The sequence below is a fragment of the Agaribacillus sp. DX54 genome (assembly GCF_056858335.1).
In genome coordinates, this window is the sequence record NZ_JBXEQE010000002.1 from 342456 (window position 1) to 387941 (window position 45486).

Annotated in this window: 43 protein-coding genes, 2 tRNA genes, 1 pseudogene and 1 riboswitch (1 of these 47 cut by a window edge); of the genes and pseudogenes, 36 read left to right on the forward strand and 10 right to left on the reverse strand. The window is 41.6% G+C overall.

Annotated elements, in window-relative coordinates:
• Window positions 1-722 carry the 3' portion of an L-histidine N(alpha)-methyltransferase gene (locus AC04NP_RS04215; RefSeq protein WP_482858221.1) on the forward strand. The gene continues 226 nt to the left of window position 1, outside the view, so 722 of the gene's 948 nt are visible here — the last part of the coding sequence; its start codon lies beyond the left edge, outside the window; its stop codon occupies window positions 720-722.
• Window position 723: 1 nt separating this feature from the next.
• On the opposite strand, the gene AC04NP_RS04220 is transcribed toward AC04NP_RS04215, so the two are convergent.
• Complete coding sequence (locus AC04NP_RS04220; RefSeq protein WP_482858222.1) at window positions 724-855, reverse strand: hypothetical protein; 132 nt, start codon at window positions 853-855, stop codon at window positions 724-726.
• Between the two features lie 286 nt (window positions 856-1141).
• Between AC04NP_RS04220 and AC04NP_RS04225 the strand changes: the two genes are divergently transcribed.
• The 7 genes from AC04NP_RS04225 (at window position 1142) to AC04NP_RS04255 (ending at window position 5515) form a co-directional block, all read left to right on the forward strand.
• Window positions 1142-1227: transfer RNA gene (locus AC04NP_RS04225), tRNA-Leu, on the forward strand.
• 139 nt (window positions 1228-1366) lie between these two features.
• A complete protein-coding gene (locus AC04NP_RS04230) occupies window positions 1367-1702 on the forward strand; it encodes a type II toxin-antitoxin system RelE/ParE family toxin (protein WP_482858223.1) in 336 nt (111 codons plus the stop codon).
• Window positions 1703-1704: 2 nt separating this feature from the next.
• Window positions 1705-1992 (forward strand): helix-turn-helix domain-containing protein, encoded by a 288-nt coding sequence (locus AC04NP_RS04235; protein ID WP_482858224.1) that lies wholly within the window; start codon window positions 1705-1707, stop codon window positions 1990-1992.
• Between the two features lie 209 nt (window positions 1993-2201).
• Window positions 2202-3785, forward strand: coding sequence for a hypothetical protein (locus AC04NP_RS04240; protein ID WP_482858225.1), 1584 nt, complete (start codon window positions 2202-2204; stop codon window positions 3783-3785).
• A gap of 335 nt (window positions 3786-4120) precedes the next feature.
• A tRNA-Leu gene (locus tag AC04NP_RS04245) sits at window positions 4121-4205 on the forward strand.
• Window positions 4206-4323: 118 nt separating this feature from the next.
• Window positions 4324-4608: a hypothetical protein gene (locus AC04NP_RS04250; protein WP_482858227.1), complete on the forward strand. Its 285-nt coding sequence runs from the start codon at window positions 4324-4326 to the stop codon at window positions 4606-4608.
• A 184-nt stretch (window positions 4609-4792) separates the two neighbouring features.
• A complete protein-coding gene (locus AC04NP_RS04255) occupies window positions 4793-5515 on the forward strand; it encodes a spheroidene monooxygenase (RefSeq protein ID WP_482858229.1) in 723 nt (240 codons plus the stop codon).
• 75 nt (window positions 5516-5590) lie between these two features.
• Here the strand turns inward: AC04NP_RS04255 and AC04NP_RS04260 are convergent, their stop codons facing one another.
• The 4 genes from AC04NP_RS04260 to AC04NP_RS04275 all read right to left on the reverse strand — a co-directional run bounded on the left by AC04NP_RS04260 (window position 5591) and on the right by AC04NP_RS04275 (window position 9837).
• The gene (locus AC04NP_RS04260; RefSeq protein WP_482858230.1) at window positions 5591-6574 is read right to left on the reverse strand and encodes a class I SAM-dependent methyltransferase; all 984 of its coding nucleotides are present in this window, start codon (window positions 6572-6574) and stop codon (window positions 5591-5593) included.
• Window positions 6562-7224: a carotenoid biosynthesis protein gene (locus AC04NP_RS04265; protein WP_482858232.1), complete on the reverse strand. Its 663-nt coding sequence runs from the start codon at window positions 7222-7224 to the stop codon at window positions 6562-6564. The genes AC04NP_RS04260 and AC04NP_RS04265 overlap by 13 nt, the downstream gene beginning before the upstream one ends.
• Complete coding sequence (crtD, locus tag AC04NP_RS04270; RefSeq protein WP_482858234.1) at window positions 7196-8692, reverse strand: 1-hydroxycarotenoid 3,4-desaturase CrtD; 1497 nt, start codon at window positions 8690-8692, stop codon at window positions 7196-7198. The genes AC04NP_RS04265 and crtD overlap by 29 nt, the downstream gene beginning before the upstream one ends.
• 356 nt (window positions 8693-9048) lie before the next feature.
• Entirely contained in the window at window positions 9049-9837 is a 789-nt protein-coding gene (locus AC04NP_RS04275; protein WP_482858236.1) for a class I SAM-dependent methyltransferase, read from the reverse strand.
• Between the two features lie 322 nt (window positions 9838-10159).
• Here AC04NP_RS04275 and AC04NP_RS04280 point away from each other — a divergent pair, with 322 nt between their 5' ends.
• The 4 genes from AC04NP_RS04280 to AC04NP_RS04295 all read left to right on the forward strand — a co-directional run bounded on the left by AC04NP_RS04280 (window position 10160) and on the right by AC04NP_RS04295 (window position 15846).
• A complete protein-coding gene (locus AC04NP_RS04280; RefSeq protein WP_482858237.1) occupies window positions 10160-12094 on the forward strand; it encodes an alpha/beta fold hydrolase in 1935 nt (644 codons plus the stop codon).
• 82 nt (window positions 12095-12176) lie between these two features.
• Window positions 12177-12875, forward strand: a complete 699-nt coding sequence (locus AC04NP_RS04285) for a DUF2490 domain-containing protein (RefSeq protein ID WP_482858239.1) — start codon at window positions 12177-12179, stop codon at window positions 12873-12875.
• 592 nt (window positions 12876-13467) lie between these two features.
• Window positions 13468-14859 carry an AAA family ATPase gene (locus AC04NP_RS04290; RefSeq protein ID WP_482858241.1) on the forward strand — a complete coding sequence of 464 codons (1392 nt, stop codon included), beginning with the start codon at window positions 13468-13470 and terminating at the stop codon, window positions 14857-14859.
• A gap of 111 nt (window positions 14860-14970) precedes the next feature.
• Window positions 14971-15846, forward strand: a complete 876-nt coding sequence (locus AC04NP_RS04295) for a HEPN domain-containing protein (RefSeq protein WP_482858242.1) — start codon at window positions 14971-14973, stop codon at window positions 15844-15846.
• Between the two features lie 23 nt (window positions 15847-15869).
• On the opposite strand, the gene AC04NP_RS04300 is transcribed toward AC04NP_RS04295, so the two are convergent.
• Window positions 15870-16052: a hypothetical protein gene (locus tag AC04NP_RS04300; RefSeq protein WP_482858243.1), complete on the reverse strand. Its 183-nt coding sequence runs from the start codon at window positions 16050-16052 to the stop codon at window positions 15870-15872.
• 272 nt (window positions 16053-16324) lie between these two features.
• On the opposite strand from AC04NP_RS04300, the gene AC04NP_RS04305 reads away from it, so the two are divergent.
• Window positions 16325-16594 (forward strand): nucleotidyltransferase family protein, encoded by a 270-nt coding sequence (locus tag AC04NP_RS04305; RefSeq protein WP_482858244.1) that lies wholly within the window; start codon window positions 16325-16327, stop codon window positions 16592-16594.
• Between the two features lie 131 nt (window positions 16595-16725).
• Complete coding sequence (locus tag AC04NP_RS04310) at window positions 16726-16863, forward strand: HepT-like ribonuclease domain-containing protein (protein ID WP_482858245.1); 138 nt, start codon at window positions 16726-16728, stop codon at window positions 16861-16863.
• 136 nt (window positions 16864-16999) lie between these two features.
• Here the strand turns inward: AC04NP_RS04310 and AC04NP_RS04315 are convergent, their stop codons facing one another.
• Window positions 17000-18286: a hypothetical protein gene (locus tag AC04NP_RS04315; protein WP_482858247.1), complete on the reverse strand. Its 1287-nt coding sequence runs from the start codon at window positions 18284-18286 to the stop codon at window positions 17000-17002.
• 554 nt (window positions 18287-18840) lie between these two features.
• Window positions 18841-19042, forward strand: a riboswitch (cobalamin riboswitch).
• A gap of 132 nt (window positions 19043-19174) precedes the next feature.
• Between AC04NP_RS04315 and AC04NP_RS04320 the strand changes: the two genes are divergently transcribed.
• The 11 genes from AC04NP_RS04320 to AC04NP_RS04370 all read left to right on the forward strand — a co-directional run bounded on the left by AC04NP_RS04320 (window position 19175) and on the right by AC04NP_RS04370 (window position 29828).
• Window positions 19175-19936 (forward strand): TonB-dependent receptor plug domain-containing protein, encoded by a 762-nt coding sequence (locus tag AC04NP_RS04320; RefSeq protein ID WP_482858249.1) that lies wholly within the window; start codon window positions 19175-19177, stop codon window positions 19934-19936.
• Window positions 19933-20586, forward strand: coding sequence for a Dph6-related ATP pyrophosphatase (locus tag AC04NP_RS04325; RefSeq protein WP_482858251.1), 654 nt, complete (start codon window positions 19933-19935; stop codon window positions 20584-20586). Before AC04NP_RS04320 ends, AC04NP_RS04325 begins: the two co-directional genes overlap by 4 nt.
• A 94-nt stretch (window positions 20587-20680) precedes the next feature.
• Entirely contained in the window at window positions 20681-20977 is a 297-nt protein-coding gene (locus AC04NP_RS04330; protein ID WP_482858253.1) for a C1orf53 family protein, read from the forward strand.
• A complete protein-coding gene (locus AC04NP_RS04335) occupies window positions 20974-21477 on the forward strand; it encodes a bifunctional adenosylcobinamide kinase/adenosylcobinamide-phosphate guanylyltransferase (RefSeq protein WP_482858255.1) in 504 nt (167 codons plus the stop codon). Before AC04NP_RS04330 ends, AC04NP_RS04335 begins: the two co-directional genes overlap by 4 nt.
• Complete coding sequence (locus AC04NP_RS04340) at window positions 21477-22214, forward strand: Dph6-related ATP pyrophosphatase (RefSeq protein WP_482858256.1); 738 nt, start codon at window positions 21477-21479, stop codon at window positions 22212-22214. The genes AC04NP_RS04335 and AC04NP_RS04340 overlap by 1 nt, the downstream gene beginning before the upstream one ends.
• Window positions 22215-22230: 16 nt before the next feature.
• A complete protein-coding gene (cobT, locus tag AC04NP_RS04345; RefSeq protein WP_482858258.1) occupies window positions 22231-23271 on the forward strand; it encodes a nicotinate-nucleotide--dimethylbenzimidazole phosphoribosyltransferase in 1041 nt (346 codons plus the stop codon).
• A gap of 252 nt (window positions 23272-23523) precedes the next feature.
• Window positions 23524-24312 carry an adenosylcobinamide-GDP ribazoletransferase gene (locus AC04NP_RS04350; protein ID WP_482858260.1) on the forward strand — a complete coding sequence of 263 codons (789 nt, stop codon included), beginning with the start codon at window positions 23524-23526 and terminating at the stop codon, window positions 24310-24312.
• On the forward strand, window positions 24294-24821 hold the full coding sequence (cobC, locus tag AC04NP_RS04355; RefSeq protein WP_482858261.1) for an alpha-ribazole phosphatase: 528 nt from the start codon (window positions 24294-24296) through the stop codon (window positions 24819-24821). Before AC04NP_RS04350 ends, cobC begins: the two co-directional genes overlap by 19 nt.
• Before the next feature lie 520 nt (window positions 24822-25341).
• Complete coding sequence (locus AC04NP_RS04360; protein ID WP_482858263.1) at window positions 25342-27708, forward strand: ABC transporter permease; 2367 nt, start codon at window positions 25342-25344, stop codon at window positions 27706-27708.
• A 436-nt stretch (window positions 27709-28144) separates the two neighbouring features.
• Window positions 28145-29197 carry a M42 family metallopeptidase gene (locus AC04NP_RS04365; protein ID WP_482858264.1) on the forward strand — a complete coding sequence of 351 codons (1053 nt, stop codon included), beginning with the start codon at window positions 28145-28147 and terminating at the stop codon, window positions 29195-29197.
• Window positions 29198-29207: 10 nt separating this feature from the next.
• Complete coding sequence (locus AC04NP_RS04370; RefSeq protein WP_482858265.1) at window positions 29208-29828, forward strand: carboxypeptidase-like regulatory domain-containing protein; 621 nt, start codon at window positions 29208-29210, stop codon at window positions 29826-29828.
• 1 nt (window position 29829) lies between these two features.
• Here AC04NP_RS04370 and crcB read toward each other — a convergent pair whose 3' ends face one another.
• Together crcB and AC04NP_RS04380 are read right to left on the reverse strand one after the other, a co-directional pair.
• A complete protein-coding gene (crcB, locus tag AC04NP_RS04375) occupies window positions 29830-30198 on the reverse strand; it encodes a fluoride efflux transporter CrcB (protein WP_482858267.1) in 369 nt (122 codons plus the stop codon).
• Between the two features lie 504 nt (window positions 30199-30702).
• The gene (locus AC04NP_RS04380; protein WP_482858268.1) at window positions 30703-31173 is read right to left on the reverse strand and encodes a hypothetical protein; all 471 of its coding nucleotides are present in this window, start codon (window positions 31171-31173) and stop codon (window positions 30703-30705) included.
• Between the two features lie 97 nt (window positions 31174-31270).
• On the opposite strand from AC04NP_RS04380, the gene AC04NP_RS04385 reads away from it, so the two are divergent.
• The 11 genes from AC04NP_RS04385 (at window position 31271) to AC04NP_RS04435 (ending at window position 45207) form a co-directional block, all read left to right on the forward strand.
• The gene (locus tag AC04NP_RS04385) at window positions 31271-34096 is read left to right on the forward strand and encodes a WD40/YVTN/BNR-like repeat-containing protein (RefSeq protein WP_482858270.1); all 2826 of its coding nucleotides are present in this window, start codon (window positions 31271-31273) and stop codon (window positions 34094-34096) included.
• 218 nt (window positions 34097-34314) lie between these two features.
• Window positions 34315-34896, forward strand: coding sequence for an RNA polymerase sigma-70 factor (locus tag AC04NP_RS04390; RefSeq protein WP_482858272.1), 582 nt, complete (start codon window positions 34315-34317; stop codon window positions 34894-34896).
• Between the two features lie 98 nt (window positions 34897-34994).
• A complete protein-coding gene (locus AC04NP_RS04395; RefSeq protein ID WP_482858273.1) occupies window positions 34995-35954 on the forward strand; it encodes a FecR family protein in 960 nt (319 codons plus the stop codon).
• A gap of 114 nt (window positions 35955-36068) precedes the next feature.
• The gene (locus AC04NP_RS04400) at window positions 36069-39377 is read left to right on the forward strand and encodes a SusC/RagA family TonB-linked outer membrane protein (RefSeq protein WP_482858275.1); all 3309 of its coding nucleotides are present in this window, start codon (window positions 36069-36071) and stop codon (window positions 39375-39377) included.
• A 13-nt stretch (window positions 39378-39390) separates the two neighbouring features.
• On the forward strand, window positions 39391-40716 hold the full coding sequence (locus AC04NP_RS04405; RefSeq protein WP_482858276.1) for a RagB/SusD family nutrient uptake outer membrane protein: 1326 nt from the start codon (window positions 39391-39393) through the stop codon (window positions 40714-40716).
• Between the two features lie 100 nt (window positions 40717-40816).
• Window positions 40817-42046 (forward strand): redoxin domain-containing protein, encoded by a 1230-nt coding sequence (locus tag AC04NP_RS04410; protein WP_482858278.1) that lies wholly within the window; start codon window positions 40817-40819, stop codon window positions 42044-42046.
• A gap of 767 nt (window positions 42047-42813) precedes the next feature.
• Window positions 42814-43020, forward strand: a complete 207-nt coding sequence (locus tag AC04NP_RS04415) for a hypothetical protein (RefSeq protein ID WP_482858280.1) — start codon at window positions 42814-42816, stop codon at window positions 43018-43020.
• Window positions 43021-43463: 443 nt separating this feature from the next.
• On the forward strand, window positions 43464-43667 hold the full coding sequence (locus tag AC04NP_RS04420) for a hypothetical protein (protein ID WP_482858282.1): 204 nt from the start codon (window positions 43464-43466) through the stop codon (window positions 43665-43667).
• Window positions 43664-44116, forward strand: a complete 453-nt coding sequence (locus tag AC04NP_RS04425) for a PIN domain-containing protein (protein WP_482858284.1) — start codon at window positions 43664-43666, stop codon at window positions 44114-44116. The genes AC04NP_RS04420 and AC04NP_RS04425 overlap by 4 nt, the downstream gene beginning before the upstream one ends.
• Before the next feature lie 64 nt (window positions 44117-44180).
• On the forward strand, window positions 44181-44561 hold the full coding sequence (locus AC04NP_RS04430; protein ID WP_482858285.1) for a FecR family protein: 381 nt from the start codon (window positions 44181-44183) through the stop codon (window positions 44559-44561).
• Window positions 44562-44742: 181 nt separating this feature from the next.
• Window positions 44743-45207 carry a hypothetical protein gene (locus AC04NP_RS04435; RefSeq protein ID WP_482858287.1) on the forward strand — a complete coding sequence of 155 codons (465 nt, stop codon included), beginning with the start codon at window positions 44743-44745 and terminating at the stop codon, window positions 45205-45207.
• Here AC04NP_RS04435 and AC04NP_RS04440 read toward each other — a convergent pair.
• Window positions 45188-45486, reverse strand: a pseudogene (locus tag AC04NP_RS04440) (IS1634 family transposase); the annotation flags it as partial. The gene AC04NP_RS04435 and the pseudogene AC04NP_RS04440 overlap by 20 nt on opposite strands.

The window sequence follows — 45486 nt, forward strand, 5'->3', positions numbered from 1 at the left end:
TTGGTGCCGGGGATGGTTTTAAAACCAAGGTTTTGCTGAAACATTTTTTGAAAAGAAATGCCCGGTTCAAATATTACCCGATAGATATATCAGGGAATGTGCTGGAAGAGTTATCGGCTGATTTAAAAAAGAATTTTCCGACACTGGGTGTGAAACCACTCAATAATGAGTATTTTAAAGCCCTCGATAAGCTGGACCATTCCGGCGCTATGCGCAAGGCCGTCCTTTTTCTGGGTTCGAATATTGGAAACTTTCTCCATGATCAGGCAGTTAGTTTTTTGTGCCAGCTAGCCAAAAAACTATCTCACGAAGATTATGTTATGGTTGGTTTTGACCTGAAAAAAGATCCGGAAGCCATTTTAAATGCCTACGACGACCCTTACGGTATTACAAAAGCCTTTAATCTAAATCTGTTGAAAAGGATCAATGATGAGCTTGGAGGAAATTTTGATACCACTAATTTTAAGCATTGGCCTATATACAATCCGTTAACAGGAGCTACAAAAAGCTTTTTGGTAAGTACGAAATCACAGGAAGTGTTTATCGAATCTTTACAACAAAATTTTAGCTTTAAGGCCTGGGAGGCAATTGACATGGAGATCTCCCAAAAATATGATCTGGACACTATCAAAAGCCTCGGTGCTGAAGCAGGGCTTGAAGTGGTAAAGGAATTTTTCGATTGTAAACATTACTTCGTAAATACTGTATTCAAACGTATTTAATTCAACCTTCCGTATATTTCCAAAAGGCCTGAGAATTAACATTTTTATCTGAAAAGGTAACTTCCGGTTCCCTCAAATAAAATATCTTTCCGGAATTTGAGTAATCTTCTTTGCCCGGTTTGCTGAAATCCATAGCGAAGGCTCTCCGTTTAAATTCCCTTACGATACAAAAGATACCTATGATAAAGTCATTGTATCAGTATCCAAAAGCATAAATTGGTTAAAAGTTACCTATTATGATCTCTTAAGATCTAGCCATGGATTCTAATTGTTATATGGGCCAAGGCCTCCTTCACGACTATTCTCGAGGCAAACAAAGGGAGAAGAACTAATTGATAAAATCAAATTTGTTTCCCTGAAAAATACTTCCTAGTTTTGGAGCTTAATTGCTAAGTTATTAGCCTTAATCCTCATTAGACGCGCACGTGGCGGAATTGGTAGACGCGCCAGGTTGAGGGCCTGGTGCCCGTTTTTGGGCGTGGAGGTTCGACTCCTCTCGTGCGCACATTTTTTATGCCAGCTAGCTGGCTTCCCCCGATAAGACAAAATCCGGTAGATTTTCTTGCCTACACGATCACAGGAAAAAAGTTTACTGTTGGTGAAACTTTTTTTTGAAACAAATAGTATACTTAAATGTAAACCAAATGAGACAAAAATTTGAGGTGGTCTTACTGGAAGAGGCCTTCGAGTTCCTTGAAAAACTTGACTTAAAACCCAGAAAAAAGGTATTACAAAATATGCACCGAGCAAAATACCATATCGACCCGGTGCTTTTTAAGAAATTAGAGCGTGACATCTGGGAATTCAGAACGTTGTTTGCCGGGATTCAATATAGATTATTGGCATTTTGGGATAAGACTTCCAGCATAGAAACTATTGTTTTTGCCACCCATGGCATCATTAAGAAAACGAGTAAAGTAGATAAAAAAGAAATTCAAAAAGCAGAACAGATCAGGCATAAATACATCAAAAGTAAATAACCATGAAAAAGTATACTTTAGCAGAGGCCGAAGATAAGTTAATCGGATTAAAGGGAACTCCCGAACGAAATCAATATGAATTCGAGTTAAAGCTCGAACTGATTGGTGATATGATCAAAAAGGCCCGGAGAAGACGGCATTTAACCCAGGCACAACTCGGGGAACTGATCGGTGTGAAGAAAGCCCAGATTTCCCGGCTGGAAAACAGCGCCGGCAATATAACCATCGAGACGATCCTGAAAGTTTTCGATGCGCTTGAAGCAAAGGTGAGCTTTAAAGTCAGCCTGTAAATAACCGTTCCTGATAGCTGTCAAAAACCGGGAACTAGTGCTTTTTGTTGTCAGAGGAGCCTCAAATTTAGTCTGACAGCACCGAAATGGTACAATAGTAATGTTTTTTGATATCTGTTGTTGTAAACGATAGCTTTTCATCCCTTTTTTGCCTTTGATTTTTTATATGGTAATCAACCATTTTTTACCAAACCAGATTTACATTAACCATGAAAAAGCTATCATATTTACTTTTCCTGTCTTTTTTAATACTATTTTCTTGTAGTGATGATGAAGATGGCGATGTTAACGCTGATGGACAGATTGCCCTGGGCGGAGAAGAAAAACTCAATTTGAACCATGCCGTACTCGAGGGGATCATATCAACCGGAAGTAACTACAGTTTTAAACTTTCATTTTTTGATAAAGAGATCAATTATCAAAATTTAACGACAGAACTTCAGAAACTGGAAGTGTACTTACTTTTCAACTTTTTCTCACCCTGTAGTGAGTTCATCAGGTTTGGGGAATTTGAGTATGTTTCGGAAACTGAAATAACAAATGGCATACCTGAAGGTGGGTTTTTTACAGTAGCTGCACTTACAAGAAAAAAAGAAGGTGTGCCTGCACAAGTGCAGATCAATAAAGGCACTGTTTCTATTAAAAAGGAGGAAGGTGACGACCCTTTAAAACTCACTGTTTCATTTGATGTGGAGTTGAAAGACGGCACAACCCTCACCGGTGAATATTCCGGGGAGGTGGAAGTAACCGGAAATGGAGAAATAAACGAGGATTGTGAAGTTAGTGGTGGCGGTAGTCCAAAGGATTCGCCTTCTCTGGGTGAAGATACTTTTGAACTTAACGGCGGTTTGATTGCCGATGTCGGTAGTGATGATACTCACTATAAATACGCGTTTTTGCTCTCATCAGAAGCAGAGATCAATTTGGAACAAGAAGCATTTACCAAGGGTGAGAACTACATTGTTTTACACCTATATAGTGCAGGTACCCAGGATTTTAGAACCGGAACCTTTAATCTTTTTAATGGAACTCCTTTTGCTAATCAGAATTATATGAGTTTAGCCGAAGTTACAGTAGACTATGATCCTGCAAACCCGGAAACGCTGGTGGCTACATTGGGATCTGTAGAGGTTGGGCGAGTCAACAATGCATTTACACTGGATTTTGATCTTACTTTGAATAACGGAAAAAAGCTAACGGGTAGTTACAGTGGGGAGCTTCCTATTATTAAGCCTGCTAAAAGCCCACCGATATTGATTCCGGCTAATGAGTTTACCTGGGATGGGGTGAATCATGAGATTGTTGATCTATATATTGTGGATTTTGGCCCCCAGAGTGGTCATTACAGTTACGATTTTTACTTGTCGACCAAAACAAATAAGGAGATTGCAGGAGGGGCTGTAGATTATTACCTCGTAAGTTTACTTGCCTTTTCCTGGGGAAATTCGTCGTTCTCGGATGGTACCTTTACTATGGCGCCTGGTATGCCTGTCGGTGATCAAAGTGTTAATGGAAAGAATTACATAAACCCAGCGTATGTAGGTAAAGTCGGTCCAGATCCTAATGCCCAGTTTTTGGAAAAAAGTAATGATTTCAGCTCAGGAACAATAAATATATCACGTGTAAATAATAATACCTTTACCATTGAATTTGCAGCTACATTAGATGACGGTGAAGTAATAAATGGATTTTATTCAGGAGGTTTCGATATTGTGGAACCGCTGCCGCCAGGCAGAACTTCAGTAAGATTAAAAACCCTCAAACAATTTAAAAGTCTTCCCAAAGTTAAGTAAATTTTTTAGCTTGACTTCTTAAAGAGGAAAAAATGGAACAGGCAGAAGTGCATAGAAAGTAAATGCAACTTCTGTCTGTTTTTTTAGCTTTTCAGAAGCAACCACCTGAACAGCCACATAGCAAACCCTGTCGCGTTCATTGATTATATAAGCGTCTTAAATATGAATGAAAGCATTAATCAGCGTGCTTTTTTTCGATAATTTTTGTTCTTCCCTCAGCTTTTTCGATGGATAACGCGGGAAATGCATAGCCTGAAAATCAAATTTGCCCTCCAAAAAATACTTATTAGGTTTGTAGGCTATCAGCTAAATTATTAGTTTTACCAACCTCAAAAGCGCACGTGGCGGAATTGGTAGACGCGCCAGGTTCAGGACCTGGTGCCCGTTTTGGGCGTGAAGGTTCGACTCCTTTCGTGCGCACATTCATGACAATCGCTTCGGTGATATTCTGTGTTAATGCAGTACCTCATCTTATGTGGTGGGCATAAAGTAAGTCATCCCTTTCCTTAAGTGGTTTGTATCTGAACAGCTTTGATATATGAATAAAACAAAAGGCAAAGAAATGGAGAAAAAGCAACATTGGGACCTGTTTTTAGTGGTGTTAAATTTCTCTATACTTTTTAATGGGTTTATCGTGATGCTGGAAGGTTACCTGATGGAAGACAGGCTCCCGCTGACCTATTTTTTTTTTGTTGGTTTAATTAGCACCATTATAGGTGGTGTTTTGACCGTGGCGACGAAGAAAAAACCTATGAAAATAAAAATCGTAACCACTGTACTACTATTACTGATAGTAGTTATTTCCAATTTCCTCATCAATTGAAGGTCATTTTTCCCCAATATTAGCTATACTAAAAATGCTGGTAAGATTGCCTCATAAAGTCGCATGCTTCATCGGATTGATTACCAGGAAAAAAATAACTCAAAAAATTATGATGAATTAAGTCCCCACGGTTAAACAAAACATAACATAAATTGTCTTTTCAGAAAGCGTTGTTTCTGTTTGTATGTCATCTGATCAGATTACCACTATCACCTTTTTTCGATATAAAACGTTTAGCCGGAAGCTGTGGGCGTTTGGCATGATGCAATTTGCCCACAAACATTTAGTCCGTGTGCGTGGTCAGCGGTTTTACAAGTTGATGGGGAGTGGTAAAGGTTTAGGCTTTAATCCTCTGCCGGATTGGTCGGTGTATTGTCTGTTGCAGGTGTGGGACGGTCATCATGCTGCGACGCAGTTTTTCACATCTTCCGGATTGGTGGAGAAATACAGGTCTCATTCGGTGGAGATTTATACGATTTATATGCATATGTTCCAGTCTCAAGGCTTCTGGTCCGGGATTGAACCATTTGGCAAAGCGGGGCGTGCCGCATCTGAAAAAAACCCTATCGCCGTCATCACGAGGGCCACTATCAAGGCAAGCAGGCTATACGCTTTTTGGCGATATGTGCCAGCTTCGCAAAAACCTCTAAAGCATGCCGAAGGACTCATATATACTAAGGGCATTGGTGAGGTACCCATTAAACAGATGGCCACATTTAGTCTTTGGAAAGACCTGGAGAGCCTCAGAAAATTTGCCTACCACAGCCAGGAGCACCAAAAAGCCATTCAAATGACCCGGCAGCTTGGGTGGTATTCAGAAGAGTTGTTTGCCAGATTCCAACCCTACGCGGTTGCCGGCAGTTGGGAAGGGAGGAATTTATTGCCGGGGGTGGAGGTCATTGATTAGTTGAGGGGTCAGGAGCGAGTACTTGCAGATCCCTGACTCCTGACACCTCTCTCCTCTCCCCTGACCCCTCAACAATTATCGGCTTATCCTGGCTGCCACGGTCATCACCCCCAGCGACCTGTTTCTTGTAAACAGGTTTTTCACCCTAAAACCTATCATTCCGTAGACATAGGGCCAAAACTCAGATGTCATGTCCTTTTGCCAGTCTATTCCTTTTTGTTCCATTTCACTCATCCAGTATAAGTTGTATGGATCAAGGGTCCCTCGGGTGTTGATATGAAGAGCCTGCCAGCCGGTTTTCTGTAAAAGTAATTTTATATTATGGGGAGAGAACAAAAAGGTGTGCCTTGGGGTATGATAGCCGGCCCAGTACCTGCCATACTTTCTTCTGCTTTCTGAATCGTAGTTGGGGACTTCTATCAAAAGTATGGTATCGGGTTGGGCCAGCTTTCTGAGAATGGACAGATTCAGAATGGGATCGTAATCGTGTTCCAGGTAATGCCACATGGTTATTACGTCAGGTCTTGTAGCAGCATTCAAATCTTTTACCTGGGCAATTTGGAGGTTCAATCCGTCGAACTTATGGCCGGTATCTTGCCAGCCGTGATCTGAAAAGTCTATGCCCATCGTGTGGCAGTTATACAGGGTATCGCAGGCTTTGAGGAAGGTAGGCTGTCCGCATCCTATGTCCAGGATAAGGGACGCTTTATTCAACTTCTTGTACTTACCGGCTAACCTTGCCCTGGTTTTATCCAGCTTTTCCTGACTATATGTTACGAATCTTGCATATTTACCCCAGGCATTCGCTCCCCGGTAAGGAAGGTAATATTTATCGTAATACTTATGTAAACAGTCCGGAGCTACACGGGGGTTAAGGAATACCAGCTTGCATTGCTGACATTGATCAAAATAGAAAATCCCGGGTTCAGGATGCATGTGGGCATGGGTCTCTATGCATCTGCTTTTATGTTTACTGGCACAAACAGGGCACTTGTCGAAAGACAACATGCTTACTGGTGTATCAGATGGTGAAACCGGTGTTGTAGTTATTGCAACCATATAAGATGGCGGCCATAGAAAAACATGAAGAAGACTAATTGAGAAAGATAAACATGCACTGAAAACAGGGCATTCCCTTTTATCCTCGAGTTTTGGTAAATTAAATGTAATAAGAGCGCTACTCCAAACCAGGCGATGTAATTTCTAAGGGGGGCGGTACCATCTTCCCAGAACCAAAAACCAAAACGGGGGGCCGAAAATTCCATAAAATAATCCAGTAATAACATCAGCGCGCTTCCTCCCAGAATTCTAAGCCATTTGTTGTTTGTAAAATAACTTAAAATGCTCGCTGAAACAAAGGTAAGTACCATCCAGTTTATGCCGATTAACCAGGGTACTCCGTCCAGTTTAGGGCCCAGGTTATCTCCATAATGATAAGAACCAAATAAAAAATCGTAGTGTACACCGATCCATTCCACAGCCATACCTATTGTAAATAAGCAGGCACTTACAACAACTTTTTTCAGATTGTCAATGGGATATCTTAATAGAAACAGCACTAATATGATGGTGAGATTCAGCGGTGTTTTACCCAAAAACCAGGCTTCATACCCCATAGCAATCCCTATGATTCCGGATATCTGAAACAGCCAAATTACCAGGACAGCTAGTTGGGCCAGTTCAAATTTTCTGGCAAGTGTTATATTCATAGTAAGCTGTTTCTACAAGTTCTGAAACTATTTTAGCTGATAACAGGCACAATGGTATTCCCCCTCCCGGGTGGACAGAACCACCACAGAAATACAAACCCCTCACTTTACTTGCAAAATTTGGATGCCTTAAGAAAGCTGCAAATCTGGAGTTACTTGAGGCGCCATAGAGTGCACCCCGGTGAGATTTGGTTCCGGACTCGATAGTTTTTGGATCGAGTATCGATTCCACTTCAATGTGCCGTGCAATATCAGTGTTCAGGACGGTGTTGATTTTGTGCTGGATATTTTTTCTCGTTTGGGTGATCAAAGTATCCCAGTCCTGATCAAAATTACCGGGGGCATTTACCATAACAAACCAGTTCTCACAATCTTTTGGGGCGTCCTGATATTCTTCTTTGCTGGTAATATTGATGTATACGGTAGGGTCTTCGCCAATGGTTTTGTGTTCAAATATCTGCCTGAACTCATGCTCATAGTTGCCACCGAAAATGACATTGTGCAGGTCCAGTTCCGGGAATGATTTTTTGATACCCCAGTAAAATATCAGTGCGGAGCTCGACCTTTCCCGATGCAATAGTTTGTTTGGAGGGGTAAGATCTTGCAACATATTTTTATAGCTCGTAAATACATCAGCATTCGAGATTACAAGATCGGCCGGGTATTCTCCATGGCATGTCCTGATTCCGTTTACATTTTTTTGATCATGCAGTATTTTTTCAACACTTTCTTCAAAATGAAAATTGATTCCCTGACTTACTGCAAAGCGATACAAGCTGTCTGTAATAGCTTTCATTCCGCCTTTGGGCAGATAAGTGCCATAGTGCATTTCCAGATGGGGTATCATAGACATGATCCCTGGCGTCTTGTATGGAGAAGAACCGTTATAGGTTGCATAGCGATCGAAGAACTGCACCAACTTCCGATCCTTGAAGCTTTTTGTATTGGTTTCGTGAAGAGATTTCGTAATATCCAGGTTGTGTGCAAGAAAGAAAGACTTAATTGTTTCCAGGGACAAATAGGTTTGCGATTTATGGAGTGATTTTTCCAGGAATACCGGGGCTGTGAGATCGTATTTCATTTTGCTTTTTTCCAGGTATTTTTCCAGTTCTTTGGCTGTTACATCAAAAGTCTTCAACGCTGATTCAATGAATACAGACCTGTCAGCGTAGGCGGAAAAACGCGTGCCATCTTCCCAGAAATAGTTGCAAATCTTGTCTTTTTGAATGTAATCAAAATGGTCTTTTGGGTCTTCTCCATAGAGCTCGAAAAGCTCGTCCACCAGGTGGGGCATTGTAAAGAGTGAGGGGCCGGTGTCAAAGCGGTAACCATCCAGGGTAAGGTTGTGAATTTTACCTCCGGGATATGCGTTTGCTTCGAAAACATTTACGTCAAAACCCATCTTACCTAATCGTAATGCGCAGGCCAAGCCTGCAATCCCTGATCCTATGACGACAGCTTTTGGCATTTTGCTAATTAATTTTTATTGTAAAAGGATAAACCGCCAAAGTCCGGTTTTGTTTAGCCGTATTTTACCATACCAACAAAGCAGGGTATGATTTGAGTTCATAACAATCTGTTGAAAGTCAGAAAACACTTGCGCGAGGTGGCTGTTATATAACTTCTTCTATAAAATTTTTTGTGCGTTAGTGTTTTTGTGGTTAACCATTGTTCACCACGAAGGCGCAAAGACACCAAGAGACACAGAGGTTTTAGCCGATAAAATAAAAAAAATACGGGTACATTTTTAAGTTGTGCCACCCACACCCGCGGGATGCTAGCACTGGGTTTGGAGGCATTTGTGCCGGTTTCTGAGATTTGACGCTACATGACAGTGGTTCTATCCGAAGACTTGACGCCGATTATCAAAATAGACACGCCAAAGGGAAATGGAATGTTTCGTTTAAGAAAGAAGTTTTCAGATTTAAAAAGCCGGAACAATAACCGGTTCAATGCGTCATTTTCATTAAACATTTTAAAATCAGAGCCGGCGCTTTGTTGAACTTGTTTCCCGGATAACTTATCACGTAATCTTGAGGTAATCCTTGCCGCTAAAATGGGAGGGAATAAAAAGAAATTAAAATAAGTCTTAAAAATGGGCGTAATTTGCTCTTCTTCAAATACCTTATACAGATTATCGAGGGTATATCTCCGGTAGTGATGATTAATCTCATCGTGCTGGCTCCACAAAAAATTATAAGCAGGTACCGTCAAATAAAAGTACCCCTCGTCCTTCAAGACCCTCATAATTTCCTTTGCCGCCAGTTTATCATCCTCGATATGTTCAATGACATCAAAGGCACAAACCAAATCAAAGCAGGCGTCCTCAAATGGCAATTCGGTTAAGGATCCATTCACCACGTCCATTTTAACCACATCTTTTAAAAAATCGCAACAATCTTTATCATACTCCAGCGAGGTGACGTTGCCATATTTTTCAAGCATGGTGGTGGTCGCGCCAGTGGCTATCCCCGCATTTAATATATTAAGATTTGAAAGATTTGATTTGATAATTTTCTTTTTCAGTAACGACTCCAGTATTTCAAGCCTGGCTTTAAACCACCAATGTGAACGTTCAAGGTGATAATAGGCTTTATGATAATTTTTTTCCATGTAGGACGGGTTTTATGGATGCAAAAAAATGATTACGGAACCCTGCGTTACTAAAAATAAGGAAATGACAATTCCTTTATTTGGGCTTTCAGGATAATTAATTGTCTTTTCTTATTATAACAAATTGATAATTGATGAGGTTACAAATGGTGTAATGAAACAGACAAATTCAATAATTTATGGTACGTTGAGAGATGGAAACAATTGTATTACAATGAATATTATGTTAAAAGACAGCTTAAATATATCGAATATAAGAGCAAGGCAACGAATTTGAAGTCTAATCATTAGTAGAATATATGATGACATTTAATTCGTTAAGATGAAGATATATATACTACTTGCTGCATTCTTCGCCATTTTTCAGCATTGCATCGGCCAGCATACTGCAACCAAATTTTTTCAGGCCGGCTTTAAAACTTTCAGCCTGGTTGACTCCACCCGGCAATATAAACCCAACACACAGCCGGCAGATAGCCTGCATTACAGACCTGTAGATCTGGATGTTTGGTATCCTGCCACTGGAAAGACAAACGGCGGATTACTTTTTGAAGATCTTTTTCGACTCTTTGAACAAAGGGCTGTCAAATATCAGGATAATGAAGATTATTCCGGAGTCATGGAAGAACTGGCGGCGTTCTTTGTGGCTGAATTAGGCCTTGGAATAGAAAATGGCAATCATTTGCTCAAGGTAAAAACCGATAGTTATGAAAATGGCAAACCGGCAATTGGGCAATTTCCACTCATCATTTACATGGCAGGATTTAACGGTATGGGTTTTGAAAATTTCAAGTTATTGGAAAACCTTGCTGAAAATGGCTATATCGTTGTATCTATTTGGTCATTTGGCAGATATCCGGGCGATATGACCATGGAAAAAGCCGATATGTTGGCCCAGGTGCAAGATGCGGAATTTGCTTTAAAAACGTTACGAAATCATGCGGAGCTTGCTGCAAACTTTGAAAATATTGGGGTTTTAGGTTACAGTTGGGGAGGTTTGAGTGCGGCGGTGCTGGCACACAGGCATCCCGACATAAAGGCGATGGTTTCATTGGATGGTAGCGAAATGCATTACTATGGAGAATCTGAACCGGAAGATGATTACATGAATGGAATTTACAACGCAGATCTCATCCACCCAGAAACAAAAAGTTGTCCTTACCTGTATATGGAGAGTGGGTCTAAACTGACTGATTTTACACCCACGGGAGTATATGACTATTTCAAAAAGGTAAGCGCTCCAAAACATTATTTGCGTTTTGTCGATAGCAGACATGAGGATTTTTCCAGCTTTCTTACCATTTTGGAAGTTTCTGACCTGGCCGTGAAAACCCATGGGATGATACTAGACATTTCACTTTCGTTTTTCAATAAATACTTAAAAAATGAAGCAGGGTTTATCATACAGTATAATGAATTATCTGCCAATGAACAAATTACTAATCAGCCTTACAAAATTCACCGTGAGCCCACTGGTAAACTTATCCTGAGGGGTGCGGTACGAGATGCAAAAACCCTCACTTCTCTTGCTTATGTCAACATCGGCATTGTAAATAGCGATCGCGGTACCGTCTCTGCTCACGATGGGACATTTGAACTCACGCTCGACAAAAATCACCTCAATGACACCATCCGTTTCTCCACCGTCGGTTATAAATCGAAGGCCTTTTTAGTAAGAGATTTTTTTGATCAAAAAGCAAATATTTCTGTAACATTAGAAGAAGAAATCCCTGAATTGACAGAAGTAATAATCATGGCAAAGGGTCTGGAATCAAAGACGCTGGGAAACAAAACAAAATCAAAGTTTTTGAGTACCGGATTCTTTTATGATCAGACAGGCGCCGAAATGGGTATAAAAATCAACATCAAAAAAGTCCCAACCTATGTTGATACATTCAATTTTAATATCTCATACAACAGGCTAAGTGCCGGGGTATTATTCAGATTGAATATTTACAGTGTTGAAAAAGGCCAACCATTTGAAAACATACTTAATCAAAATATTATTATACCCATATCAGCCAAACAAACGGGGCTGATTGCAGTCGATTTGAGAAAATATGACATAGTTTTGAAGGACGATGTCGTTGTTACGCTGGAATGGGTCGAAACAGAGGAAGAAGTAAAAAAAGGGGAAGGCATATATTTTTCACTGAGTTTGGTCTCCGGAAGCACTTTTGTCAGGTATTCAAGCCAGGGTCAAATGAAAAGAAAGCGTGGTTTGGGAGTGGGTTTTAATATGGATGTCAGGTATTGATTTTTAAGGCATATGCATTTATTTGATAAAGATTTATTAAATATGCAATCGAAAAAACCTATATAAAAATTGAAAGAAAATTATGCACAGACATATTATCGTGAAGGTGATTATCACATTGAGCCTATTTCCTTTGAATTTATTCGGCCAGGTCGATGAAGATCAGGCCGGCGCCTGGTATATGTATTTTTGGAATACAACTATTAAAAATGGCCCCTGGGGGTTTCAGGGAGATATTCAACACCGGAACTGGGATATTTTAGGAGATATGGAGCAATTGATGCTGAGGGGTGGCCTTACCTACCGGCCTGCCGGGACGGCCATAACATTTACGCTGGGATATGCGCATATACGTACCGGAGAATTTGGGGAAGGGACAAGCATCGTTCATGAAAACCGTATTTATCAGGAAGCATTGTTTTCGCAGAAAATCGGGGGGCGGTTTTACCTGACCCATCGATTCCGGTACGAGCAGCGATTTGTCGAAGGTCAGGATATGAGAACGCGTTACCGGTATAACTTTTTTCTCAACGTTCCACTAAATAAAAAAGACCTGCAACCAGGGGCCATCTACCTCGCATTTTATAATGAGCTTTTCATCAATGGCCAGCGTGATATTGGCAACGACAATGAGGTGGCGTTGTTTGATCGCAACAGGGTGTATGGAGCCATCGGATACAGTCTGATTGAAGGGTTGAGGGCGCAACTGGGTGTCATGCGGCAAATAACAGATAATTGGGAAAAAAACCAGTTGCAGGTAAGCTTACATCATACGTTTTAATTCAGGAAGATAGTCAAAGCTTTCCCCGCAGGTATTTTGCTCAATCCAAAAAAGTCCCTTATTGCATCGTGTGAGCGTCTCGCGGTTGTTGCACAACGTTTTCGGCAAAGTTCTTTGTGCCTTGGTGTCTTTGTGGTTAACCTCTTTTCACCACGGAGGCACCAAGACACAAAGAGGCACAGAGGTTTTTGCCTATAAATAAAAAAATACAGGTACATTCTTAAGTTGTGCAACACCCACGGACGTTGGCGTGAGGTCAAGCATTAAGTGATACAGTAGTTCTCCGGCAGCGTTGCTTCCATGCGCAAAAAATAACAGAACTTTAAATAATTAAGAGGCACATAGACATAAAGGTAATAACCAAAGTGAAGCAATACCTTGTACTTGTAAAAGCTGAACTTTCAGGAAAATGGCTTACAGAATTTCAATATGACCTGGTGTATTTATTTTGCCATATAACCTTTTATACGCCGAAGGAAACAAAATTGCGCTCCATTCCCCGGAATGATTCTTTTACCTGAAGGAATACCATGCATTTTCTAAATGTTGCTGATGATTTAACGAAATTATTCGACAAAAAATCAGATGTATTTTGGATTTTATTAATAATAAAAGCTATATTTGCGTAATATTCTCAAAAATAGCCATTATTATGCTAATTCAGTTCTCGGTACGCAACTTCAGAACCTTTAGGGAAAAGGCAACTCTAAGTTTAGTCGCTTCAAATTATGATAAGAATACAAGAGAATTTGAGAATGTTGTAAAGCATGAAAAATTTAATCTTCGAATTCTCAAAAGTTCTGTTATTTATGGTGCTAATGCCAGTGGCAAAAGCAAATTTCTTGAAGCGTTGATGTTCATGAAGCATTTTGTAATTACTTCGTCTAAAGAAAGTCAAAAAGGCGATCTTATTGATGTTGAGCCCTTTAAACTGGATTTAGAAACAGAACAAGAAGGAAGTGAATTTGAAGCTATCTTCCTGTATCGCGAAGATATTTACAGGTATGGCTTTGAGGCAAACAGGCAAGAAATAATTTCTGAATGGCTCTACCATAAACCAAAGACTAAGGAGGTAGAACTCTTTTACAGGGATTATCAAAAATTTGAAATTCATTCAAGAAATTTTACGAAGGGGTCAACCTTAGTAAAAGCAGACTTAATTAGAAACAATGCATTGTTTTTGTCTGTGGCTGCTCAATTCAATGAAAAGATATCAGAGATGGTTATTGAGTTTTTTAAAAGCTTGAAAACAATTTCCGGTTTACATGAGGAAGGCTATCAGGGATACACCATGAGTAGAACTCAAGAACCCAGGCACAAAGAGAAGATTCTTGAACTACTTAAGGCTGCTGATTTAGGAGTTCAAGACATTACGCTTGAATTGCTTGATGTAACAAAATTACCTAAAGACATGCCTAAAGAACTGAAAGAGATCATTGAAAAACGGTCTATGGAAGATAATACCGAATTTATTTCAGATGTACTTACCTTACATAAAAAATATAATAGTGACAGAGAGCATATTGGCCATGTGAATTTTTCTTTGGAAGAAGATGAATCGTCTGGGACGCGTAAATTTTTTGCCCTTACTGGACCAGTGTTGGATTCTCTCGAAAATGGCCATACGCTTGTTGTTGATGAATTGGATTCCAAACTGCATCCCAACCTCGTATGCAAAATTATTTCTTTGTTCAATTCTAAAGATCTAAACCCTAAAAATGCTCAACTGATCTTTAATACGCACGATACTAATCTTTTGAGCTCGGGATTATTTAGAAGAGATCAGGTATGGTTTACGGAAAAAGACAAATATGGTGCTGCAAAACTTTATTCCCTGGCTGACTTTAAGTCTGGCGAAGTAAGAAAAAATGAGGCATATGAGGAAAACTATATTAGAGGCAAGTATGGTGCAATTCCCTATCTAGGTTTTTTTGACAGTTTAATTAATAAAGAAATGCTGCTGCCAGATGAAAATGAAGAATAAGAGAGCAGCACAAATTGCAGCAAAAAAAGGGTACCTTAACAAATTCCAAATTTTTCTCCCAATAAATTTTTACCTTGCACACTTCAGGACTTCTTTATTGTGAGCCATCATTTGAATCAAATACCAAAGCCGAAACAGGATGAGTTAACCAAACTCACCGAACTAATTTCCGGATTTAAGGAAGTTGAAATGGTGATTTTATTTGGCAGCTATGCACGTGGAAATTGGGTGGAAGACCGGTACATTGAAAATGGGATCACCTACGAATACCGTAGTGATTATGACCTTTTAGTGGTACTTACCCATGAAGACCTGAAACAAAAATTCAGGATTGAGGACAAGACAAAGTCTACATTGATAGAGACAGGTGAGGTGACTACTCCCGTGAGCATGATCTTTCATGGGGTCAAACATCTGAACCAGGCATTGACCCTTGGGAATTACTTTTTCAAAGACATTAAGCAGGAAGGCATTGTCCTCTACGATTCAGGAAAATTCAAGCTCGCCACTCCCAAAAAAATGACTCCAAGGCAATATCAACAAAAAGCTCAGGAGTATTTTGACCAGTGGTTTGAAAGTGCGAATATGTTTTTTAAAGATTTCTTTTACAATTTTAATGAATGCGAAAAAGGAAAACATTATTTGGCAAAGGCAGCATTTGAGCTTCACCAAGCCACAGAACGGTATTATACTACTATCTTGCTGGTCTTTACCGATTACAGGCCAAAAGACCACAACCTCGAGACTTTGAGCATCAAAGCAGAGATGTGTGACAAACGGTTTGTGGTGTTCCCAAAAGAAACGGAGGAGGAAAAGGGTTTATTCGAATTATTGAAGAAGGCCTACATCGACGCTCGCTATAAGTTGGATGAATACACAATCACCAAAGAAGAATTGTCCTATCTCTCCGGCTGTGTGAACGAATTAAAAAAACTGACGGAGGAAATTTGCAGAGAGAAAATAAGAAGGATAGGGGAAGAAAAATGATTTGGCTTCCTCCTTTTTCCTGATTATTCATCCTTTTCAACCATTGACTTAATCATTTCCTTTGCCCGGGGTGAACCTGATATTTTCCAGACACCTGTATTATTGGCCTGTATGGAAAGATCAAACTGCAAAAACGGGCAACATTTTTTTTCAGCCAACATATCATCTACCAATTTTTCTATAAAGTCGCCTTTCGGTTTTGGCAAGACCCCAAACTTAAAATGATCGACCAAAAAATAGCTGAATTACAAAGCCTGAAATTGAAAAGCGCAAAAGAAAATTGTTTAGGAAATTGTAAAGATTACTTAAAAAGTAAGGGCTATTAAACTGCAACGAATGATTAAGTTTTGATAGCTGTAACGGAGAAACACCTATTTAAGTTAATATGATTAGGATGTTTACCGAAGCTGATGGTTGAAGAACAGCTAGATAAGCAAAAGTTATGTATATTTGAGAAGTGATTACTAAAAAGGAAATATTGAATAAGCTGAGGGATTTGAAACCTATTCTATTAAAAGACTACGCGGTTAAGGAAATTGGGATCTTTGGATCATTTTCAGATAATTCAGCTACTGAAGATAGCGATATTGATATATTGGTAGCATTGGATAAGCCGATAGGCTGGAAATTTTTTACTTTGGAAATATTTTTGGAAGAAATATTCGGTCGCAAGATTGATTTGGTAACTAAAAATGCCCTAAAGCACCAACTAAAAGAAAAAATATTAAACCAGGTCAATTACGTTTGATTTGAAAGAAGAAAATCGGACATATAAATTATTTCTTGAAGATATTCAACTTGCAATGAGCCGGATAGCTGAATACATTGACGGATATAATTATGAGGAGTTCAAAATATACTAATGTACCTTAGCAAGAAATGTATTGTTTGAAAAATAAGGTGTCGCACGAATATTTTGGTGTTGATTATGAAATTATTTGGGATGTTGCGATAAATTACCTGCCTGACAACAAGAAGCAAATTGACAAGATATTACAAAAGGAAAGAGAGCACTAAAGCCAAATCACAGAAAAGCATTTAGTGTGTCTTTTAGTAAAAGATTGCTTACAAAATGACAGTAATTAAAAACCCGGAAATGGGGTTGCCTTAAAATGCCAGGCAACCCCATTTGTGTTGATTTTAATTTGTAAAATTAAAATCCATTACCAAAACCGCCATCCTGACTATTGTCTTCAGTCTCGAAAGGCTGTGCAATAACAGGACAGTTGATCATTGCACCAGAGTAGTTAAGGTTAGCTACAAAAGGATTTGGAGAACCTGGGCTACCCTCGAAGCTGGTAACATAACCGGCTTCTACCAGTTCTGTCAAATCCTCAAAACTTGTAATACGACGTCTCAGACCAGCGTCTATAGCCTCCTGCGTCCACATATTCAGGTGTGCATCCCACATAGGGCTGTAGTTGTTAAAGAACTCCTGATCATTGTCCGGATCGAAAGGAAAAACATTGATCGGATCCAAATCATTATCCAGGATAGTAGAGCTTAGCGACTGACGCTCAGGGTTATCTGCACCTGTTTCGCCATTGGTTACAGGAGAAAAACCGATAAAAGTAGTATTCTCAAACAATGAACTTTGCCCAAATGCAGGCAGCTTAGCCATACGAGGAGCTAACGTACCTAACTCAATCGCAGCGGGTCCGGCAGCCGTAGCATCGGTTACCAAATGGTAGTAGAACTGGTCTCCTCCCTGGAAGCCATCCAGAAGCTCCATGGTAACTCTTCTTCTGGGAATATCTATGCTGATGATACGGTCATGTTTGCCTGTACTATTGGCCACAATTTGAGCATTAATCACCAGTCCACTGGGCAATACCACTAAGGAAGAATACTCATCATCACCGATAGAACCCGGTTCTGCTACAGAAGGAGGGAATGCAAATGGCCCATTGCCCGGTTCCACCCGTCTTACGGGGCTGAAATCCACATCGCCTCTAAATTTAATAAAACCTCTTTGGATCGTCACTTCCTGACTGCCTTCAGATCCCCTGCCATGAATCAGTTTTGGCGCGTAGTTAACGCCCAACAATTTGGAAATAATGAAACTGGAGGTTTCGGTAAGTACGTAATAAGTAGGATTACCTGAAGGTCCGATACCTTTGAACAAAGGTAATGTAACATTCGCTTTTGTCGGATCCTCCAGGTCATTAACCGCAATGGCATTCCTCACAAAAACGTTTTGTTCCCTGGTAAACCTTCTTCTTCGTGCATTGGTTAGTTCGTCCATGGTTTGTCCTCTTTCATCAGCGGCTGCTGACATAACGCTTTTCATCTCTTCCATAGCCAAGGCTTCATTTAATCCTTGATCAACCGTTGCTTCTGGTACGTTCGGTGCGCTTTGAATATCGGCATCGTCTTGATTTTGGCATGATACTGCCGTGGCTAATACCACAGCAATCAATACATATTTGAATTTATGCATTAACATAGTTTTAGGGTTTAATTGATTGAAAATTTGTACTGGTACGTTATTTAAGATCTTAAACTTTCCCGCCACTAATTATCTACGGAATCTTCCAATATTCGTTTTTGGATATGTCACGAAAATATCACAGAATTATCACGAAATTATAACATCCCTCAACCTGGGGTATTATTGAAGAAAATCATTCGATTGTTATGTGCTGAAAATCAAATAATTAAGTGAGATTTGTCAAATCGCTGACATATTTTTTAATTTAAGAAAATATTTTTCAAACTTTTTCAAAAAAATTCCGACAAACAGTAAAAATTGACGAAGGCCAGCTTATCCCACTGTAAATCAAACCCTACTTTTAATTTTCCCGTTACGATTAACCTTGAGAATATCTATTCACTCTCAACTTGTATTCTAAGGTTAATCCAAGGAAGTAAGTACAGTTTTTTTAACAACTAGGGGCAATTTGCAATTGATAGTTGACAGTTGACAATTGACAATTATTTTATGGTGTACACTCTTGGTTTGGCGGTTATGTCGAATTATTTCATAAATTTCCTTACCTTCGTATTGCATTTGGCTTCAGGTGAATACTTCATTTACCAGAATTAAAAGGGAATCCGGTGAAAATCCGGAGCTATCCCCGTAGCTGTAAGCTTCGTGAATGCTGTTTTTTAAAATGCCACTTTTCCGGCAGACAGGAATGGGAAGGCAAAAACAGGTGAAGCAAGCCAGAAGACCTGCCTGATGTGAAACATTTTAAAAGGCTTTCGGTGGAAGAGTCAGGAGTGTAGCACATACAACAGGGTCATAGCATAGATTTTGTTGTAAACGATCCTACAGCCCTATACAAAATTATCGGAAGCTCATTGGTTCAATTTAAGCTTTTAGACAATGAGCAAAAAGTTAATCTTAGGTGGGTGGTGTGTGTGTTTTTCTTTGGTCACATCTGCTCAGACGCAGGATTCCCTGCGTACTGTAATTCCCTTAAATGAAGTTGTGGTATCGGCTTCCAAAATACCGCTGGAAAGAAAAGAAACAGCCAAACCGGTTCAGGTGATTACCTCCCAACAGATACGGAGTAGTGTAGGTAAAGATCTGGCACAGTTACTTAATGAGCAATCCGGCATTATTATCAACGGGGCTTACAGCAATCCGGGGAAGGACAAAAGTGTCTTTATCCGCGGGGCAAGCAGTAGCTACACGCTGATCCTGATCGATGGTATTCCAATTACCGATGCATCGGGTGTAGGTAATGCCTTTGATTTAAGGCTACTGTCTTTACAGCAAATAGAACGCATTGAAATCCTTAAAGGAAACCAATCTACCTTGTATGGCTCCGATGCCATCGCAGGAGTTATCAACATCATCACCCGCGGTTCGGTTGAAGCGCCTTTGTCTGTCCGGGGATCACTGAGTGTGGGTTCTTTCAACACCTCCGAGGCGGCAATCAGTGCAGTGGGCAAACACGGTATTTTTGGGTATAATGTTGGTTACAGCCGCGATATGGCCGGATTGCTTAAATGTTACACTTTGGCTATCCCCTTTTTCAAAAACATGCTGGCAGCAAACCGTATTTACAGTGCGATTTTATTTGGAGGATTTGAGTTAGCCAAAGTTCGGTTTAAAATATTGAGAAACCCTCAAACAACATGAAAACCGCTTTGGTTTCCTGGAGTGGCGGCAAGGATAGTTGTTATGCATTGATGATGGCTATCAGGCAAGGCTTGCAGCCCGCAGCTTTGCTCAACATGATGAACGAGCACGGTAAAGTTTCCCGTTCGCATGCTATACCCTTGCCGGTACTTCGGTTACAAGCCAAAGCCATGGGAAATATCCCGTTATATACAGTGCCGGCCTCCTGGTCAGCCTATGAAAAGGAATATATAGCTGCACTTAAAAGAATTAAGAAAGAACAGGAAGTTAATTGCGTAGTGTTTGGGGATATTGATTTGCAACCTCATCGCGATTGGGAGGAGAAGGTAGCTCATGCGGCCCATATGGAAGCGGTATTGCCACTTTGGCAAATGGATCGCTTTAAACTGGCAGGTCAGATGATTGCCGATAGTGTGGAAGCTGTTATTGTATCATGTCAACCATCACTGGCGGAAAATTTTTTGGGAAAACCTGTTACTACCGAGCTTATATCGGCTTTGGTGGCTATGGGTGTGGATGCTTGTGGAGAAAACGGTGAGTTTCATACACTGGTGGTTAACTGTCCCTTATTCTCAAACCGCATTAAAGTGGAATTTGGTAAAAAACTTATCTATCAGGACTATTGTTTTATAGAAATGATCAGTAGATAGCATGGATAGTTTTTTTTCGAATCAGGAAAAGGTTTGCCCGCATTGTTGCAAACCCTTTGTTTGCGGGGCGAGCAATGGGAAAGGTTGCTGGTGTATGGAACTACCGCCGTTATTACCTGTGGAAGCAGGTAATCAATGCCTTTGCCCGGATTGTTTGTCATCTGAAATCAAAGCAAAGTTAAAAGCCGAACCTGGGAAGGTCATGGCTGCTTTAAGAAAAAATGCAGGAAAAGCAGGGCCGGACGCAGGGTTTTTGCAACAAGGGCTCGACTACTATATCAATCAGGAGGGTAACTGGGTTTTTACCGCTTTTTATCATCTGAAAAAAGGTTATTGCTGTCAAAATGGTTGTAAACATTGTCCCTATGGCTTCAAAAAAACAGAAAAATGATCTATTATATAACAGGCGGAGCAAGATCAGGAAAAAGTAGTTATGCGATGAAAATGGCACTCGGTTTGTCAGGGAATCCTGTTTATGTAGCTACTGCCAGGCGTTGGGATGGTGGCTTTGAAAACCGGATTAAGCGTCATGAAGAGGATCGGGACGACCGGTGGGAAACTATGGAAGAAGCATTGGAAGTAAGCAAACTTAACCTGGAAAACCGGGTTGTGGTGATCGATTGTGTAACCCTGTGGTTGACCAACTTTTTTGTTGATTTCAGACAGGATATCCCAAAGTGCCTTGATGCTTTTAAAGAGGAAATGGATAAACTGCGGACCAAAAATGCCACTATTATCATTGTTTCAAACGAAATTGGCATGGGTGTCCACGCTGAGACAGAGACCGGCAGGAAGTTTACCGATCTGCAGGGCTGGGCCAATCAATACGTGGCTGAAATAGCCGACAAAGCGTTTTTATTAGTTTCAGGAATGCCTGTGACATTAAAATAATGATGAAAAAAAAAGCAATATTTAATTGGAGTGGTGGTAAGGACAGTGCCCTGGCCCTTCACCGGGTGCTGCAACAGGGCGACTATGAGGTAGGTAGGCTTTTAACAAGCATCAACACGCATCACCAACGCATCTCTATGCATGGTGTGAGAGAAAAGTTGCTCGAACAGCAGGCTGAAAGCATTGGGATCCCATTACAAAAACTTCAGCTACCCGAAGAACCCGATATGGATCAGTATAACCAGATTATGCAAAAGATGATGGAAACCTTCAAAAAAGAAGGTTACCGACACGCTATTTTTGGTGACATATTTCTGGAAGATCTCAAAAAGTACCGGGAAGACAAGTTAAACCTCATTGGGTTTTCGGGGCATTTCCCTATCTGGCAGGAAGACACCCGGACGCTGATCAGAAAGTTTCTGGATCTTGGGTTTAAAACCATCCTGGTATGCATAAAATCAGAAGTACTCGATAAAAGTTTTGCAGGAAGAATTATCGATGAACAGTTTCTGAAAGATCTGCCGCAAAATGTAGATCCATGTGGTGAAAACGGTGAGTTTCATACTTTTGTATTTGACGGCCCCATTTTCCGGCATCCTATCCCCTTTGATATCGGAGAAAAAGTATACAGGGAATACAAATCCCCTGAAGATGATAAGAAAGATGATGGTGAGGAACACCACAAGAAAACAATGGGTTTCTGGTTCTGTGATTTGATTCCCCGCGACAAGCTTTGAATGAAGGTAGTTATCCATGGATTTTAATATTACCACACCAGACAAATCCCTGATTGACCGGTTGATCAGGAAGGTTAACCACAAAACCAAGCCTGCCGGATCTCTGGGCATGTTGGAAGAAATTGCTATTCAGGTTGGTCTTATCCGGCAATCGCTTACCCCCTCACTAGATAACCCGAGCATCCTCGTTTTTGCCGGTGACCATGGTATTGCCAAAGAAAAAGTAAGCGCCTATCCTCAGAAAGTAACCTACCAGATGGTGTATAACTTTTTGTCCGGAGGTGCTGCAATCAATGTATTTGCCAGGCAAAACAGTATCGGGTTAAGGGTGATCGATGCCGGGGTTAATCATGATTTTGGCGCGCATCCATGGCTGGTGCAACAGAAAGTCGACTATGGAACCCGGAGTTTTCTCGATGGCCCGGCGATGACCAAAAATCAGTTGCAACAAGCGCTTGACTACGGTAAGAAGGTGGTGAATGACGTCGCTGCTGCCGGCACTAACATCATTGGGTTTGGGGAGATGGGAATAGGCAATACAGCCTCGGCAAGCATGATCATGAGCAGAATTTGCGGGATCGAATTGAATCAATGCGTAGGCCGTGGTACCGGGTTGGACGACCGGCAGGTGCAGCTTAAATATAATTTGCTGACCGCTGCTTCCCGGATGTATCCTGATATTGCACATCCATTGGATATTTTACAGTCTTTTGGAGGATTTGAGATGGTACAGATGTGTGGCGCAATGCTGAGGGCTGCGGAACTTCACATGGTGGTTCTTGTTGACGGTTTCATTGCTACTGCCACTTTTCTTGTGGCTCAGGCGCTTTGTCCGGCGATTAAATCTTATGCCATTGTTTGCCATCGATCCGGAGAAAAGGGACATAAGTTGATGTTGGATTATCTGAAAATGACACCTCTGATAAATTTGAACATGCGGTTGGGAGAAGGAACAGGATGTGCAGTGGCTTATCCCATTGTAAAAAGTGCTGTTGCCTTTCTTAATGATATGGCCAGCTTTGAAGAGGCTGGTGTAAGTCAAAAAACGGATGAATAGATGGAACCCTTTTAACGATGGGAAAATCAGAAGCGGGATGCGGCCGTTACACAACATTTTGGACAAATTTCTTGGTGTCTTTGTGCCTCGGTGGTGCTCCTTTTTTAACCACGGAGGCACAAAGACACGGAGAATTTGTATCCGAGGTGTTGTGCAGTAGCTATGAGATGTTTATGCTATTTGTTTATTGAATTTATTACGCACTACATTTGAACTAAACTATTTGTCATCAATTAGTGAGATCCGAGTTTTATGAAAGATGAAATCAGGGTTTTCTTTACGGCCATCATGTTTTACACCCGTATTCCTTGTCCCCGGTGGGTAGATCATAGTGAAGACTATATTACCCGGTCGGTCAGGTATTTTCCTTTGATTGGCTGGGTGGTAGGAACAATCGCCGCCAGTGGTTACTTGCTGGGTGCATGGCTTGTGAGTCCGCTGTTTGGCATAGTTTTTAGCTTTATTGTGTCGGTGTTGGTCACCGGTGCCTTTCACGAAGACGGTTTTGCCGACGTCTGTGATGGCTTTGGTGGAGGCTGGACCAAAAAGCAGATTCTCGAGATTATGAAAGACAGCCGCGTGGGCACTTACGGTGTGGTAGGTCTGGTGCTCATATATTTGTTTAAAACAAGTCTGTTGTTAGCGCTTGCAGATCTGGTAAATGGCTGGGTGCTGGCCATGGTTTTTGTCGGAGCCCACGCAGCCAGCCGTTTTATGGCCACTACCTTTGTTTTTACACATAACTACGTAAGTGAAAGTGACAGTAGCAAATCCAAACCAGTAGCTAAGCAATCGGGTTATGCAAATCTGGTCATGGCTGCTTTCTTTGGCCTATTGCCTGTTTTGTTGTTGTCTTATATGCTTGATAACTATCTGTTTATGGCAGTGCTTCCCTTGCTTTATCTGGTGAAAATGGCGCTGGGAAACTATTTTACAAAATGGATAGGTGGTTATACCGGCGATTGCCTCGGGGCTTTGCAACAGGTAACAGAAGCCGCATTTTATTGCTTTTTACTCCTGATATGGAAGTTTATTTTATAAGGCATACTACTCCGTTTGTTGATAAAGGGATTTGCTACGGGCATACCGATCTCGAACTGGCTTCGACTTTTCAGGAAGAGAGTAAAGAAGTATTGCGGCAATTACCACAAGCGTTTGATGCGGTATATAGCAGTCCGCTAAAAAGATGTCACCGACTGGCAGAAATGCTGCCTGGTGAAAGGCTTTTAGTGGATGATCGCCTGAGAGAGTTGAATTTTGGTGCGTGGGAAATGAAGCCATGGGACAGTCTGCCAAAACAGGAATTAGCGGATTGGATGGCGGATTATGTCCAAAATGCCCCGCCTCGGGGAGAATCCATGCTGGCATTGCAAGAAAGAGTGATGGCGTGGTGGAAGGAGTTGCAGCTAGCTGGTTTTCGTCAATTGGCTGTAGTTACACATGGCGGAGTTATCAGAATAATGAATGCTTATTTTAACAGCATACCTTTATCTGATGCCTTTGAAAAATTTCAGATAGCTTATGGAGGTATTGCAGTTTTTAAGATTTAAAAAAACGTTCATTATTTGTAAATTGGGATTTATGAACGTATCAAAAATCTCCATTCCGATTTTCTTTTCCCTTATCACAGGGCCTGTAATTCATGCACAATAGCGCCATAATTATGACGAAAGCAAGGTGCCGGATTTTGTATTGCCCTTCCTCAATGAACCCATTTCCTCTTCACACATAGGCTATCACATCCGCAGCGGAGGCCACAACGTTATCGGTTTTGACTGGGAAAGGTTCATGGATTTTGCGGATTTGCCTATTAAATAACACACCTTAAAGGCTATATCGGTTTTCATCCGCCAGCCATGAGGCTCCGGGTATGGTGACCTCCTTGTTAGTAATCAGATCCGAAGCAAAGTTTAAAGCGGCATAAATATCCTCCTTCAGGGCAGATAAAGAGGTTAGAACTACATTTCTCCATGCAACTTTTTCTCGCGTGACTGGTCTTTAGATAAAGTTTTTTCAGAGCCATGTTACCTTTTTGCTTTGATCGAGTATATCCTTTAAAACCATGAACTTATGCTTCGAAATTTCTTCCTGGTTACGCTCAGAAACCTGTTAAAAAATACCCTCTATTCCACCATTAATATCGCTGGATTGTCTGTGGGAATTGTATGCAGTATCCTTATCCTGTTGTGGGTATCTGACGAATTATCGTTCGATTCATTTATTCCCAAAGCAGACCGGCTGTACCAGGTTTGGGTGCATGCAGCGTTTAATGGAGAGATAAACTCGTGGAGGTCTGTCCCTTTGCCTACTTATGAGGCCATGAAAACTGCCGATGTTAACATCAAAAACTCTTCCGTTGCGGATTGGGGCGGGGACCACCTGTTGACTGTCGGTGAAAAGCGTCTTGTAAAAGAAGGTTACTTTGTCAGTGAAGAATTTCTTGGGATGTTTGAATTTTCCCTGATTAGGGGTGATGCCTCGAATGTCCTCGATGATCCTTCTTCTATCGTAATCACCCAATCAACCGCTACTGCCTTGTTCGGAAATGAAGATCCTATTAATAAGGTCATTCGCGTAGATGATGCCAGTGATCTGAAAGTTACCGGTATTTTGAAGGACATTCCTAAAAACTCTTCTTTTCAGTTTGATTATTTGATGACATGGAAACACAGGGAGCAAGTGAATGAATGGGTGGTAGAGAACAAAGACAACTGGGGAAACTATTCCTTTCAGGTATTTGTGGAGCTTAATAGTGCTGCTAACAAGGATGCCGTTGAAAATGTTGTGCGTGATATGCTGGCGAGGAATGGGCAGACGGATGTTCCCCGGGAGTTTATGCTCCATCCCTTACTCCGGTGGCGGCTCCATTCCAGTTTTGAAAATGGTAAGGAAAGTGGCGGCATGAGTGATTATGTCCGTTTATTTACCATTATTGCGGTGTTCATTCTTGTTATCGCCTGTATTAATTTCATGAATCTTGCCACTGCCCGTTCCGAGCGCAGGGCCAAGGAAGTAGGTATACGAAAGAGTGTCGGTTCCAGTCGTGGTGAGTTGATGATGCAGTTTATAGGTGAGTCCATGACCATCACTTTTATTGCTTTTGCCATTGCGGTGCTTGCGGCACAACTGTTGTTACCGCTTTACAATAATCTGGTAGAAAAGGAATTGTTCATTAATTACACTTCAGGCAAATTTTGGCTGTATTCAGCGGCGCTGATCTTGTTCACCGGTTTTGTATCGGGGAGTTATCCGGCGTTTTACCTTTCTTCCTTCAGGCCCGTAGTGGTTTTGAAGGGCAAAGTGAAAGTGGGCAAAAGTGCCAGTACCCCAAGGAAAGTATTGGTTACGTTACAATTTGGTGTTTCCATAGTGCTGATAATCGGCACGCTGGTCATTATTAAACAGATTGAGCTGGTAAAAAGCAGGGCACTTGGGTATGATCAGGAGAACCTGATCACCGTCAAAAATACAGACGAACTGGCAAAAAACTACAAAGTGTTGAAGCTGGAGTTAATTCAATCAGGCGCTGCCCAGGCCGTTACAAGATCCAACAGCCCGGTTACCAGCATCTACTCCAACAACTTCGTAGGCTGGCCTGGTAAACCCGAGGACCTGAAAGTAATATTTACGACCATTACCACAGAATATGACTACACCAAAACCATGGGTATCAAAGTGCTGGAAGGGCGCGACTTTTCTGAAGATTTTAAGAATGATACAGCGGCCATCATCATTAACAAAGCCGGACTCCGGTTAATGAATCTCGATGATCCCATTGGTGTGGAACTTGATTTATGGGGTAGAAAGCGGCGATTGATCGGAATAGTCGACGACGTGTTAATGGGTTCCCCTTACAGGGAGGTAAAGCCGATGTTCATGATTTTGAATCCCGAATGGATTTCAGCAATCACGGTCCGGCTTAATAATACCGGTGATTTAAGTGCTGGTCTTAACCGGGTAAAAGCGATTTTTGAAAAGTATAATCCGGCTTATCCGTTTGAATATACCTTTGTGGATGAAGAATATCAAAAAAAGTTTACTACCATCAACATGACTAGTAAGCTGGCCAGTCTTTTTGCCACATTAGCAATTGTTATTACCGGACTTGGATTGTTTGGCCTGGCTTCTTATACCGCCGAACAGCGAATTAAGGAAATCGGAATAAGAAAAGTACTGGGCGCAACGGTTGCCAGCCTGGTTACCTTAATGTCTAAAGATTTTTCAAAGCTGGTCATCATTGCTTTCACTGTATCCTCGCCGATTGCCTGGTGGCTTTTGAACCAATACCTCGAAAGATATCCTGTAAGGGTTGGCATTGTCTGGTGGATATTTCCCCTTACCGGATTTATAGCGCTGGTTTTTGCCCTCATCATCATTATTAACCAGGCCCTACGCGCTGCCCGCGCCAATCCGGTTAATGCTTTAAGAAATGAATAGCCCTGCCCCCTGAAAATGGCAATGAAAATGAAAATTAAAAATGGAGGAGGGTGGGATTGTAACTGCCTCCAAAAATTACATTTTCATTTTGATTTTAATTTCAACTATCCCCGGGTTACCTTTTGTAAAGGCAAACATTAACAGTACAATCTTCTCAAATTAAGTGGTTAAAAATTAGAGCGAGACCTGCTAGCCCCGGCAGGTCTCTTCTCTAGGACTTGTTATGAAAAAAACAATTCACTTTTACCTTCGAATACCTAAACAAAAATCCAAAGACAACAGCCCAATCGACTCATTGAAAAAGTAACATGATTTTTAGGTAATAAGTTTCAAAATTCCTGTTTTCTGCCGCTATTCGCATAGTAATAAAATAACCCGAATCATTTTTAAGCTTTTATTCTTTCTTTATTTTTACCAAAATTTACCGAATAAATTTATGGGAATAAACACGGGACTATTAAAAGAGATTTGCGAGGCACCGGGGGCGCCTGGATTTGAGCAGGTAATCAGGGAGCTGGTATTAAAGACCGTCACGCCATTGGTTGATGAGGTAGAAATTGATAATATGGGGAATGTGATGGCCATTAAAAGGGCTAAAAACAATCCCGGAGGGAAAAAAGTAATGATTGCCGCGCATATGGATGAAATTGGCTTTATCGTTACCCATATAGACGAAAATGGTTTTATACGCTTTCATACCCTCGGAGGGTTCGATCCAAAAACGCTGACTGCGCAAAGAGTGATTGTGCATGGGGAAAAAGATTTAGTAGGTGTAATGGGCACCAAGCCGATTCATGTGATGACGGCTGAGGAAAAAACCAAATTACCCAAAAACACGGATTACTTCATAGACATGGGCATGAAGAAGGAGGAAGTCGAAAAGTATATAAAGGTAGGGGACCCGGTCACCAGGGAAAGGGCGTTGATTGAAATGGGTAACTGTGTGAATTGTAAGTCCATCGATAACCGGGTTTCAGTGTTTATATTAATTGAGGCGCTCAAAAAGATAAAAGATTTCCCTTATGATGTTTACGGAGTATTCACCGTGCAGGAGGAGGTGGGTATCAGGGGAGCCAGTGTAGCGGCACAGGCAATCAATCCTGATTTTGGCGTTGGTTTGGATACCACCATCGCCTTTGACCTCCCCGGGGCCCAGCCGCATGAAAAAGTCACCAGTCTCGGCGAAGGGGCTGCCATCAAGATTATGGATGCATCGGCTATTTGTGATTACCGGATGGTCGCTTATCTGAAGGAAATTGCTGATAAAAATAAAATCAAGTGGCAACCCGAGGTACTTACTGCTGGTGGAACCGACACCGCCGGCGTGCAAAGGCGGGGTAAAAACGGATCCATTTCAGGGGCTATCTCCATTCCCACAAGACATCTGCACCAGGTCATAGAAATGGCTGACAAAAGTGATATCGAGGGTTGTATTGATCTGCTTACCTATGCACTTGAGGGACTCGATGGTTTTGACTGGAAAATTTAAGATAGAATTTATGCGCAAGTTCATTGTATTGATATGTATGGCTGGGATCATTTGCTTTAACCCGGTCAATGGCCAGGAAAAAGAAGGCATTACCATAAGCGGAGTATTGCTCCAGGCAGACTCTCTGGTGGCAATTCCCTATGGGTCCATCGCCGTTAAAAATAACATCAGAGGTACAGTGGCGAACAACCTGGGTCACTTTTCTATTATTGTCGACAGGTTTGACACGCTTGTATTTTCTGCCATTGGTTTTAGAAGTGCCGAATTTGTGGTGCCTGATCTCGTCGACGCTGATTACTCCCTGATTCAGTTGCTGACCAAAGAAACGATACTATTGAAAGAAGTGGAGGTCATTGCCTGGCCCGATGAGAGAAGTTTTATCAGGGCTTTTCACAACTATAAGCTTCCGAAAGGAGAAGAAGACAGAATATTTCAAATGGAAATGGAGCTTAACGAGGTACTCAGGGACCAGTATGAAAAAGACAAGTTCTATTATGATCAGATGCGATACAGCAAGTTGTACAATACCACCGGTTTTACGCCTCCCAACAATTTTCTGAACCCTATGACCTGGACTAATTTCATCCGCGACTGGCGGAGTGGCGCTTTTAAAACAAAGAAAAAAAGATAACCTATCTGAAAAGAAACACGGCGAGCAAAGTGGCCCCGAAGCCCAATAGTACACTACCGAGAAAATAAACAATTACTGCTGCATACTGACCGGCCTGAAGCAACAAAAAGTTTTCCAGTGAAAATGATGAAAAAGTGGTGAAGCCCCCACAGACTCCAATGGCGATAAACAACCTCCATTCAGTGGATAAGGTACCCTGTTTTAAACCTATGGCGAAAATAACTCCGATGATAAAACATCCCAGGACATTGGCAGTCAAAGTTCCATAGGGAATATGACCCGGCAGGATTTTGTTAAATAAGACTTGTGTGTAGTACCTGGCTATGCTACCGATAAAACCACCCAGTCCTACTAATAACAATGATTTCATGTATACGTAATTTATTTTCAATGGCCCCATGCCAGTGTGCCATAATACCGCCACTTCATCTTGCAGACATGGAATACGCTATAAACTTAATTGATTTCCCCGGTTGGCGTAATCCGGAATGACGCTGGTTTATGCTCATTTTATAGACCGCGACAAATATTGGATGGTTAAAGGTATTGGGAAAAGCGCTTAAATCAAACGGCCCGGGACTGCTATTCGGCAGGTTCTTTTTTAAAGATCCATTTAAAAAGTAAGATACTTGCCGAAACGCCCATAATGCTTAGCGTAATAATTAATATTATGTTGGTACTGTCTTTCATTTCGTTTCTTCAATTGTTAGTTGCCTACCCATCTTTCAAGTCCTGTGCCAAAAAGCAAAACCATCAAAACATGATGTTCAGCATACTTTTTGGGATTGAAGTTGACAGGATTTCCCAAATTGGGAATGACCTCCCGGTCTGATCATGTGTTTCAGAACTGCAACAGTTTCTTTATTTGGGAAAATCAGGGGCCGTTTTGCCCGGAAGATTTGGCTTTAACTTCTTTTTTAGGTGCATTCTTTCGCAAAAAGGCTACCACTTTGTCATAGTTGGTATTTTCCTGAAAGGAGATTTTTACCACCTTATTGGGTTCAAATTTTATTTTTAATTCTTTAAAGTGTGTGTTATTAGTCTTTATCACCGTTTCCTGCCAGTTGATAAGCTGATTCAGGTTTGATGCAAAGCTTCCGGTTCGAAATGGATAGCGGACTTCAATTTTTTTCTTTTTAATGGATAAAATTTTATAGGCGCCGACAATTTTCCACAGAATGATTACAGCAACCAACCCTAAAACACCCATCAATAGTTGCAAATAAAAGGGCGCATTGGACTGTTGTAAAGGCCCCATATATAGATAGACCAACAATCCGAAGTCTACTGCCAGAAACGTCAGTAAAGAGAATAATGTCTTTAGATTGGGCTTTGATACCAACATGAAAACCGAACTGTGAAGAAAAAAAATATTTGGAAGCCAGGTGCTTTCAAATACATGCAAATTCCTTATTTTCGGAAAATAAATGAATTTATTGCTTATGCACAAAAACAAACCCTTAAAAATTACAGTAGCGTTATCATTCATCTTCCGGCTTTCTATCATTGCTACCCCCGCACAGCCATCGACCGGGGCGGAAATCGTCGAATCTATCAGGTTAAGAGCCGAAATGAGGGAGTATTCTATCCTGAAAAACTATCCGGTTCGCAGCATCGGTCCCGTGGTGCAAGGTGCCAGGATTGTCGACATAGCTGTAGAACCTTCTGACAGGCATACCTATTACGTTGCCTATGCTTCCGGTGGCGTGTTTAAAACCAAAAATAACGGTGTATCGTTTCAACCTGTATTTGATAATCAGGGGGCTCTCACCATTGGGGATATGGCACTGGCCCCATCTAATGCCAACATCTTGTATGTGGGCACGGGTGAAAAAAATAGCAGCCGGTCGAGCTATGCAGGTTCGGGTGTCTACAAAAGCCTTGATGCTGGCAAAACCTGGACGCATCTGGGACTTGATAATACACAGCATATCTCACGCATTTTGGTGCACCCTGACAATCCCGACATAGTTTGGATAGCATCGTTAGGGGCACTGTATTCAAAAAATGAGGAGAGAGGGGTATATAAATCTACCGACGGGGGAAAGACCTGGAAAAAAACACTTTACCTGAATGACAGCACCGGTGTGACAGACCTGACCATCAATGCGTCAAATCCCAATCAACTCATCGCCGCTACCTGGGAAAGGACCCGAAAAGCCTGGGATTTTAAAGGCAACGGGCCCGGCTCTGGCATCTTCAGGTCTGAGGATGGCGGGGAGACCTGGTCTAAATCCATGGAAGGATTTCCCGAATTAGCCACCAACGGCCGTATTGGGGTCAATTACGCCCAGGGAAATCCCAGCATAGTCTATGCCGTGATGGACAGTCAGGTTGAAACGAAAGAGGAAAAAAAAGACGAAGAGCCAGGCTTCAAAATAAAGGACTTTATTAATATGTCTAAAGAAACGCTGCTGGGGCTGGATGACAAACAATTGGATGAATTTCTTAAAAAGAATAATTACCCGGCAAAGTATCACAGCCAACTGGTTAAAAAGGAAATCTCCGAAAACAAGTATGAGCCCAGGGCCCTTGCCGAATATTTTGGTGATGCCAACCAGGCGCTGTTTGACACCAAGATTGCCGGGGCACAGGTGTACAGGTCGGAAGATAGTGGTAAATCCTGGAATAAAATGAATACCTATGACCTGGAAGGCGTGTATTTTACGTATGGATATTATTTCGGGGAAATAACTGTTTCGCCACAAAACCAGGATGAAATTTACGTCTACGGTGTTCCTTTATTGAAGTCTGAGGATGGTGGGAAAACTTTTGCGCGTATCGATACGATCGGAAATGTTCATGTTGACCATCAGGCCATGTGGGTAAATCCCGATAACGATGATCATATTTTATTGGGCAATGACGGTGGCCTGTACGTCAGCTATGACGGTGGCGCCGAGTGGATGCATATTAACAATGATGCCGTGGGCCAGTTTTATACGGTCAATGTGGATATGGAAAAACCTTATCATGTTTATGGCGGATTGCAGGACAATGGCACCCTCGTAGGTTCATCGAGGACAGTACCTGGCCGAAGCAAAAACTGGGAATTTATTTTTGGGGGCGATGGCATGTTTGTCGCTCCGGATCCCCGTAACAGCGATATTGTGTATGCCGGTTTTCAATTCGGGAACTATTTCCGGCTTGACAGATCTGCGGGTAAATCAACTTTCATCTCTCCAAAGCATGATATTGGCGAACCGAAGTTAAGATACAACTGGCGCACCCCGCTGATTTTAAGTAAGCATAATGCTGATATTCTGTACATTGGCGCCCAGAAGGTATTTCGCAGCCTCAATCAGGGAAAAAGCTGGGATGCGATCAGTGGTGACCTGACTAAAGACAAACCCCAGGGCAATGTGCCGTATTCTACCATTACCTGCATAGCCGAGTCACCCCATAAATTTGGTCTGTTGTATGTGGGCACCGATGATGGCAATATACAGTTTTCTCCCAATGGTGGTGGGAATTGGGAGCTGATTTCCGGTGGTTTGCCGGCGGATAAATGGGTTAGCAGCATTTCGCCTTCCCCGTATGATGAAGCGACTGTTTTTGTTTCGCTCACCGGTTACAGGGATGATGATTTTCGCACCTACTTGTATGTCAGTGAGGATTATGGAAAAAACTGGAAGTCGCTTCAGGGTAACCTTCCCGATGAGCCGGTAAACATTGTGATTCAGGATCCTGTCAATGAGGATTTGCTATATGTCGGCACAGATCATGGCACCTATATCAGTTTTGACCGGGGGAGCCACTGGGAGCATCTGAATCAAATTCCCAATGTGGCCTCTTATGACATGATCGTCCATCCCCGCGAAAACGAGTTGGTGGTGGCTACGCATGGAAGAAGTGTTTATGTATTGGATGTTAAACCCTTTCAAAAACTGAAGGGAGATACAGCCCGCAAGGCGGTGATAGCCTTCGAGCCCGGCTCGGTCAGGCATTCCAAGACCTGGGGTGAAAAGCGGTATCCCTATTTAAAGCCCAACCTGCCCACGGTGGGTCTGCGTTATTACGTAGGCAGGCCTTCCGGGAAAGTGGATATCCGGATTTACGATGATAAGAACAACCTGCTAAGAAACCTGGAAGGTGAAGGCTCCAAAGGGTTTCATGTGCTTTCCTGGGACTTAAAAGTAGGTGACAAGCCACTATCCGCCAAACGTAAACGCTCTGACCCTAACCTCGTTTATGCTCAAAAGGGCAAATACACCATAAGGTTTGTCAACGGCGACGAGGTCGATGAGGTTGGTTTTGAAATAGAATAACTCCTTTCTGGTCATAGCATAGTTCCAAGCAGTTACAGTATGGCTCTTCCATTCACGGTATTACCTCTACCAGTCATAGTATGTCTTGGAGCTATACAATAACGAAGACACATTTACAGGAGCCAACAAAAAAATTCACGATAATTTAACCAATCCAATCTTTACCACTCCCCAAATATTTTTTTAATTTGGAGGGCTCAAGTAATCCATGCTACACCATGACGCATGAAAATCTGGCTTCCTGCACCGACAAAACCCTGGTAGCACTACTACAGCAAGGGCAATGGGCTGCTTTTGATGAGTTGTACCACAGGTACTGGGAAAAGCTCTATCACGCCGCATGGAATGTTGTAAAGGATGACGAAATCAGCAAGGATGTGGTACAGGAGGTCTTCACTGACCTTTGGACCCGGCGGTCAGCGCTGCAAATAGACCAGGTTTCAGCTTATCTTTACAAGGCCGTCAAAAACCAGGTCATTATGCTCATTCGCAGAAAAAAGCTCCGGGAGACTTACCTGAATAGATTTAACTGGATTTTACAAACCAATGCTGTGGAGGAGTCGGTTTACCGAAAAGAGTTGGAAATAGCCTTTGAGCAAAGCTTAACGACCTTACCCCCCCGTTGCCGGGAAGTGTTTTATCTGAGTCGCTTTCAATCCCTTTCCAACCAGGAGATAGCCCGCAGGCTGAGTATATCGGTGAGCACCGTGGAAAACCAAATCAATAAAGCCTTAAAACGTCTCCGTTTTTCCCTGGACCGCTTAACGACCCTGATCGTATGCATTTTGTCTCAACTTTGACCGGATTTTTATTAACCCCATAATAATTTTTTAAATTTTTTTGTCAAAGCCGTAGGTGCAAAGGAGGGTTTGTGCTACTCATGGGTAAACGATACCTAATGCATCAGAAGGAATTTGATGAACTACTGGACAGATATACCCGGGGATTGTGTACTCCCGAGGAGGAAAAATGGATCCACGCGTTTTTCCAATCCTATCAAAATGAAAAAAAACAATGGCAACCCGATGAAGCACAGCAGGCGCGACAAGAGATTTACCACCGCGTCAGGCAGCAAATACATAAAAAGGAGGCCATGCCGGCCAAAGCCAGGCCACTATGGCCGGTTTGGTTAAGGGTGGCAGCGATGGTGAGTATCATGGTGGGCCTTTCCTGGTTGGCTTATCAATATGTATCCGGCCCGCAAGAGGTGGTTTTGCTTACCAAAACCACTGCACGTGGCCACAAGGCAAAGATAGTGTTACCTGACGGCACCCGTGTCACCTTAAATGCAGAATCTTCCCTGGTTTATCCGGAAAGCTTTGATGGAAAAAACAGGCAGGTGGAGTTGACAGGAGAAGGATTTTTTGAGGTAACCTCCGATCCTTCCAAGCCATTTCTGGTGCAATCGCCAGATTTTACCACGACCGTATTAGGCACGGTATTCAACATCTCCGCCTACGATGAGGAACCTGCCAGTGTTACAGTGCAGGAAGGTAAGGTGCAGGTGACTCATTCTCAGGACTTCGCCGAAATGGTGGTATTAACCGCCCGTGAACAAGCCGTCCTTTCATCTACTGGTTTGACTAAAAAAAGCATTGATTCCGACCGGCATTTTGCCTGGAAAGATGGCATCATTTATCTGGATCGAACCACGCTGCATGAGACCGCCTCCCTACTGGAGCGATGGTACGATGTGGATATCCGGTTTGCTAATCCCGTCCTGGCCGGCTGCACCATGAACGGAAAATTTCACAACGATCAACTGATTAATATTCTAAAGAGTTTGGCCCATATAAAAGGTTTTCAGTTTGAATTCCTGGATGAAAGAACCATTCTCATCACCGGTGAATCATGTTAAATAAAAAAAATATGCCTATGACAGATTAAAATATCTACTACAAAAAAACCTGCAACTGTTCCCGCAGCTACAGGTCTAAAAATTATTAACCTTCTAGTTAACAAGCATAAAATTATGAAAATTAATGCATTAAAGCTATTGATGTTTGCATCAAAACAAATACTGATTGCTTTTATTATACAGATTTTGACCATGTCCCTGCTTTTGGCAGGGGGAGCGGAAGGTCAAAGTATCCACCGGGTGCATGTTTCCGTTCAACTCGAAGACGCCACCCTGATGACCATTTTTTCGGCCATTGAACAACAAACCAAATTTTTATTCATGTACGATGAAGTGGTGAAAAAAGATCTGCAAACTTTTACTTTAGACCACCAGGATACCAGCGTAGCTGACATCCTCACCGGGCTATCCCGACAAACCGCCTACGAATTCCGGCAACTCAATCGAAACATTTCAGTGGCCCTGAAGAAAAAAGATTTACCTGTAAAACCCGAGGTGGCTAAAGTGATTACCGGCAAGGTGACCGATGAAAACGGGGAGCCATTAAGTGGTGCCACTATCCTGGTAAAAGGGACAACGATAGGCGCTGTTACAGATTTGGAAGGGAATTATACTTTATCCGTACCTGATAATGCTGAAACGTTGGTGTTCACTTTTATTGGGTTTGTTACACAGGAAGTGAATATAGCGGGACGAAGTGCTATCGACATAGTAATGCAACCGGATCTGACCACACTTGAGGAACTGGTAGTGGTGGGTTACGGAGAACAGTCCAAGCGCAAGCTGACAAGCTCGGTGGCAAAGGTGACCGCAAAGGATATTGAAAACCTGCCTGTTACAAGTTTTGATCAGGCCTTGCAAGGGCAGGCTGCAGGGGTGCACGTGCAGGCGTCTTCGGGGGCTCCCGGAGGTCCGGTATTAATTCGTATCCGAGGGCAAAGTTCCATCAACGCCGGGAATGAACCCTTGTTTATAGTAGATGGGGTCCCAATTATTTCCGGTAGCCTGACAAATATTGGAAATGCTGGCCTTGGAGGACAGACAAATATCCTTAGCAGCATCAATCCCGAAGACATTGCTTCCATTGAAATATTGAAAGATGCCGCCGCTACCTCCATTTATGGTTCGCGGGCGGCAAACGGTGTGGTACTGATCACCACTAAACAAGGGGATAAAGGTAAAGCAAAAGTAAATGTGGATGTTTTTAGCGGGATCGGGAGGGCCACTGAATTGCTGGACTTGTTAAACACCCAGGAGTATCTTCAAATAAAAAGAGAAGCCTTTGAAAATGATGGCCTTCCGATTCCGAATGACTTGTTAGATGTAGACTCTACCATTAATACAGATTGGCAGGACGAGATCTATCGTACAGCCCGCATTAACCAATATAATGTAAGTCTGCAAGGAGGCAACGACCAAACACGGTTTTTTATAAGTGGTGGTTTCAGGGATGAGCAGGCCATATTAAAAAATTCCGGTTTGAAAAGAGGGAATTTTCGCCTAAATCTTGATCATGCGGTAAATAGCAAATTGAAGGTTGGAACGCGCATTGCCCTCAGTCGCGAAGAAAATAAAATGTTCTCAGCTAATCTTGCCTTTGCCTCCCCCACCAAAGGAGCGGTAATAGCAAGACCTGATATTCCTGTAAGGGACTCCACCGGAGACTTTACAACTCCTATCGTCGTTTTTGGAACCATTGGATATAATCCAGTTGAAGAGTTAACCGTACCCAAATTTGAAAGCCTTTCCAGCAAAGTTTTGGCTAATGTTTATATCGACTACCAGATTACCAATGGGTTGAGCTTTAGATCAGATCTGGGGTATGATTACAACATTATTGAGCAAAATATTTTTTATCCCTCTACAACCTTTATTGGCTTGTTCTCAGAAGGTTCAGGAAGGTATTCACTCAATCAATCCAACGCCTTCAATATCGAACCAACTTTAAGATATGAAAAGAACATTGGCTCATTTCACCACATTAATTCGGTTATTGGCACTACATTATTTAATCAGGTAGGTAGAACAAGTAGCATAGCAGGTACCAACTTCGTATCCGATGAATTGCCTTTCCTTGTTTCTGCGGGGACTATCACCAATGTACCTTCCACCCAAAATAACCGGCGTGACTATTCATTTAACTCCCTGTTTGCCAGGCTGAATTATGATTTTAAAGGTAAATATCTTTTAGGGCTTTCATTGCGAAGAGATGGTTCTTCCAGATTTGGCCAGGACAACCGTTTCGGAACTTTTTGGGCAATTTCCGGGGGATGGGTTTTTAGTGATGAAACGTTCCTTTCGCCCCTCTGGCTAAGTTTTGGAAAAATTAGGGCTAGCTACGGAACAACAGGAAATGATCAGATCGGTACTTTTGAAAGTATAAGCCGCTGGACCACAGTTCAAGGATACGGTGGGGTACCCGGCCTGGCTGAAACTCGGCCAGGGAATCCGGATTTAGGATGGGAAGAGACCACAAAGCTCGATATCGGAATGGAACTGGCCTTTTTCAAAAACAGAATCAGGCTGGAAGCAGATTTTTTCATAAATCGGACCAAAAATCTGTTGTTTGCAAGACCTCTGCCTGGTACAGCCGGATTTGACGCTGTCACCAGCAATATAGGTGAAATCGAAAACAAAGGATTGGAGTTCACCCTAGATGCTGCAATTATAGATAACAATGATTTTTCATGGAATACAACTTTGAATTTAACAACTGTTGACAACGAAATAATCAGTCTTGTTAATGATGAGCCCATTCTCTCCTTGAATGGTGGTTTGATTGTGGGAGAGCCGATTAATATTTTACGGGGCTTTGAGTTTATTGAAGTGGATAGCGAAACCGGGGATGCAGTTTATCGCGATCAAAATGGCGATGGCCAGATAAATTCCGACGAAGATCGTGTCGTGTTAGGAAATACTTTGCCCAACTATTATGGAGGAATAACAAATACCTTTTCATGGAAAGGATTTTCCCTGAGCATTTTTATGCAATTTGTTAAAGATGCTTTTCTGTTTGATTTTCAAGCCCAATCCTATTTTAACGGAGGAGTGGACAGAAATAATCAAATAACAGATATCTTAAGGCGATGGCAACAGCCTGGTGACCTAACCGATGTCCCAAAGGTGACAACTTTTGCAGGAGTGGGATTGAATAATCAGGTTTCTGATCGTCAGATCTGGGACGCCTCCTACTTAAGGGCAAAAAATGTGACGTTATCCTATTCAATTCCATCAGAGTTGTCCCAGAAACTGCATATTGAAAATGCCCGGTTTTACGTGACGGGAACCAACCTTTTCACCATTACTGATTTTCCCGGACAGGACCCCGAAGCCACTGCGCCTGATGGCTCTGCAAGTGGCATAACGCAAAATAATTTACCACAGGTGAGGATGTTTCTTGCAGGCGTCAACCTGACCTTCTAACCAACCATTCGACATGAAAACAATTAAATTTCTATACATACCTCTTTTAATAGTATGCACAACAGGGTGTGATAATTTTCTTGATGAGAACCCTGTTGACTCGATCATCGACGAGATAGCCATTACGGACGTTGAAAGTGCAGAAGCAACCATTGCTGCTTTATATGCACTATATCCGGGAAGGCCTATCACCACCTTGGCCAATATGAGTGATGAACAAAATGATTTTCCAGGAGACGGAGAATTTTCCCTTAACGTGGTTGAGTCCACAACACAGGGAATGATAGGGGTTTGGAATCCAAGTTGGGAAGTAATCTACCGGGCAAACAATATTATCCAGGAAATTCCGAGGGTGGAAAACCTTACAGCAGAACAGAAAGATCAATTTGTTGCTGAGGCAAAAACTATCCGCGCCCTTCAATACCTGGTGCATTTAATTCCTTTTTGGGGAGATGTGCCTTGGACTGAGTCAACTGATATAGAAGTCTTGCGCAAACTTTCCCGTACCCCTGAAGATCAAGTCTTAAGCAATATTATTGCTGACTTATCCGAAGCAGAACTTCATCTGCCAGAGGAATATGATACACAGACCAAGACCAGAACCAGGATCACACGTGGCTCGGCTAAGGCTATTTTGGCGCGTGCCTTTTTGTACCAGGAAAATTGGCAACAAGCAGAAATCAAAGCCACTGAAGTTATAAATAATCCATTGTATGAACTTCAAGTCAATTATGAAAATGTATTTGTGCCAAATTCTCAAGAAAGCATTTTCGAGTTATGGTCGGATCAGTTTATCAACCAGGGGGTTGGTCAATCGTTTTTCCCTGAGTCGCTTGGCGGGAGGTATGCCTCTGTACCAACCAGCAATATTGAAGACGCATTTGAGCCTGGAGATATTCGAAAAGCCACAGCATTAAACAGGGATGAAAATGATTTGCCTTACATATTTAAATATCGTGATGTAACCCAATCCGGAGAACTGCAGGAGAAAAAAGAGATAAGACTGGCAGAAATGTATTTGATAAGAGCAGAAGCAAGGGCACAGCAAAATAAAATAGCTGAGGCCCAGGAAGATTTGAACACTATCAGAAATCGTGCTGGACTTAACAATACTACTGCTAACGATCAAAGCACTTTGTTACTGGCCATAGAACAGGAACGTTTTGTAGAGTTGGCTTTTGAGGGACACAGATGGGCCGATCTTGTAAGAACTGGCCGGGTCGATCAGGTAATGGGACAATTTAACCCCAATTGGAACCCAAGGGCTAAACTACTGCCCCTTCCCCAGGAAGAGGTTGATTTAAATCCCAATCTATTACCGCAAAACCCGGGGTACTAACGATGCAATTAAGTAATGCACTTTTGAAATTAGCCAACAATGGGCCTTCAACCCAAAACTAAGTTTAGGAGGTTCATTGGGTTCATAAACCTTAATACTGATGAGAAATTATATATATACCATAACGATTATTTTTTGTGTTGCCCAAACAGGATACACCCAAACGGAATCTGAAAGCCTTATAGGACAAAAGGTGCCTGACCTTATATTCGGGCAGATCATGAACCATGATAAACAACAGGCAAAACTGTCTGATTATAGAGGAAAAGTAGTCATCCTTGATTTCTGGGCCACCTGGTGTGCCCCTTGTATAAAAGCATTTCCTCACTTAGAGGGTTTGAAAGAAAAATACTCCGGAACCTTAGAAGTTCTCACCATAACAAGTGATGACCGGGAACGAATAGAAAGGTTTTTAAACAAAAAGACAACAACCCTTCCCATTGTCCTAGACCCAAATAGAACCCTGGCCAAACAATTTCCACATAGAACAATCCCCCATACCATTGTCATAGATCCAGAAGGCTTCACCAGAGTAATCTCTTCAGCCGATGAAATTACAAATGATGTAATCCAGGATATCTTGGATAAAAAAACAGTCAATCTGGAGGAAAAATCAGATAATATAACCTGGAACAGCGAAGATCATCTTTCCGCAGCAGATGCTATATTTCAATTCACCTTAACCCCATATAAGGGTGGATCTGCAATGATGACCAATTTTGAGAATGGCAGAATCCTATTCAATGGCATTGGCACAAGATTTTTGCTTGAGTATGCCAATGAATTTCCACCTTCCACCCGAACACTCTTCGAAGTCCAAAATAAAGATAAATATGATCCAAATATTAACAAAGGGGATCGGTATAGCTTAGAGATTATCGCACCAGGTAAAACTGAAGATGAAGTTCGTTCAATTATGCTGGACTTCCTTCACAGAACTCTCCCACTAAGATCTCGAATTGAAAAACGAAAAGTTCAGGTTAAAGTCCTACAACGAACCGATGGGCCTTTAAAAATAAAAGAGTCTGAACCAGGATCCAAAGGTGAGTTTTGGTTCAGTGGCAGAGGCCTTCACATGCAAAACAGGCCGCTAAATGAGAATTTTATTAGGTTTTTTGAGAACATGTTAGCTAAGAAAGATCACATCACAGTTGTAGTCAATGAAACAGGGCTTACTGGAAACTACGATGTTGATATACCTTGGTATAATGAGGACCCAGACAACATCCACAAAGAACTCAAAAAACTCGGGTTGCAACTAGTGGATGGTGAAAGGGAAGTTGATTTACTCATCCTGTACGAGAAACCCAATGCCAATGGATTCAATTAATTGTAGATGTAGGTTTTTTTGTAGACCTATTCAACAAGTATCAATTTAAGGATAATTTGTAAGTAAATGGTCAAAGAAAATATCAGCTTCACTTCAATACATTAATGTAGTCAAATTAAAATAGTCATAGAGTAGCCTTCTTAAGTACAAGTATTATTGCTTTTTCATAATGAATTTATACTCATATCTCAAAGTTGACTACACAATCTACTTTTCGATATTATAAATTGGATAGTGTTAATTAAATAATCACAACTAAACCAAATCCAAAATGAAAAAGATTGTGTTAAAAATTGCTGCAGTTGCGCTGTGTATGCGTAGATTTTTCTCCGTTGGATCCGTATAATCTATTGATTATATGCAAGTTATCAAATGCAAAACCTCAGATCCGATTGCTTCAGGTGAATGTCCTGCGCCTTTTGAAGTTGAGTGCTGCCATATAACTTCCGTACCTAATCAAGGGGTCTACTTAAGGCCGATACTGTAAAGTAGAAAATCTATGAGATCAAAAAGCCATCCCCTGCCAGAGGATGGCTTTTGATTTTGCTGGGGGAAAATAGCCATCCACCCACATACTTCATTACTGAAGCTATACCATTTTTAAGTTTTGGAAAGTTAAGGGGAAGTTATGGGTTAACGGGGAATGACCAGATATCTGATTATCAATACCTGAATTCGTTTGTTCTTGCTGAAAATTATGGTGATAACCTGCTGATTCAACGCCTGCCATTGCAGGTGATCTGGCATTCACTCATACATCACCTTATTTGGAATTTGCCGCAACTAATGAAGTGGGGACTTATACTTTTACCTTTAAAAATGCCGGAGGAGATACACTGGTCTCGTTCGATTTAGATCCGCTGCGAAGGGGGAGAGAAGTAGTGTTCAAAAACATTTCTCTGGCATTGATCGGCCGTGTTGATGATGGCGAAGGCAACAGCACACTCCAGGTGATTCAAATCAATAACTTTTAACCCAAACCCAAAAATATCCCGGTTGATCCTGAGAGATGCCGGGATCTTTTTACAATTGTTTGACTGATGAAATTATCAAATAACGGAAACCGGCATTAGTCAGGCCCTCGACTCTCAATATTTTTTGCAAGCATACAAGTTGCTGGTTCAGGTTGCAGAATTTGAGTTTCTTGCTGGTTTGATGATCAGATGAGCGACTGAAAATAATTGTCAATTTATCCCAGTTACTGAAAAAATTGTACTTATTGACTTGCTTTAGTCTTAGAATTCAGGCTGTTTTCATCATTAATCCTGCACTGACCATACATCAATTATTTCAAATAAAACCAATTGGAAATAAGTGTGGTAAGTTAAAGAAAACAATGCCCCTCAGAAGGATTGCGGTTTAAATTTGTTACTTTTTATCAAAACATTTCGTTTATTTATAAAAAGTCCAGTGAAAAATGATTGTAGAAAGAAAAAACAACGAAGTGGTAGTCAGGTTAGATGGGTCGGTTGATGCGGATGCGTTACAACAGACACTTGATTACTTGAGGTACCTGGAACTTGGAGCAAAAAGTCAGGCCACACAGGAGCAAATAGATTTATTAACAAAAGAAGTTAAGAAAGGCTGGTGGGAGAAAAACAGAAGTAAATTTATTAAATGAAGATTGTCGTTGATACGAATATACTCTTCAGTCTGCTTCTTAATGCCAAAGGCAAAATTGGAGACTTGATTTTTAATTCATCGGGGGTTTTCGGGTTTTATGCTGCGAATTACCTGAAAGAAGAAATTCAACGGCACAATCACAAGTTGTTAGACCTATCAAAACTTAATGAAGCGGCCTTAACCGAGAGGAAATCATTGGTATTCTCTCAGATCAGATTTTTAGATGAGCTTCTTATACCAGAACATACACTTTTGGATTCCGAAAAACTGGTTTCAGATATTGATCCGAATGATACCGTACATGTCGCATTCACGTTGTATTTGAATAGTTATCTATGGACTGGTGATAAAAAACTTATTACTGGTCTTAGAGAAAAAGGTTTCAGTAGGATTATAAGCGCCGATGAATTATGGGAACTGCGAACGAGAATTTTAAATACTGGCTGATTTCATGAAATAAGTTTCAAATCCTGGCGAAGCTGATCTGGAAGTTACCGAGGCAACGGGAAAAGTGAGCGTTGAAAGGATTCCTCCTCCTGCTTCCGCCCTTGTCGGCAAGGTCACATTAATCCCTAATCAACAAGTTGCTTACGATATTGCCACCGGAAGTTTTCAAAAGTTTGACACGGTCAACACCGGAGATTTTATTGCCTGGAAGGATAACATTTTAAAGTTTGACGGGGTGCGGTTAGAAGAAGCGGTTAAAACCCTGAGCCGTTGGTATGGGGTAGCGGTGCGGTTGCAAAATCCGGGCATGTTCAATTGCGAGATCGTTGGTGAATATGAAGATACCAGTCTGAATGCAGTGTTGGAGAATTGGATTTTTGTACTGGATATCAGGTATGAACGCACGGCAGATGGGGTGATTATCCGGGGCAAAGGAGGATGTTAATTATCAAAATTAAAATAACTGTTTAATCAAATGTTTAAAAAACGATAACCAATAAAGCCGGGCCATTTAGCTGAAAAAAGGAGGCCTGCCTATTCCAATGTCCAGGAGGTTTAGGCAGACCGGACAATTCGATTGAAACTAAAGCTAGTTACCTAATTTCCACCAGATTGAACATGAAGTTATGAAAATTTTTATAATTAAAAGAATTATTATTGCTGTGAGTATTAACTTATTTTACAGTATTATCCTCTCTCTTACCTGTGCGGGCGTGCTGTTGGCAGAAGAAAGCAAAGGCCAATACAAGAGTATTAAAGAAGTATTCATTACCGTCGATCTTAGTGAGGTACCCATCAAAAAGGTATTTGATGCTATTGAAAAACAGACAGACTTTAAATTTACTTACAAAAAAGAACTATTAACCCAGGCCGCCACTTCAAAGCTAACAGTGAAATCCGGTCGCAAAAGTGTGGCCTTTGTGTTGAAAAAAATTGCCAATGAAACGGGTTTTTCATTCAAACAACACAATAATATCATCGGTGTACACAACATCCTGCCAAAGAAATCTCCTGATGTGAAATCTCAGAAAATACTACCTGACCGGGTCCTGTATTCCGCAATGGGACACCCTAGTAATTTTTCTGGATAATTTGGTATAACTCAGTTTGCAGATCATCCATTTTCAGGAGCCGTGATTTTGTATGGCTGGAATCCGGCAACGTATAGGTGATCTGGTACATATTAAATGTAAGTTCAGCAACTTTCTTCACAGAAAGGGCTGATTTATCTTTATAAAGGATACGTTCTAATGCTTTATAGACGCAATAGGCAGTAAAAGCAATACAAATGTGAGCTTCAATGCGATGTTTTAGCCTATGATAAATAGGACGTATTCTCAGGTCGGTCTTTGACATACGAAATGCCTTTT

Bases quoted from the DNA above. Each gene is read 5' to 3' on its own strand.
- AC04NP_RS04340 (WP_482858256.1), top strand. From the start codon at position 21,477: ATGATGAAAAAAAAAGCAATATTTAATTGGAGTGGTGGTAAGGACAGT.
- AC04NP_RS04220 (WP_482858222.1), bottom strand. From the start codon at position 855: ATGGATTTCAGCAAACCGGGCAAAGAAGATTACTCAAATTCCGGAAAG.
- AC04NP_RS04280 (WP_482858237.1), top strand. From the start codon at position 10,160: ATGAAGATATATATACTACTTGCTGCATTCTTCGCCATTTTTCAGCAT.
- AC04NP_RS04395 (WP_482858273.1), top strand. From the start codon at position 34,995: ATGCATCAGAAGGAATTTGATGAACTACTGGACAGATATACCCGGGGA.
- AC04NP_RS04250 (WP_482858227.1), top strand. From the start codon at position 4,324: ATGAATAAAACAAAAGGCAAAGAAATGGAGAAAAAGCAACATTGGGAC.
- AC04NP_RS04380 (WP_482858268.1), bottom strand. From the start codon at position 31,173: ATGTTGGTATCAAAGCCCAATCTAAAGACATTATTCTCTTTACTGACG.
- AC04NP_RS04425 (WP_482858284.1), top strand. From the start codon at position 43,664: ATGAAGATTGTCGTTGATACGAATATACTCTTCAGTCTGCTTCTTAAT.
- crtD (WP_482858234.1), bottom strand. From the start codon at position 8,692: ATGCCAAAAGCTGTCGTCATAGGATCAGGGATTGCAGGCTTGGCCTGC.
- AC04NP_RS04310 (WP_482858245.1), top strand. From the start codon at position 16,726: ATGTATTGTTTGAAAAATAAGGTGTCGCACGAATATTTTGGTGTTGAT.
- cobT (WP_482858258.1), top strand. From the start codon at position 22,231: ATGGATTTTAATATTACCACACCAGACAAATCCCTGATTGACCGGTTG.
- AC04NP_RS04275 (WP_482858236.1), bottom strand. From the start codon at position 9,837: ATGGAAAAAAATTATCATAAAGCCTATTATCACCTTGAACGTTCACAT.
- AC04NP_RS04320 (WP_482858249.1), top strand. From the start codon at position 19,175: ATGAGCAAAAAGTTAATCTTAGGTGGGTGGTGTGTGTGTTTTTCTTTG.
- AC04NP_RS04255 (WP_482858229.1), top strand. From the start codon at position 4,793: ATGTCATCTGATCAGATTACCACTATCACCTTTTTTCGATATAAAACG.
- AC04NP_RS04405 (WP_482858276.1), top strand. From the start codon at position 39,391: ATGAAAACAATTAAATTTCTATACATACCTCTTTTAATAGTATGCACA.
- AC04NP_RS04365 (WP_482858264.1), top strand. From the start codon at position 28,145: ATGGGAATAAACACGGGACTATTAAAAGAGATTTGCGAGGCACCGGGG.
- AC04NP_RS04435 (WP_482858287.1), top strand. From the start codon at position 44,743: ATGAAAATTTTTATAATTAAAAGAATTATTATTGCTGTGAGTATTAAC.
- cobC (WP_482858261.1), top strand. From the start codon at position 24,294: ATGGAAGTTTATTTTATAAGGCATACTACTCCGTTTGTTGATAAAGGG.
- AC04NP_RS04410 (WP_482858278.1), top strand. From the start codon at position 40,817: ATGAGAAATTATATATATACCATAACGATTATTTTTTGTGTTGCCCAA.
- AC04NP_RS04390 (WP_482858272.1), top strand. From the start codon at position 34,315: ATGACGCATGAAAATCTGGCTTCCTGCACCGACAAAACCCTGGTAGCA.
- AC04NP_RS04285 (WP_482858239.1), top strand. From the start codon at position 12,177: ATGCACAGACATATTATCGTGAAGGTGATTATCACATTGAGCCTATTT.
- AC04NP_RS04240 (WP_482858225.1), top strand. From the start codon at position 2,202: ATGAAAAAGCTATCATATTTACTTTTCCTGTCTTTTTTAATACTATTT.
- AC04NP_RS04350 (WP_482858260.1), top strand. From the start codon at position 23,524: ATGAAAGATGAAATCAGGGTTTTCTTTACGGCCATCATGTTTTACACC.
- AC04NP_RS04360 (WP_482858263.1), top strand. From the start codon at position 25,342: ATGCTTCGAAATTTCTTCCTGGTTACGCTCAGAAACCTGTTAAAAAAT.
- AC04NP_RS04265 (WP_482858232.1), bottom strand. From the start codon at position 7,224: ATGAATATAACACTTGCCAGAAAATTTGAACTGGCCCAACTAGCTGTC.
- AC04NP_RS04325 (WP_482858251.1), top strand. From the start codon at position 19,933: ATGAAAACCGCTTTGGTTTCCTGGAGTGGCGGCAAGGATAGTTGTTAT.
- AC04NP_RS04230 (WP_482858223.1), top strand. From the start codon at position 1,367: ATGAGACAAAAATTTGAGGTGGTCTTACTGGAAGAGGCCTTCGAGTTC.
- AC04NP_RS04330 (WP_482858253.1), top strand. From the start codon at position 20,681: ATGGAACTACCGCCGTTATTACCTGTGGAAGCAGGTAATCAATGCCTT.
- AC04NP_RS04420 (WP_482858282.1), top strand. From the start codon at position 43,464: ATGATTGTAGAAAGAAAAAACAACGAAGTGGTAGTCAGGTTAGATGGG.
- crcB (WP_482858267.1), bottom strand. From the start codon at position 30,198: ATGAAATCATTGTTATTAGTAGGACTGGGTGGTTTTATCGGTAGCATA.
- AC04NP_RS04335 (WP_482858255.1), top strand. From the start codon at position 20,974: ATGATCTATTATATAACAGGCGGAGCAAGATCAGGAAAAAGTAGTTAT.
- AC04NP_RS04385 (WP_482858270.1), top strand. From the start codon at position 31,271: ATGCACAAAAACAAACCCTTAAAAATTACAGTAGCGTTATCATTCATC.
- AC04NP_RS04370 (WP_482858265.1), top strand. From the start codon at position 29,208: ATGCGCAAGTTCATTGTATTGATATGTATGGCTGGGATCATTTGCTTT.
- AC04NP_RS04315 (WP_482858247.1), bottom strand. From the start codon at position 18,286: ATGCATAAATTCAAATATGTATTGATTGCTGTGGTATTAGCCACGGCA.
- AC04NP_RS04400 (WP_482858275.1), top strand. From the start codon at position 36,069: ATGAAAATTAATGCATTAAAGCTATTGATGTTTGCATCAAAACAAATA.
- AC04NP_RS04260 (WP_482858230.1), bottom strand. From the start codon at position 6,574: ATGGTTGCAATAACTACAACACCGGTTTCACCATCTGATACACCAGTA.
- AC04NP_RS04235 (WP_482858224.1), top strand. From the start codon at position 1,705: ATGAAAAAGTATACTTTAGCAGAGGCCGAAGATAAGTTAATCGGATTA.